The sequence below is a fragment of the Acidovorax sp. KNOB132 genome (assembly GCF_057541515.1).
The window spans coordinates 1-57,671 of record NZ_BAAJYT010000007.1 but is presented as its reverse complement, the minus strand read 5'-3'; the positions used below and the strand labels follow the sequence as shown (position 1 = coordinate 57,671).

Annotated in this window: 40 protein-coding genes, 2 tRNA genes, 2 pseudogenes and 1 riboswitch (1 of these 45 running past the window's edge); of the genes and pseudogenes, 18 read left to right on the top strand and 26 right to left on the bottom strand. The window is 66.3% G+C overall.

Features of this window, described 5'->3' with window-relative positions; all coding sequences use genetic code 11:
- Together AC27IO_RS02500 and AC27IO_RS02495 are read right to left on the bottom strand one after the other, a co-directional pair.
- Positions 1–398 carry the 5' end (the start) of an alpha/beta fold hydrolase gene (locus AC27IO_RS02500; RefSeq protein ID WP_498737106.1) on the bottom strand. The gene continues 412 nt to the left of window position 1, outside the view, so 398 of the gene's 810 nt are visible here — the first part of the coding sequence; the start codon lies at positions 396–398; the stop codon falls past the left edge of the window.
- Entirely contained in the window at positions 398–1,708 is a 1,311-nt protein-coding gene (locus tag AC27IO_RS02495; RefSeq protein ID WP_498737103.1) for an O-acetylhomoserine aminocarboxypropyltransferase, read from the bottom strand. The genes AC27IO_RS02500 and AC27IO_RS02495 overlap by 1 nt, the downstream gene beginning before the upstream one ends.
- 98 nt (positions 1,709–1,806) lie before the next feature.
- Between AC27IO_RS02495 and AC27IO_RS02490 the strand changes: the two genes are divergently transcribed.
- Both AC27IO_RS02490 and aroC read left to right on the top strand, forming a co-directional pair.
- Entirely contained in the window at positions 1,807–2,262 is a 456-nt protein-coding gene (locus tag AC27IO_RS02490) for a CBS domain-containing protein (protein ID WP_272563967.1), read from the top strand.
- 130 nt (positions 2,263–2,392) lie between these two features.
- A complete protein-coding gene (gene aroC, locus AC27IO_RS02485; RefSeq protein WP_284426557.1) occupies positions 2,393–3,490 on the top strand; it encodes a chorismate synthase in 1,098 nt (365 codons plus the stop codon).
- A gap of 72 nt (positions 3,491–3,562) precedes the next feature.
- Here the strand turns inward: aroC and AC27IO_RS02480 are convergent.
- The 4 genes and pseudogenes from AC27IO_RS02480 to AC27IO_RS02465 form a co-directional block, all read right to left on the bottom strand.
- Positions 3,563–5,881: pseudogene (locus AC27IO_RS02480) on the bottom strand (hypothetical protein); the annotation flags it as partial.
- A 211-nt stretch (positions 5,882–6,092) separates the two neighbouring features.
- Positions 6,093–6,542, bottom strand: a complete 450-nt coding sequence (nrdR, locus tag AC27IO_RS02475; protein WP_272563964.1) for a transcriptional regulator NrdR — start codon at positions 6,540–6,542, stop codon at positions 6,093–6,095.
- Between the two features lie 122 nt (positions 6,543–6,664).
- On the bottom strand, positions 6,665–7,909 hold the full coding sequence (glyA, locus tag AC27IO_RS02470; protein WP_498737100.1) for a serine hydroxymethyltransferase: 1,245 nt from the start codon (positions 7,907–7,909) through the stop codon (positions 6,665–6,667).
- A 34-nt stretch (positions 7,910–7,943) separates the two neighbouring features.
- A riboswitch (ZMP/ZTP riboswitch) is annotated at positions 7,944–8,093 on the bottom strand.
- A gap of 70 nt (positions 8,094–8,163) precedes the next feature.
- The gene (locus AC27IO_RS02465; RefSeq protein ID WP_284401787.1) at positions 8,164–9,033 is read right to left on the bottom strand and encodes a lytic transglycosylase domain-containing protein; all 870 of its coding nucleotides are present in this window, start codon (positions 9,031–9,033) and stop codon (positions 8,164–8,166) included.
- Between the two features lie 716 nt (positions 9,034–9,749).
- On the opposite strand from AC27IO_RS02465, the gene AC27IO_RS02460 reads away from it, so the two are divergent.
- Positions 9,750–13,502, top strand: a complete 3,753-nt coding sequence (locus AC27IO_RS02460) for a DUF748 domain-containing protein (RefSeq protein WP_498737098.1) — start codon at positions 9,750–9,752, stop codon at positions 13,500–13,502.
- A gap of 262 nt (positions 13,503–13,764) precedes the next feature.
- Positions 13,765–16,494: a DUF349 domain-containing protein gene (locus AC27IO_RS02455; RefSeq protein WP_498737097.1), complete on the top strand. Its 2,730-nt coding sequence runs from the start codon at positions 13,765–13,767 to the stop codon at positions 16,492–16,494.
- Between the two features lie 223 nt (positions 16,495–16,717).
- Here the strand turns inward: AC27IO_RS02455 and AC27IO_RS02450 are convergent.
- Positions 16,718–16,802: transfer RNA gene (locus AC27IO_RS02450), tRNA-Leu, on the bottom strand.
- 167 nt (positions 16,803–16,969) lie between these two features.
- Positions 16,970–17,054, bottom strand: a tRNA-Leu gene (locus AC27IO_RS02445).
- A gap of 23 nt (positions 17,055–17,077) precedes the next feature.
- On the opposite strand from AC27IO_RS02445, the gene rnr reads away from it, so the two are divergent.
- Positions 17,078–19,372, top strand: coding sequence for a ribonuclease R (gene rnr, locus AC27IO_RS02440; RefSeq protein ID WP_498737117.1), 2,295 nt, complete (start codon positions 17,078–17,080; stop codon positions 19,370–19,372).
- A 48-nt stretch (positions 19,373–19,420) separates the two neighbouring features.
- Complete coding sequence (locus AC27IO_RS02435; protein WP_317357499.1) at positions 19,421–20,176, top strand: SDR family oxidoreductase; 756 nt, start codon at positions 19,421–19,423, stop codon at positions 20,174–20,176.
- A gap of 50 nt (positions 20,177–20,226) precedes the next feature.
- Here the strand turns inward: AC27IO_RS02435 and AC27IO_RS02430 are convergent, their stop codons facing one another.
- From AC27IO_RS02430 to AC27IO_RS02345, 18 genes are all read right to left on the bottom strand, one after another.
- Positions 20,227–20,445, bottom strand: coding sequence for a hypothetical protein (locus AC27IO_RS02430; RefSeq protein ID WP_487088242.1), 219 nt, complete (start codon positions 20,443–20,445; stop codon positions 20,227–20,229).
- Between the two features lie 125 nt (positions 20,446–20,570).
- Positions 20,571–22,022 (bottom strand): glycogen synthase GlgA, encoded by a 1,452-nt coding sequence (gene glgA / locus AC27IO_RS02425; RefSeq protein ID WP_498737094.1) that lies wholly within the window; start codon positions 22,020–22,022, stop codon positions 20,571–20,573.
- Positions 22,019–27,001, bottom strand: coding sequence for a malto-oligosyltrehalose synthase (locus AC27IO_RS02420; RefSeq protein ID WP_498737092.1), 4,983 nt, complete (start codon positions 26,999–27,001; stop codon positions 22,019–22,021). The genes glgA and AC27IO_RS02420 overlap by 4 nt, the downstream gene beginning before the upstream one ends.
- Positions 26,998–28,797: a malto-oligosyltrehalose trehalohydrolase gene (treZ, locus tag AC27IO_RS02415; RefSeq protein WP_498737116.1), complete on the bottom strand. Its 1,800-nt coding sequence runs from the start codon at positions 28,795–28,797 to the stop codon at positions 26,998–27,000. The genes AC27IO_RS02420 and treZ overlap by 4 nt, the downstream gene beginning before the upstream one ends.
- Positions 28,798–28,811: 14 nt before the next feature.
- Positions 28,812–29,327: a hypothetical protein gene (locus tag AC27IO_RS02410; protein WP_498737090.1), complete on the bottom strand. Its 516-nt coding sequence runs from the start codon at positions 29,325–29,327 to the stop codon at positions 28,812–28,814.
- Positions 29,231–30,976, bottom strand: a complete 1,746-nt coding sequence (glgX, locus tag AC27IO_RS02405) for a glycogen debranching protein GlgX (protein WP_498737088.1) — start codon at positions 30,974–30,976, stop codon at positions 29,231–29,233. Before glgX ends, AC27IO_RS02410 begins: the two co-directional genes overlap by 97 nt.
- Complete coding sequence (gene glgC, locus AC27IO_RS02400; RefSeq protein WP_498737086.1) at positions 30,973–32,277, bottom strand: glucose-1-phosphate adenylyltransferase; 1,305 nt, start codon at positions 32,275–32,277, stop codon at positions 30,973–30,975. Before glgC ends, glgX begins: the two co-directional genes overlap by 4 nt.
- A 539-nt stretch (positions 32,278–32,816) precedes the next feature.
- The gene (locus AC27IO_RS02395) at positions 32,817–33,350 is read right to left on the bottom strand and encodes a MarR family winged helix-turn-helix transcriptional regulator (RefSeq protein WP_317357513.1); all 534 of its coding nucleotides are present in this window, start codon (positions 33,348–33,350) and stop codon (positions 32,817–32,819) included.
- Between the two features lie 305 nt (positions 33,351–33,655).
- Positions 33,656–34,042 (bottom strand): response regulator, encoded by a 387-nt coding sequence (locus AC27IO_RS02390; protein WP_498737084.1) that lies wholly within the window; start codon positions 34,040–34,042, stop codon positions 33,656–33,658.
- 72 nt (positions 34,043–34,114) lie between these two features.
- Positions 34,115–36,337 carry an ATP-binding protein gene (locus AC27IO_RS02385; protein ID WP_498737083.1) on the bottom strand — a complete coding sequence of 741 codons (2,223 nt, stop codon included), beginning with the start codon at positions 36,335–36,337 and terminating at the stop codon, positions 34,115–34,117.
- Complete coding sequence (locus AC27IO_RS02380) at positions 36,334–36,957, bottom strand: biliverdin-producing heme oxygenase (RefSeq protein WP_317357522.1); 624 nt, start codon at positions 36,955–36,957, stop codon at positions 36,334–36,336. The genes AC27IO_RS02385 and AC27IO_RS02380 overlap by 4 nt, the downstream gene beginning before the upstream one ends.
- Positions 36,958–37,214: 257 nt before the next feature.
- Entirely contained in the window at positions 37,215–39,887 is a 2,673-nt protein-coding gene (locus AC27IO_RS02375) for an ATP-binding protein (protein WP_498737082.1), read from the bottom strand.
- A gap of 8 nt (positions 39,888–39,895) precedes the next feature.
- Positions 39,896–41,875: a hybrid sensor histidine kinase/response regulator gene (locus AC27IO_RS02370; protein WP_284429556.1), complete on the bottom strand. Its 1,980-nt coding sequence runs from the start codon at positions 41,873–41,875 to the stop codon at positions 39,896–39,898.
- Positions 41,876–41,879: 4 nt separating this feature from the next.
- Entirely contained in the window at positions 41,880–42,863 is a 984-nt protein-coding gene (locus tag AC27IO_RS02365) for an ATP-binding protein (protein ID WP_487088261.1), read from the bottom strand.
- 20 nt (positions 42,864–42,883) lie between these two features.
- A complete protein-coding gene (locus AC27IO_RS02360) occupies positions 42,884–43,939 on the bottom strand; it encodes an anti-sigma regulatory factor (protein WP_317357531.1) in 1,056 nt (351 codons plus the stop codon).
- Positions 43,930–44,334, bottom strand: a complete 405-nt coding sequence (locus AC27IO_RS02355; protein ID WP_272563946.1) for an anti-sigma regulatory factor — start codon at positions 44,332–44,334, stop codon at positions 43,930–43,932. The genes AC27IO_RS02360 and AC27IO_RS02355 overlap by 10 nt, the downstream gene beginning before the upstream one ends.
- Positions 44,324–44,698 carry an STAS domain-containing protein gene (locus AC27IO_RS02350; protein ID WP_284409314.1) on the bottom strand — a complete coding sequence of 125 codons (375 nt, stop codon included), beginning with the start codon at positions 44,696–44,698 and terminating at the stop codon, positions 44,324–44,326. Before AC27IO_RS02350 ends, AC27IO_RS02355 begins: the two co-directional genes overlap by 11 nt.
- A gap of 13 nt (positions 44,699–44,711) precedes the next feature.
- Entirely contained in the window at positions 44,712–45,554 is an 843-nt protein-coding gene (locus tag AC27IO_RS02345; RefSeq protein WP_284428716.1) for an STAS domain-containing protein, read from the bottom strand.
- 572 nt (positions 45,555–46,126) lie between these two features.
- Between AC27IO_RS02345 and AC27IO_RS02340 the strand changes: the two genes are divergently transcribed.
- The 12 genes and pseudogenes from AC27IO_RS02340 to AC27IO_RS02285 form a co-directional block, all read left to right on the top strand.
- Complete coding sequence (locus AC27IO_RS02340; protein WP_272563943.1) at positions 46,127–47,092, top strand: ABC transporter substrate-binding protein; 966 nt, start codon at positions 46,127–46,129, stop codon at positions 47,090–47,092.
- Between the two features lie 20 nt (positions 47,093–47,112).
- Entirely contained in the window at positions 47,113–47,991 is an 879-nt protein-coding gene (locus AC27IO_RS02335; protein WP_498737079.1) for an ABC transporter permease, read from the top strand.
- Positions 47,988–48,773 carry an ABC transporter ATP-binding protein gene (locus tag AC27IO_RS02330; protein ID WP_272563942.1) on the top strand — a complete coding sequence of 262 codons (786 nt, stop codon included), beginning with the start codon at positions 47,988–47,990 and terminating at the stop codon, positions 48,771–48,773. The genes AC27IO_RS02335 and AC27IO_RS02330 overlap by 4 nt, the downstream gene beginning before the upstream one ends.
- A gap of 23 nt (positions 48,774–48,796) precedes the next feature.
- Positions 48,797–49,588 carry a histidine utilization transcriptional repressor HutC gene (gene hutC, locus AC27IO_RS02325; RefSeq protein ID WP_498737077.1) on the top strand — a complete coding sequence of 264 codons (792 nt, stop codon included), beginning with the start codon at positions 48,797–48,799 and terminating at the stop codon, positions 49,586–49,588.
- A 64-nt stretch (positions 49,589–49,652) separates the two neighbouring features.
- Entirely contained in the window at positions 49,653–51,239 is a 1,587-nt protein-coding gene (gene hutH / locus AC27IO_RS02320) for a histidine ammonia-lyase (RefSeq protein WP_284409322.1), read from the top strand.
- 13 nt (positions 51,240–51,252) lie between these two features.
- A pseudogene (hutU, locus tag AC27IO_RS02315) lies at positions 51,253–52,981 on the top strand (urocanate hydratase).
- A gap of 123 nt (positions 52,982–53,104) precedes the next feature.
- Positions 53,105–53,854, top strand: coding sequence for an IclR family transcriptional regulator (locus tag AC27IO_RS02310; protein ID WP_272563939.1), 750 nt, complete (start codon positions 53,105–53,107; stop codon positions 53,852–53,854).
- 70 nt (positions 53,855–53,924) lie between these two features.
- Positions 53,925–54,701, top strand: coding sequence for a glutamine ABC transporter substrate-binding protein (locus AC27IO_RS02305; protein ID WP_284401839.1), 777 nt, complete (start codon positions 53,925–53,927; stop codon positions 54,699–54,701).
- A 50-nt stretch (positions 54,702–54,751) separates the two neighbouring features.
- Entirely contained in the window at positions 54,752–55,420 is a 669-nt protein-coding gene (locus tag AC27IO_RS02300) for an amino acid ABC transporter permease (RefSeq protein ID WP_284401841.1), read from the top strand.
- Positions 55,417–56,211, top strand: a complete 795-nt coding sequence (locus AC27IO_RS02295) for an amino acid ABC transporter ATP-binding protein (RefSeq protein ID WP_498737073.1) — start codon at positions 55,417–55,419, stop codon at positions 56,209–56,211. The genes AC27IO_RS02300 and AC27IO_RS02295 overlap by 4 nt, the downstream gene beginning before the upstream one ends.
- Before the next feature lie 40 nt (positions 56,212–56,251).
- Entirely contained in the window at positions 56,252–57,115 is an 864-nt protein-coding gene (locus AC27IO_RS02290) for a phytanoyl-CoA dioxygenase family protein (RefSeq protein WP_272563935.1), read from the top strand.
- Between the two features lie 8 nt (positions 57,116–57,123).
- On the top strand, positions 57,124–57,671 hold a 548-nt coding region (locus AC27IO_RS02285), incomplete at its 3' end, for a HutD/Ves family protein (protein ID WP_498737114.1).

Below are 57,671 nucleotides of genomic sequence, written 5' to 3'. Positions count from 1 at the left end.
ATGAGGGCGGGGGACACCCTCATCGGGTAGGCGGTGCCCACCAGCACCAGGTGCGTGATGCGGTCCTGCAGGCGGGCGGCGGCCTCCAGCGCGATCAGCGATCCCCAGCTGTGCCCCACCAGCGCGGCGCGGGCCACGCCGGCCGCATCCAGGAGCGCGGCGATGAAGCCGGCCGCTTGCTCGACGCTTTCGGGCGCATCGCCCTCGCTGCGGCAGTGGCCCGGCAGGTCCACCGCCAGCACGTTCCAGCCGTGGTTGGCGAAATAGCGGCTTTGCAGCGCCCATACGCTGTGGTCGTTGAGCACGCCGTGGATGAAGACGACGGTCGGCTTGGCCGCGTCGAACGCCTTGCCGCCGGTGTAGCAATAGGTGCCGTGGCCGTTGACGGTGATGCGCATCACGCACCTGCCTTTTCTGCGGCTTTCAGCGCGCGCTGCAGGTCGTCGATGAGGTCGTCCGCGTCTTCCAGGCCGATCGACAGGCGGATCGTGCCCTGCGAGATGCCGGCCTGGGCGAGCGCCTCGTCGCTCATGCGAAAGTGCGTGGTGCTGGCCGGGTGGATCACCAGGCTGCGGCAGTCGCCCACGTTGGCCAGGTGGCTGAAGACCTTCAGCGTCTCGATGAACTTCTTGCCCTGCGCGCGGTTGCCCTTCAGGTCGAAGCTGAACAACGATCCCGCGCCGCGCGGCAGCAGCTTTTGCGCCAGCGCGTGGCTGGGGTGCGAATCGAGCATCGGGTGCCCCACGCGCGAGACGAAGGGGTGGCTGGCCAGGAACTCCACCACCTTCTGCGTATTGCGCATGTGGCGCTCCATGCGCAGCGGCAGCGTCTCGATGCCCTGCAGGATCAGCCAGGCCGTGTGCGGGCTCATGCACGCGCCGAAGTCGCGCAGGCCCTCGCGCCGCGCGCGCAGCAGGAAGGCGCCCACGGTGCTTTCCTCGGTGAACACCATGTTGTGAAAGCCGTCGTAGGGCTGCGTCAGTTCGGCGAAGCGCCCCGCGGTGCGCGGGCCCTCCCAGTCGAAGCTGCCGCCGTCCACCACGATCCCGCCGATCACGGTCCCGTGGCCCGACAGGAACTTGGTGGCCGAGTGGTACACCAGGTCCGCACCGTGCTCGAAGGGCCGCATGAGCCACGGCGAGGTGAGGGTGGAGTCCACCAGCAGCGGCACGCCGGCCTCGTGCGCGATGGCGCTCACCGTGGGAATGTCCAGCACGTCCAGGCCTGGGTTGCCCACGGTCTCGCCGAAGAACAAGCGGGTGTTGGGCCGCGCCGCGGCGCGCCAGCCGTCGATGTCGCCCGGGGCGACGAAGGTGGTCTCGATGCCGAAGCGTGCCAGCGTGTAGTGCAGCAGGTTCTGCGATCCGCCATACAGCGCGGTGCTGGCCACGATGTGGCCGCCCGCGCCCATCAGCGTGCAGATCGCCAGGTGCAGCGCGGCCTGGCCGCTGGCCACCGCGATGGCGCCCACGCCGCCTTCCAGGGCGGCCACGCGCTGCTCCAGCACGGCGTTGGTGGGGTTGCTGATGCGGCTGTACACGTGGCCCGGGCGTTCCAGGTTGAACAGCGCGGCCGCGTGGTCGCTCGACTCGAACACGAACGACGTCGTGAGGTGGATGGGAACGGCGCGCGCCCCGGTGGCCGGGTCGGGCGAGGCGCCCGCGTGCAGCGCCAGTGTATCGAAGCCAGGGTCTGAGTAACCGGGCATCCGTGTCTCCTCTGTAGGGGGGTAAGCGCCGCATTGTGGGCTATATTGCGCAGGATTCAGCCAGCAGCGCCCTGGCGCGCACCACGGAGACCTCCCCCATGAAAGTCAGCGACATCCTTCGCGTCAAAGGCAACACCCTCTACACCGTCAACGCCGACGAGCCGCTGTCCCAGGCCGCTGAAATCATGTCCGAAAAGGACATCGGCTCGCTCGTGGTCATGGACCTGGGTGACCTGGTGGGCATGCTCACCTTCCGCGAAGTGATCCAGGCCGTGGTGAAGAACGGCGGTTCGGTCGGCACCCTGCTCGTGCGCACGGCCATGGATGACGCCCCGCTCACCTGCACGCTCGAGACCGACATGGACGAGGTGCGCCGCATGATGCTCAACCGCCATGCCCGCTACATGCCGGTGATGGACAAGAAGATGCTCATGGGCGTGATCAGCTTCTACGACGTCGCCAAGGCCGTCGTGGATGCCCAGAACTTCGAGAACAAGATGCTCAAGGCCTACATCCGCGACTGGCCCGAGGAAGACGCCCGCCCTGCGGTCTGATCGTTCCCTTCAAGCCCAACCGGCCCCATGCCGGGGTATCGATTGCCTGGTTTGCTATGTTTTTAATAGCATTTGGCGCGAGGTGGGATGGACCGGGCCGGGCCGCAAGGCTCGGTGATAATCGCGCCCCATGAGCGGCAACACACTCGGCACCCTATTCGCAGTCACCAACTTCGGTGAATCCCACGGCCCGGCCATCGGCTGCGTGATCGACGGCTGCCCCCCCGGCATGCCCCTGTCCGAGGCGGACATCCAGGCCGACCTGGACCGCCGCCGCCCTGGCACCAGCCGCCACGTCACCCAGCGCAACGAGGCCGATGCGGTCGAGATCCTCTCTGGCGTGTACGAAGGCAAGACCACCGGCACGCCCATCGCCCTGCTGATCCGCAACACCGACCAGCGCAGCAAGGACTACTCCAACATCGCCGAGAGCTTTCGCCCTGGCCACGCCGACTACACCTACTGGCACAAGTTCGGCATCCGCGACCCGCGCGGTGGCGGGCGTTCGTCGGCCCGGCTCACCGCCCCCACGGTGGCGGCCGGCGCGGTCGCCAAGAAGTGGTTGTCCGAAAAATACGGCGTTCGCTTTCGCGCCTGCATGACGCAGATCGGCGAGCTGGCCATTCCGTTCGAAAGCTGGGACCACGTGCCCCAGAACCCGTTCTTCGCGCCGGTCGCCGACGTGTCCGCGTACGAAGACTACATGGACGCGCTGCGCAAGTCGGGCGATTCGTGCGGCGCGCGCATCCGCGTGCAGGCCACGGGCGTGCCGGTCGGCCTGGGCGAGCCGCTGTACGACAAGCTGGATGCCGACATCGCCCACGCCATGATGGGGCTCAATGCCGTCAAGGGCGTGGAGATCGGCGCGGGCTTTGCCAGCGTGGCGCAGCGCGGCACCACCCACGGCGATTCGCTCACGCCCCGGGGCTTTGCCAGCAACAACGCCGGCGGTGTGCTGGGCGGCATCAGCACAGGGCAGGACATCGAGGTGTCGCTGGCCATCAAGCCCACCAGTTCCATCATCAGCCCGCGCGAATCCATCGACGTGCACGGCCAGAGCACCGAGGTCATCACCAAGGGCCGGCACGACCCCTGCGTGGGCATCCGCGCCGCACCCATCGCCGAGGCCCTGCTGGCGCTGGTCGTGATGGACCATGCCCTGCGCCACCGCGGGCAGTGCGGCGACGTCGAGCCACCCGTGCCACCGATCCAGGCATCGTTTCTCTGAGCCCGGGGCCCTCGGGCGCCCGCGCCTCAGCGCGCGGCCGAGGCAGGCACGGGGGGGCGCCACAGGCACCGAAGCCGCCGGTGCACCGGGGGTTGCCGTGGCCGGTGCACTGCCCGTGGCGGTAACGGGGGCGGTGACAGGGACCGGTGCCGGCGCATGCTCCAGCCGGTACCAGCGCCAGGCGGCCACCGCCAGCACGGCGACGACCAGCAATCCCCCCGCCGCCAGCCACACCGGCCGGCGCGATTCGGCGAACGGATCGTCCAGCAACCGGCGTGCGTTGGCGGGCACGTGCGCCGTCTGCGACAGCGAGCCCCCCAGCCGCGTGTTGATGCGCATGCGGCCATTGATGGCCCAGCCGCTCGCGTCCAGGATCGGCCCCAGGCTGCGCTGGCGCAGCTTGAGCCACGCGATCAGCATGCTCGGCCCGGAAATGGCCAGCACGATGCCGACGAGCGCCAGCGGAATCCACACCCCCAGGTCCACGAACTTGCCGAAGATGCCCACCAGCACGGCGCTGATGCTGCCCAACGCCACACCGATCGCCGCCACCGTGCCCACGTCGGTGCGGCGCCCGGGCTCCACCACGGTGGAGGCAGCGGGCGTGGTGCCGCCAGCCTTGAGCGGCGTGTTGGCCAATTGCCCGGCCGTGGCGCCCAGGGACTTTTCCACCCGCGCATCGCTGGCCGAGGCCCGCTTGGCCACCTGCTCCTCGATCATCCGCAGGAATTTCTTGTAGGGCGAGAAGAACGCCTGCGCGATGCTGGTCGGGTTCTCGATCAGCTTGGTGATGGTGGCGTCCCAGTCGTGCCCCTGCCGGTCGTAGAAGACGCCGTTGCGCCCCACGAACAGAAAGTCCACGTCGCCCGCCGTGAACGCCGCCACGATGGTCATCTTCTGTCCCTTGCGCGTGCAGTCGCAGTAGGCCAGGTAGGTCTTGGCCAGCCCGGCGAGCTTGGCGTGCTTGCCCGCATCCGCCACCTGCACGGTCAGGTCGCAGCTGCGCGCGTCCAGGTACAGCGTGCCGGCCTGGAAGATCGCGCCTTCGCGCTGGTAGAACGCCGAGAACGAGACGAAGTTGTTCAGCAGCAAGAGCAGGTCGCGCCGAAAGCGCAGCAGCTTCTCAAGGTCCAGCATCTGCGTGTTGTGCGCCTTCTCGGCCTCGTCCTGCTCGATCAGGGCCATCACGCGCTCGCGCACGCCGCTCTCGTGCAACTGGCGGATGGCATCGTCCTTGAGCGCATCCAGCCGGGTGGCCGGCTTGTCGGCCAGCCATTGCTGGCAGGGGGCCAGGGCCTTCTGCACCTGCTCCCACTCTCGTTCGGTCAGCGCCTCGGCGGGGCGGCCGAGCAGCGGCTCCACCGCTTGCTCCCGGAAGGTCTGCAGGGCCTGTGCCCAGGCGGGATTGGTGCCGCGCGCCAGGGGCAGGGCGCCATGGGGCGTGATGGGCGCCAGGGGCAGGGCGGCCACCGCGCGGGACGATGCATCCAGATCAACCCCCGCCATCGCGGCGTATTCCTCCTGTGTGGGGTTGAGTGCCGCCGCCGCGCGCGGATCGTAGGCGGCGAGCCGGGACCGCGCGAAGAAATCGTCGATCTTGTGCCGCACCGCGTTCATCGCCTGCGTGGCGGCGAGCGTGCGATCGCCGAGCGCCAGTCCGGCGGTGCGGTCATTGGCCTGGGCCGACCAGTCGTGCCATTTCGCCACCTCGGCAAAGAAGGCCTCGGCATGCGCGCGGTCCACCCCTTTAAGGGCCTCCTGGGCGACGCCTTTCACGGGTTTCTGCTCGATGGGCACGCTGCCGTGCGTGGCGATGATCTGCTCGATGGCCTCCCGCGCCGGGGTGTCGTCCTGCGCCGTGTCCGGCGTGATCGCGCCATCGCCGTTGAAGCGCATGGCGCTCAGCTGTTCGCTGCGTTCCAGTACCTGGGCCAGCGCGATGGTGGTGGCCTCGGGCTGGTCGGCCAGCGCGAGGATGCGCCGCGCCTGCGCCACCAGCGCGGCACCCTCGTCCGTGGTGGCGTCAATGGCCTCCAGATCCAGTGCATCGGCCGGCCGGGCCAGCAGGTCGGGGTCGCCCAGCCGGGCACAGGCCCAGGCGCAGGCCGCCAGCAGTTCTGGCGGGCGGATGCGCCCGTCCTTGTCGGTGTCGATCAGGTCCAGCGTGCGTGGGTCGAACTCGATGCCGCGCGTGGGGCAGGCCAGGGCCACCCAGAGTTTCTGGTCCAGCTCGGCCAGGTGGGCGATGTCGGCGCCGGTGCGGATGGTGACCTGGTCCACGCCACCGGCGCGAAAGAATTGCCAGGTGTGGCGGTGGGCAGGCCCGCTGGGGGTCTGGGCAGCGGATGCGGGCGAAGTGGGATGGTTGGAAATCGGCGGCTGGGATTCCATGGAGCGAGGGCGGCGGACGCGGGTCGTAGCGAGGACGCCGGGCACGCAGACCGCTCCGGCGGACGAAGCGGCCCAGTTTAGAACGCAGAGGCGGCCACGTGTCCGCCTGCCTTGTCAGACAGAGCGCCGTTTTCGTTTGCTATGAAATCGATAGCTTTAGCCGCATGGTAGTCATGCAGTGAGGGCCCAAAAGACCCCATGCCATCGATTCTTACTTGCGCACTTCGTCCACGAGCGCGCGGAAGTCGTCGATGTCCTCGAAGCTGCGGTACACGCTGGCAAAGCGGATGTAGGCCACTTTGTCCAGCTTCTTGAGCTCGCGCATCACCCACTCGCCGATCTGGCTGGAAGGCACTTCGCGCTGCCCCAGGTTGAGCAGCGTTTCCTCGATGCGCTCGATGGCGCTGTCGATCTGCACCGTGCTGACCGGGCGCTTGCGCAGCGCCAGGTTGAACGAGGCCAGCAGTTTGGCCCGCTCGTATTCGATGCGCCGGCCGTCCTTCTTCACGATGGACGGAAAGTTCACTTCCGGCCGCTCGTAGGTGGTGAAGCGCTTGTCGCACGCGCCGCACTGGCGGCGGCGGCGCACGAAATCCCCGTCCTCGGCCACCCGCGTTTCCACCACCTGCGTTTCGGGGTGGCTGCAGAAAGGGCACTTCATCGGAAGGCCCTCCCATCATGCCGGCGGAGAAGGGCCGCCGAGAGGGCCGAGGCTGGCGCCAGCGCCCGTTCTGCCCCGGTTGGGCCAGGGCAGGCGGCGCTGAGCGGAGAGCGGGGCATGGATCAGCCGTAGACGGGAAAGCGCGAGGTCAGCGCGTGCACCTTGGCCCGCACCTCGGCCAGGTTGGCCTCGTCGCGCGGGTTGTCCAGCACATCGGCCAGGAGATTGGCGGTGAGGCGCGTTTCCTCTTCCTTGAAGCCCCGCGTCGTGATGGCCGGCGTGCCCACGCGGATGCCGCTGGTCACCATCGGCTTCTCAGGGTCGTTGGGGATCGAGTTCTTGTTGATGGTGATGTGGGCGTTGCCCAGGGCGGCTTCGGCTTCCTTGCCGGTGATGCCCTTGGCGCGCAGGTCCACCAGCATCACGTGGCTTTCGGTGCGGCCGCTCACGATGCGCAGGCCGCGCTCGATCAGCGTCTCGGCGAACACCTTGGCGTTCTTGGCGACCTGTTCCTGGTAGGCCTTGAAGCCCGGCTCCAGCGCTTCCTTGAAAGCCACGGCCTTGGCGGCGATCACGTGTTCCAGCGGGCCGCCCTGCAGGCCGGGAAAGATGGCGCTGTTGATGGCCTTCTCGTGCTCGGACTTCATCAGAATAATGCCGCCGCGCGGGCCGCGCAGGCTCTTGTGCGTGGTGGAGGTGACCACGTCGGCATGGGGCACGGGGTTGGGGTACTGGCCGGCGACCACGAGGCCGGCGTAGTGGGCGATGTCCACCCAGAAGATCGCGCCGATTTCCTTGGCGATCTTTGCGAAGCGCTCGAAGTCGATGCGCAGGGAATAGGCCGATGCGCCGGCGATGATCAGCTTGGGCTTGTGTTCACGGGCCTTGGCTTCGAGCGCGTCGTAGTCGATCTCTTCCTTGTCGTTGAGGCCGTACGAGACGATGTTGAACCACTTGCCGCTCATGTTCAGCGGCATGCCGTGCGTCAGGTGGCCGCCTTCGGCCAGGCTCATGCCGAGGATGGTGTCGCCGGGCTTGAGGAAGGCCAGCAGCACGGCCTGGTTGGCCTGCGAGCCGGAGTTGGGCTGCACGTTGGCGGCTTCGGCACCGAAGAGCTTCTTCACGCGGTCGATGGCCAGTTGCTCGACCACGTCCACGTTCTCGCAGCCGCCGTAGTAGCGCTTGCCGGGATAGCCTTCGGCGTACTTGTTGGTGAGCTGCGAGCCCTGGGCGGCCATGACGGCGGGGGATGCGTAGTTTTCGCTGGCGATCAGCTCGATGTGCTGTTCCTGGCGAACGTTTTCGGCCTGGATGGCGGCCCAGATTTCAGGGTCGGCCTGGCTGACGAGGATATTGCGTTGGTACATGTTGGCAGTCCTATGAACTGGTGTCCCTTGAAACAAGGGCTGCCCAGGCGAACGGCGGAACACAGCAGGCCTTTCAGCCCGTGCGGCACGCTCCCCAGTGGTTCACAGGGGGTGAACCCCTGTCGGTTTCCACGTCAGCGGCGGCAGTGGAGTGCCGCGCCTATCGCCAGTTGCGTACCCCGCGAGTGTAGCTGACCGCACCGGGCCTGGCGCCCGAGGATGTGAATCGATGCCCCAAGTCGGGCACCGTCGGTTCAAAGGTCGGAGAGAAGCGCCACCTTGTCGGCGCTGGCCTTGGGGGCTTCTGCTTCGGCGGCCGCCTTGGCGGGAACGGTCTGTGCCGGCGCCTGCGTGGAGAGCATCGGCGGGGCAGCCGGCGTGGCGGGAGCCGGCGGTTGCAAGGGCACCGAGCGGCCGCTGGCCACTTGGCGCAGGCGGAAGTGCTCGGCCAGCACCTTGGCGGCGTACCCGCCATCGTCGGGCAGATTGGCCGCGCCGACGTAGTAGCGCAAGCCGCCTTCGAGGGACCCGGCGCGGGTGATGCATTCCTGCAGCACCTTCACGCCCACGCGCAGGTTGCTCACCGGATCGAAGGCCGCGAAGTGGCCACCGAAATTCTGGTACTTGTCGGTGTGCACGTTCGTCATGACCTGCATCAGGCCCTGGGCGCCCACCGCGCTCTGGGCGAAGGGGTTGAAGCTCGATTCCACGGCCATGATCGACAGGATCAACGTGGGGTCCAGCTTGGTCTTGCCGCCGATTTCATAGGCTTCGGCCACCAGCACTGCCAAAGGCTCGGGCGCCACACGGTACTTCTTGCTGAGCCAGTAGGTGACAGCTGCCTGCTCCTTGGGCAGTTCCTTCGGATTGCTCGCCGTGGCGCGCTCGCTGGCTTCCGGCTCGATGGGCGTGCCCATGACCGCGACCTGGCGGGCTTGCAGCCAGCCCATCAGCTTTTCTTCTCCGGTCTGGCGCAGGTCGGGACGCGCGGTCAAAGTGATGACGGCAAAAGCGACAGCCAAGCCGAGGAGGGCGAAGCTGCTGTGGGTGATTTCAAGAAAACCGTCGATCACATCGGATGCGAACGTTCGCACTCCGGCGACCACTGTTCCTAACGCTGTCATGTAGCTTTTCCTTTCTGAGTCGAGGCCTGAGCAAGGTGGCCCACAAGGGGCCAGGCCGTGCCAGGCATCTCGCCTGGATTGGTACGCCATCAGGTTCGCATTGCCTCCGGAGAGCGTTCAATGACCGAACTGACTTAGCCGGGATCGGCAGCGGATGGAAGATCGTCAACCCCGTTTTTCAGGGCTCGCGGATTCTAGGAGGGCTCTTAATACAGAGTCAATACTAACAAAACCGATCGTTAGATCAATTCGATCTTAAAAATCTGGTAGGAAACACAGGTTTATGGGGTGCATCGGCACTCTTGCATGAGGCATCGTTACCGCTTCTGCAGCCCCGCCGTGATGAATGCAATCGAGGCATGGAGGGCGATTGAAAATCCAGCTTGTGGTGGTCCGCCAACTTGGCTAAAGTGGCCTTGCCTGAGTGATTCAGGCATCGCCGGACGAAGCGGAGCCGCCCTCCAGACGCATGCAGTGCACTGAAGGTGACTGGTCAAACTTCCAAGGCAGACCCCGGAGGCAATACCTTGCCTCCTGCCCCGTGGACGTTCAAGCTCCAGGGTGCAAATGATGGCAAAAGACCGTTGTGTCAGCCGTCAAGCCCGGTGCGGATCGACAGATCCCACCGGGCTTTCTTTTTTGCGACTGGTTACATGTTGACCCGGCCGATTTCTGCTCGAATCCCATGATCTGTGCAATGGAAACCGGACTCTGACGTGCCCCTGCAAGCGCTTTCGATCATCAAAAACCCGTGGGTGCGCCGCGTGGCGTGGACGTTGCTGGCTTGGCTGGGATTCTGGGCGCTGGCCTGGGCCGTGGTTCCGACCGTGCTGCGCTACGTGCTGCACACCAAGGTGTCCGAGCAATTGGGGCGAGAACTGTCTGTCGGGAAGATCGATTTCAAGCCATGGACCCTGGAGCTGGAACTGCGGGATCTGAGGATGGCTGCAGACACTTCGGGAAAGGAGCCCCAGTTAGAAATTCAGCGCCTCTATATAGATGCAGAACTGCAGTCCCTTTGGCATCTGGCGCCGGTGATCGACGCGCTGCAGATCGATGGACCCACATTGCGTCTGTCGCGCACGTCGGCTGGGCAGACCGACTTCGATGACCTGCTGAAAAAGTTCTCGACACCATCCTCGGCGACGGCCGAGCCCGATGCGCAGCCCCAGCGGTTTTCGTTCTACAACATCGTGGTGAGGGACGGTGCCGTGGATTTCGGCGATGCGCCACAAAAACGGGTCCACACCGTGCGTGGATTTTCCCTGAGCGTGCCGTTTCTGAGCAATCTGCCCGCGGACCGCACCGTGAAGGTCGCGCCCCATCTCGCCTTTCAACTGAACGGTACGGCGTTCACGACCGGGGCCCAGAGCACGCCATTTCTGGACAGCCGGGACACCGAAGCCACGCTGCAATTCAAGGGGTTGGATCTGCAGCCGTTCCTGGCCTACCTTCCTCCCGCCATGCCGGTACGCATCGAGCAAGGCACGCTGGACGCCGATCTGCGGCTGACGTTCCAGAAACAGTCCGAACCTGCTCTTTCGGTGGGCGGCGTGGTGCAGGTCCATGGTGCACGCGTGAGGGATCGACAGGGTGGCCCACTGCTGTCGTTCGACATGGCCACCGCCCAGGTGGCGGCGCTGCAGCCTTTCCAGCGGAAGGTGCATGTGGCTTCGCTGGAGTGGCGCGGGCCGCATGCGACGGTGCGGCGTGACCGGGAAGGGCGCATGGCCTTGCTGGGCGGTGCGGCGCAAGACCAGAATGCCACGAAGGCGGGGACCACTGCGGCTCCTGATGCACCGTGGGATGTGGTGCTGGATCGGGTGGCCATCAATGGTGGGCAGGTGGACTGGCTGGACGATGGGACAGCAGTGCCCGCCCGCATCTCGGCCCGCGACCTGCGGGTGCGCGCGACCCGGCTGGCCTTGCCACTCACCCGGCCAGTGCAGTTCACTGCGGATGCGCGGCTGTCGTCCGAAGCGGGGAGCGACGCCGCGACCTTGTCGCTTCAAGGGGAGGTGCTGGCGCAATCGGGCCGCGTGGCCGTGTCCGCCCGGGGCTGGCCGTTGTCCATGGCCCGGCCATACCTGGCCAACCTCGTCCAGCCCCAACTGGACGGAACGCTGGATTCCGATGGGGGCATCGCCTGGAACGGCTCCGCGTGGGCGGCAAAGATCGCGAAGCTGTCGGTGGACCGCGCCGAATGGGCCTGTGCTCCGGCTGGGCGGGACTGCCCAGCGGGGACCGCCACGGTCTCGGGCCTGCGCAACAACGCGGCCTGGGCTGAAATCGGCCGCATCGAGGTCGAGGATGCGTTGATCCGGATGCCGCAGCGCACTGTTGCCATCGCGCGGGTGGCGACATCGCAGCCCAAAGTGCGCCTGGAGCGCACTGGGGACGGGCGCTGGATGGTGGAGCGCTGGCTGACGACGGTGCCCGACACCGCAGGGAAAGGCCGTGTGCCAGTCACCTCCGCAACGCGGACGGACGCAGCCCCCGGCTGGAGCGTGCAACTGGCCGAAGTGTCGGTGGACGGTGGAGCGCTGGCGTTCAACGATGCGGCCAAGGCACAGCCTGTGGCGGTAATGCTCGACACCTTCCAGATGCGTGCCAAGGGCTTGGCATGGCCTGTGAATGCCGGCGCACCTCCAGTGTCGTTGTCGCTGTCGGCACGCCTGGGGGCCGGGCGGACAGATCCCGGCAACCTGGTCTATGAAGGAACGGTGCAGATGACGCCCCTGTTGGCACAGGGCAAGGTGCAGGCGTCCCGCCTGCCACTGCATCCCTTCAAGCCGTATGTGGACAACCCGTTGGCGGTCGATGTCGTGCGTGCCCTCGGCAGCTTCAATGGCGAAGTGCGTTATGCCGCGCACGCCGACGGCCCGGCCGTCGGCGTGCGGGGCAATGCCGCACTGGACGACGTGCGGGTGCGGGCCCTGGCCGTTCGCCCAGCCGCGAATGGACCGGTCGACGGGGCTGCACCCATCCGTGGGGAAGAACTGCTGAACTGGAAGTCGCTGGCCCTGCAGGGGGTGGATTTCACCCTGGCGCCCGGAAAGCCAACCGCGCTCGACGTCAAGGAAACGGCGTTGAGCGACTTTTTTGCCCGCATCATCGTTCAGCCGAATGGACGCATCAATCTGCAGGACCTTTCTCGGCCTGCCCAGGGGCCACCCGGTGTATCGGCAACAGCGGAGGCTTCCCCCGATATCACCCCAGCGGCTGGCTCGACGCCGCCCCAGGCCACCAAGCCGGCAATCGCGCCGGTCATGCGTTTCGGCCCCGTGGTACTCACTGGCGGTTCGGTGCGTTTTACCGATTCGTTCGTTCGGCCCAACTATTCAGCGGACCTGAGCGAATTGAATGGTCGCCTGGGGGCTTTTGCGTCCGCGCCCTCCGCCGAGGGCGGTGAGCCCGCCATGGCCGAACTTCAACTGCGCGGACTGGCGCAGGGCTCGGCCTCGCTCGACATCACGGGGCGCCTGAATCCGCTGGCCAAGCCCTTGGCACTGGACATCCAGGGCCGGATGCGCGATCTGGAACTGCCGCCGCTTTCGCCCTACAGCATCAAGTACGCGGGCCATGGCATTGAGCGGGGCAAGCTGAGCATGGACGTCAACTATCGTGTTCTGCCGGATGGGCAATTGACGGCCAGCAACAAGCTCGTGCTGAACCAGTTGCGTTTTGGCGAGCCGGTGGAGGGCGCACCGGCCAGTTTGCCCGTGCGCCTGGCCGTTGCCTTGCTGGCTGACCGCAATGGTGTGATCGACGTGGAACTGCCGATCAATGGCTCGCTGAACGACCCCCAGTTCCGCCTGGGGCCGGTGATTTTTCGCGCGGTGGGCAACTTGGTGATGAAGGCGATCACTTCGCCGTTTTCATTGCTGGCCGGATGGATGGGGGGCAGTTCTGAGCTGGATCGCGTCAACTTCGCCCCGGGCAGCGCGGCCCTGGACGATGAAGCCCGAAAGACGCTCGACAAGATCGGGCAGGCACTCTCGGACCGACCGGGACTGAACATGACCGTCGCCGGGCACGTTCAGCGAGAAGCCGAACAAGAGGGCTGGAAACGGGCCGCGCTGCAGTCCCGGGTGGCGGCACAAGCGCGCCGCATGGCTGCGCGGGGCGATCAAGCGCCCTCGGAACCCCAGGCACCTGCGCCGGGATCTCCGCAGTACGCTGACTCGCTCAAGGAGGTGTATCGCCGCACCGACATGGCCAAGCCCCGCAATCTGGTCGGCATGGCGAAGGATTTGTCCGTGCCAGAAATGGAAGCCTTGTTATTGGCGGACATGGCAATTCCCGATGAGGCGATGAGAGAGCTGGCACAGGCACGGGCAGTGGCGGTCCGTGACTACCTGGCGGGGCGGCAAGTCGCGCTGGGGCGATTGTTCGTCGGCGCACCGAAAATCGATTCGGAGAGTGTGAACGGGGCGCCCCACGCAGAACTTACTTTGTCCACTCGCTGACAGGGCGCATCCGGTGGAAACAAGCTTTTTCATCCATCCATGGCCGTGGGCTACATTGCCGTATTGCAGTCGCAGCGCTGCACCCCATATTCAGCGCTCCAGTGTCTGAACCATGGCCCCGTGTGCCCGCTGAGTCCGAATAAAAACGCCCCATGTAGGGGACTTGCTAAAACCGGGCGAAAATAGCGCCCTTGTCGGCGGCGTCATCTGCGCTGCCTGTAGGCGCTGGCTCCTCGGCCACGGCCTTTTACCCCCTGAATCCATGTTTCCCTTTTCTTCTCGCAACAAAATGTCTGACGCACCCGAAGTGAACCCGGCCCCGGCCAAGCACACCGAGCCGCATCCCTTGGATGCGCTGACGGGCGGCGCGTTTTCCGCCGCGACCTCGGGAGAGAGGGCATCGCGCATTCGCGAATGGCTGCAGACCCAGCCGTCGGCGGAGCAGTTGCAGGAGGTGTTCAAGGAACTGAGTGGGCGCGACAAGGGCGCGGCCCGTGCTGTTCGCGAGCGCCTCGATGAAATCCGGCGTGCCAAGGGCCAGGAGGCGATCGCTGCCGAGTGGGCCGAAAAGGCGCAGGGCTTGCTGGCTGCTGCCAAGCTGAACATTGCCGACGCGCTGGCTTGGCAGCGCGACGCGGCCAAGGCGGGAGCCCCTTTGTCGCGGGAACCTTTGGCATCGCTCAAGGTGCAATTGGCAGAGCGCATGAAGGTCATCGAAGATCTGCAGCACCGTGTGCAGGTGCAGCGCGAGGCCGCAGTGTTGCTGGCCCAGCGCATCGAGGTGCTGTCCACCAAGCCCTGGCGTGATGCCCAGGCCGCATTGGAGGCGCTGCGCACCGACGTGGGCCGTTGGCAGCAACAGGCGCAGGAACTGACGGACGACCCATCCTGGGCCAGCGTGGAAGCGCGCTTCCCGCCGTTGCTGGATGCTTCGCGCACTCAGTTGCTCGTGGTGTGGGATGCATTCCAGCCGGCGGTCGCGCAGGCGGTTGCTGCGTCGGAAGATCCTGCGGCAGCGTTGCCCCCGGTGCCCGTGTGGGCGGATGAGCTTCGGGTGGCGCGTGGCCAACCATCGGAAGCCGCAGCCGCGGCACAGCCGGCCGTGCGGCCTCCCGCACGCTCCAAGGTGGATCCTGAAGTGCGAGACAAGGCGGTGCAGTCCGTGCGCGACGCATTGGGCAAACTGGAGCGTGAGACAGCGGAAGGCCACGGCAAAGCCAGCGCAGGCGCTGCAGCCGCGCTGCGCAGCGTGCTGAAAACCCATGGCAAGCACATCGATGCGGCACTGGAGCAGCAGGTGCACACCGCTTTGGTTGCGGCTGGTGAACTCGAAGGCTGGCAGCGCTGGAGCGCGGACCAGGTTCGGGAAGATCTGGTGGCCCGTGCGGAAGGGTTGCTGCAACGTCCCGAAGGCCAGGCTTTGGGCGGCCGCAAAATGCAGGAAACGCTGCGCCAGTTGCGCGAGCAGTGGAAACAGGCCGACCAAGGGGGGCCGGCCAACCATGCGCTGTGGAAAAAATTCGACGAGGCTTGTAATGCCGCCCACAAGGTGGTCGAGGCGTGGCTGGAAAAGGTGCGTGCCGATGCGGCTGAACACAAAGCCCAGCGTGTGGCCTTGCTGGACGAGGTGAAGGCTTGGACGGCGGCCCAGGCAACGGCCGGGCAGCCCGATTGGAAGGCGGTCAACCGTGCGCTCCACCAGTTCGGCGATCGGTGGCGCGATGGCGGTCATGTCAGCGAAAAGGTGTTTGCTGAACTGCAGCCCCAATGGAAAGAAGCCATGGCCGCTGCCGCCGCGCCGCTCGAAACCGCGCAGAAGGACAGCCTTGCACGTCGGCATGCGCTGATCGATGAGGCAACCGCCTTGGGTACTGCTCCGACACTGCGGGTCGACGCGGTGAAGGCACTGCAGCAGCGCTGGCAGGCTGAGGCGCAGTCCGTGCCACTGGACCGCAAGCACGAACAGAAATTGTGGGATGCCTTCCGCAAGCCCATTGACGAAGCGTTCAATCGCAAATCCGCTGATCGCGACAAGATGGCTGGCGAGATCAGCGCCCGGGACCGCGTCGTTTTGGAAGCCTCCAAGGCGCTGGAGGAAGCGAATGCCAGCGGCGATGCGCAAAAGATCCGTGGCGCAATGGTCGCTCTGGAGGCTGCGCTGCGTGGACAGGCATTGGCCAATGAAGCGGCAGCATCCGCTGGGCAGAACAGGCCAGCTACCGCGTCGGACAACGTGACTTCCGCACCCGCAGAGGGAGCCGCGGCTTCGGAAGGGGAGGGCGCCGATGCAGATCAGGCTCCGCCGCCTGCCGCGGCGCCGAAGCCTGCGCCACGTCCCGTGGTGGCTGTGCGTGGCGACGATCGCCCGGGTATGAAAAAAGATGCGCCTGCACTGCCGGGCCGTCCAGCACGCCCGGGAGACCGCAAAGACGGACGAGGTCCGCGCGATGCCTCCGGCCCGGGCCGGGGTGGCGATGCGCGGGGCGACCGGTTCGGGGATCGGGGTGATCGGTTTGGGGACCGTTCGGAAGCCCGCGGTCCTCGCCTGGGCGACAGTGCTTTCCGTGCCCAGCGCGAGGCACTCGAACATGCGCAACTCACACTGCGCAAACTGGCTGCGCAAGCGCATGGCGAGGCACTCACCCAACTGATTGCCGCTTGGCAAAAACGTGACGCAGCCCAGTTGCCCAGCGTGCAGGAACTGGGAGTACAAGCGTCCGTCCGCTCTGCATGGACCCAGGCGGTTTCTGCCGCGCCCCAAGGGGATGCATCGGAGGCTTTGCTGAGGCTGGAAATGGCGGCCGAAGTGCCGACCCCTGCGGAGCAGTTGCAGGCCCGCCGTGCACTCCAACTTCAGTTGCTCACGCGCCGAAACGATCCCACCCCCGTCCAGACGTGGGGCCAGGATGTGGCCCGGGTGCTTGCAAGTGCAACCGACGAAACCAGCGCCCGCAGGTTGCAGAACGCGTTGAAGACCCTGCTGCGTAAATAAGCGCGAATACAGCAAGGCCGTTTGGCCCAACCGGCCTTGCTGTTCTACCAACCCGCCAATGGAGAACTGCGGGTTGGTGGTTGGCAGAAGGCTCCAGCCTCCGGTCGCGTAGCCACGCCGATGGCGGAGCGGCTCATCACGGAATGAGCCGAGCCATGACATCAGATTCATGGCGCATCGGGCAAAAAAAAAGCCGCTGTTTTCACAGCGGCTTTTTTGAATTTGGTGCCCAGGAGAGGACTCGAACCTCCACGATGTTACTCGCTAGTACCTGAAACTAGTGCGTCTACCAATTCCGCCACCTGGGCATTTCAGGAAAGACTAGAATTATAGAGTCTTTTTTGAAGGCTCTGGCTGAGTTGCAAAATTTATTGTTGCGACCATGCCATGCGCCGGGAATGCGGGCAATAAAAAAAAGCCGCTTCAAAAAGAAGCGGCTTTTTTGGCCGACAACCCTGCAGGTTGTCGTTAAACTTGGTGCCCAGGAGAGGACTCGAACCTCCACGATGTTACTCGCTAGTACCTGAAACTAGTGCGTCTACCAATTCCGCCACCTGGGCATTTCAGGAAAGACTCAGATTGTATATCAAAAAAAACGACCCCTGGCGCACCTGCTGCGCGCAATGAAGACGAGATCGAAGGCAGTGTGCAGGGGCATCGCGACGGGCATGGATTTGTGCAGCGAGACGATGGCGAATCCGATATCTATATTCCCCCCAACGAGATGCGTGCCGTGCTCCATAAGGATCGCGTGCGTGTCCGGATCGTTCGCCAGGATCGCCGGGGCCGTCCGGAAGGGCGCGTGGTTGAAATCGTCGAGCGGCCCGACCAGCCCATCATCGGGCGATTGCTTCAAGAGAGCGGTGTCTGGCTCGTGGCCCCGGAAGACAAGCGCTATGGCCAGGATGTTTTGATCCCCAAAGGGGCCACTGGAACGGCAAAACCAGGGCAGGTGGTCGTGGTTCAACTGACCGAGCCGCCAGCCCTGTTCGGGCAGCCGGTTGGCCGAATCACCGAGGTTCTGGGCGAGGTGGACGATCCAGGCATGGAGATCGAGATCGCGGTGCGCAAATACGGCGTGCCGCACGAATTTTCGGCCGATGCCTTGGCGCAGGCCAAGGCACTGCCCGATAAGGTCCGCGCGCAGGACAAGCGCAGCCGGGTGGACCTGACGGACGTGCCGCTGGTCACCATCGATGGCGAAGACGCGCGCGATTTCGACGATGCCGTGTACTGCGAGCCAGCCAAGGTTGGCCGCGCCAAGGGGTGGCGACTGCTGGTGGCGATCGCGGATGTGAGCCATTACGTGGAGACTGGCAGTGCGATCGATATCGACGCTTATGACCGGGCGACGAGCGTCTATTTCCCCCGGCGCGTGATTCCCATGCTGCCCGAGAAACTGTCCAACGGTCTGTGCTCGCTGAATCCCGAGGTGGAGCGCCTTTGCATGGTGTGCGACATGCTCATCACGGCCAAGGGCGACGTGCATGCATACCAGTTCTACCCCGCGGTGATGTTCAGCCACGCCCGCTTCACCTACACCGAGGTGGCCGCCATCCTGGCCAACACCCGTGGACCGGAGGCGACGAAGCGCAAGCCCCGCGTCAAAGACCTGCTCAATCTGCACGATGTCTACAGGGCCCTGTTGGCTGCGCGGCATGTGCGCGGTGCCGTGGATTTCGAAACGACCGAGACGCAGATCCTTTGCGATGACAACGGCCGCATCGAGAAGATCGTGCCACGCACCCGCAATGACGCGCACCGCCTCATCGAAGAAGCCATGTTGGCTGCCAATGTCTGCAGCGCCGATTTCATCGCGCAAGGTGGGCAGCCTGGCTTGTTCCGAGTGCATGAAGGGCCGACGCCTGAAAAGCAGGAGATCCTGCGCAATTACCTCAAGGCCATGGGGGTGGGCATGTCGATCGGCGACGATCCGAAGCCTGGCGACTTCCAGGCCATTGCCGACGCCACCAAGGACCGCCCCGACGCTCAGCAGATCCATACGATGTTGCTGCGATCGATGCAGCAAGCCATCTATACGCCGATCAACAGCGGCCATTTCGGGCTTGCATTCGAGGCCTATACCCACTTCACCAGCCCGATACGCCGTTACCCCGATCTGCTGGTTCACCGGGTGATCAAGGCCATCCTCGGTAAAACAAAATACCGGCTGCCGGCATTGCCCACTCCTGGCGAAGCCCATGCCAAGCTGGCCAAGCGCCTGGCTGCGCGCGTCGCTGCGCCCACCATGCAGCCGCGAAAGGAGGCTCCGGCAAGCACCCGGGAAACGCAGGCCTGGGAAGCGGCAGGGCTGCACTGCAGCGCCAATGAGCGCCGGGCGGACGAGGCCAGCAGGGATGTCGAGGCTTGGCTCAAATGCAAGTACATGCGTGAGCACCTGGGCGAGGAGTACAGCGGCGTGGTCAGCGCAGCCACCAGCTTCGGCATCTTCGTGACGTTGGACGCCATGTATGTCGAAGGCCTCGTGCATATCACTGAGCTGGGTGGCGAGTATTTCAAGTTCGACGAGGCCCGCCAGGAATTGCGCGGCGAACGCACTGGAATACGCTATGCGATCGGCTCGCGCGTAAGGGTGCAGGTGAGCCGGGTGGATCTCGATGGCCGCAAGATCGATTTTCGACTCATGCGTGAAGGTGAAGACCTTGCGCCCCCTCGGCCGACAAAAGGCAAGGCAACCGCGGGCGCCGGCTCCTCCGACAGCCGGGCTGCGAACACTGCGAGCGGCTCGAACAGAAAATCCTCCAGCAAATCGGCTACCCGGGTGTCGACTGACGAGCGTTCCTCGCGCAAGCAGTCGCCCAAGGCCGCCGGAAAGCGTGCGGGACCTCCCGCCAAGGGCCGCAAATCCCGCAGATGAGCGTTACCGCGCCGCTACGTTGAACAATAATCCCATGAGGAATGGTTGATGAGTGATTCATCCAGAGTGGCCATCGTGACCGGCGCCGGATCAGGCATTGGCAAAGCCGCTGCGTTGGCCTTGTTGAAGGACGGATGGCGTGTGGTTCTCGCAGGACGCCGGGAATCGCTGTTGCATGCCGTGATTGCCGAAGCCGGTGCAGCGGGGCGATCCTTGGCGGTTCCCACGGACGTTGCGGATCCCATTGCCGTTCGGGCCTTGTTCGACCGAGCAGTGGAGGCTTTCGGGCGAGTGGATTTGCTGTTCAATAACGCTGGCGTCGGCGCGCCTGCTGTGCCCATTGACGAGTTGCCGCTGGAGCAGTGGCACAAGGTGGTCGGCACTAATCTCAATGGCATGTTCTATTGCCTGCAGCAGGCCTTTCGTGTGATGAAGGCGCAGCAACCGTCAGGCGGTCGCATCATCAATAACGGTTCCATCTCTGCGCACGTTCCACGGCCCCATTCGATTGCCTACACAGCCACGAAGCACGCAGTCTCTGGACTCACCAAAACCGCGTCGTTGGACGGCCGAAAATACGATATTGCAGTGGGTCAGATCGATGTAGGCAATGCGGGGACGGAGCTTGCCCAGCGCATGACGCAAGGGGTACAGCAGGCAAACGGGCAGATAGCGGCTGAACCGTTGATGGACGTGGATATCGTCGGCCAGTCGGTGCTCTACATGGCCAATTTGCCCCTGGAGGCCAATGTGATGTTCCACACGGTAATGGCCACCAAGATGCCATTTGCCGGGCGAGGCTGAAGCCTTCCTCTCGAGAGGGTTGGGGCCGCGAGTTCCGGCCTCTCCTCCCTTTAAGCCACCGAAGGCGAAAGATTACCGATGGTGAAGTCGGAGCAGCGAAGTGGCGAGTTGTTCATCGATGACGCAGCTGCTCCTGCCCGTTCTGTACCCAGGGAAATGGTGTTTTGCCCCACTGGAGGCTGGATCGCATCGGTGGAGGAGAAAGCCACATTCTGCTCAGGTCTGCGCTCTTGGTATGTGGACAGGAAGGGCCAGGATTTACGGGTCATTTCTATCTCCTAGAGAAGTGCAGGCGCCGGATTGAGGATGCTTGTTGCCAAGCATTTGGCAAGTATTTCCGCGGCCTCTTTCGCTTTTTGTAGGACAGAACAGAACGATGGTCTCGGCATTGCGCTCAGGACTCAAGCAATTCACCGTACAGGTCGGAATAGGCTTTGGCCGATGCGTCCCAGCCGAAGGTTTGCCGCATTCCGGCGCGTTGAAGCGATTCCCAGGTGACGGGTGATTGCCATGCCGCGATGGCCCGCTGTACCGCTTCGTCAAACATTTCCTGGGTTGCGAGCGGCATGATGAATCCGGTGCCTCCCGATGGGGATGAATCCGCATCCACGACGGAGTCCGCCAGTCCACCCGTATGCGTGACGATGGGTGGGGTTCCGTAGATCTGGCTGTACATCTGGTTCAGTCCGCATGGCTCAAACCGAGAAGGCATGAGGAAACAGTCCGCGCCGGCCTCGATTTGATGGGCCAGCGATTCGTCAAAGCCCAGGGTGACGCTGATGTGCTCCGGATAGCGGGTAGCCAGTTGAGTGAAGCAGGCCTGGATCGCTGTATCGCCATTGCCCAGCACGACAAGTTGTGCACCTTGCTTTACCAGATGCTCCGCGCCTTCTACTACCAGATCGACGCCTTTTTGCTGGGTGAGTCGTCCGACCAAGCCGAACAGCATGCGGTTTTCCGCGGCATCCAGCCCACAGCGTTGGCGCAACGCTATTTTGTTCAGCGCCTTGCCCGATGGGCTTTCCAGGCTGTAAGGCGCAGCGATGAGAGGATCGCTTGCTGGGTTCCATATGTTTGTGTCGACGCCATTGAGAATGCCGTACAACACATTGGAACGCTCCCGCAAGACCCCATCCAGACCAAATCCAAGCTCAGGGCCCTGGATTTCGCGTGCGTACGTGGGGCTGACGGTGGTGATGGCGTCGGCAAAGTTCAAGCCTGCTTTGAGCATCGACATTCCACCCCAGAACTCGACACCCGCGATGCCCCGGTGCTCCGGCGGGATCTCCAGGGCATCGCAGGCATGCATTGGAAAGACGCCTTGAAATGCCAGGTTGTGCACGGTGATGACGCTGCATGCCACTGGGGCGCCGTCGCGCACAGCGCGCGCTTGCGCCAGATAGAACGGGGCCAGTCCGGTGGGCCAATCGTTGGCATGCACGATGTCGGCCTGCCATCCGCAGGGTGTTGCCTTTGTGCCCATCATTGCCGCGACGTGGCTGAGCAGGCCGAAGCGCAGCGCATTGTCATCGTGATCCGTGCCGGAGGGTGCGCCGTAGGGCGTGCCCGCGCGTGCATAGAGTTGGGGGCAAGAAAGCAGGTAAAGGATGAAACCGTCTTCCTGGCGCAGTTGAAGCAACTGCGCTGCAGGCCAGGCACCCCGTGGCGCAATGGCAGACAAACCCACGATCTGGCCGGTGATGGCCATATCGCCGTAGGCCGGCATGAGCAAGGCAACATCGTGCCCCATGGCTGCCAATGCACGGGGCAGGGCGGCACTGACATCGCCCAGCCCACCGGTTTTGACCAGTGGGGCGCATTCAGGCGTGACAAAGAGGACTTTCATTCGACGTCCTCGGGCACCAACACCACGAATGGCAAGGTACCGCCCTCTGGTCGCAGCTCGCCCATCACGATGTCCAGCTCCAGGCCTCCATCCTTGTCTGCTGTCAGTGCCGCTCCCGTCATCCAGTTCTTCCACCTCAGAATTTTGTCCAGGGCAGGGTGTACCGCGGCAACCGTGACGCGGGTGCCGCGCCAACCCATCGCGGTCAGCCCGTACAGCAACCGCGAGCAGACAACCACAATGGCTTTGCCTTCCCGAATGCGGGCAAACGCGACGGCATGTTCGGCGCTCTGGCCTTCCACGGTCAGAGGAAGGTAGGTGGCGTTCAGGAACAGTTCCGGCATTTTCTGCCGCAGCTGAAGCAGCCGCCATGTGACCAGCTGCTTGACCAGCGGTGCCGGGGATGATGCGCCGAGCATCTCCTGCCAGGCCTGGACCGAGGGATAGCCAAAAGCGTAGTGCGAGCGTACCGTTTGCAGGGAACGTTCCAGTTCTGTGAAATCGACGGGCCTGCGGTTGTCAGGGTCGACGAGGCTGAAGTTCCATTGCTCGCAGCCTTGGTAGATGTCGGGCACGCCCGGGACAGTCAGCTTCAGCGCGAGCTGGCACAGGCTGTTGCGAAATCCGTAGGGGGCGATGGACTGGACGAATTTCTCCAGTTCTCGCACGAAGCGATCCGTGGACAGCACGCCGTCGATGTATCGGTCAACGGCCGCCTCATAGGCCTCGTTGGGAAATAGCCAGTTGGTCGCCTGCTTGGCTTCGCGCATGGCTTTCACCATGTACTGCTTGGCGCGGTCCCGCAAGCCGATCCGCTCATTCACATCGGCGCCTTCTGCCGGCCAGATGCCGACCAGGGCCTGATAGAGTGCCCAGAGATCATGGGGGCTGGGAACCACCGTGCCATCGATCTCGGTCGTGAAACGGGTTCCGAGTTCGCGCAGCTGAATGGCCGTGTCTTCCCACAGGGCCGGAATCTCGGACAGCACATTCAGGCGCGCGCGCAGATCTTCCGAACGTTTGCTGTCATGCGTGGACGTCGCTAGCAGCCCGTGCGGTAACCGCCGCGACCGTTGCAGATTGGCCTGATGGAATGCGGCACCGGACAATCCGAAACGCCGCGGCTCCGAGCCGACATCGTTCAGCGACACCAGGCGCACATAGCGGTAGAACGCGGTGTCCTCCACGGACTTGGCCATCACCGGCGCCGTGAACTGTTGCCAACGGCGCAGGAACGCGCCCCGCAACTCGGGCAGGTGCTGGCCTTCCGTGCCGACAAAAACGCCTTGCAGGTATGCCAGCACGCCCCCTTCGGCCGTGCCCATGCGGCGACGTGCCGCCGCAATGGCCCATTCGATGTGCTGTCGATCCGTGTCGGACAGTCCCGAGCCATCAGGCGCGATGTAGGTGCGGTAGACGGGGAAGACGGCCGCCACCTCTGTCAGCGCGATGCGCAACTGGTTGCGCGTGAAATCGCAGGTCTTGCGATCGGTGCGGCTGATGCGGTAAAGCGTGTCGGCCAGCCACCCCAGGTCACTGAACAGCGAGGTTTCGATGATGTGCTTCTTGCACTCGTGCACCGCCTCTTCGAATTCCTTGCGATCGCCGGTGAAGGCGGAATACGCATCGTCGAAAGCCGCTTGAGAGGCCGGCTCGACGAAAAGCCCGTTGACCAGGCTGCTGAACCGGTATCCGGTGGCTCCGTGCACAGGCCAATCCTGCGGCAGGGGCTCATGGTCGGCAAGAATCTTCTCCACGATGAGGTATAGCGCACGGGGCTCCCGTCCCGCAGCGTGTGCCAGCGACGCATAGCGCTTTTGCAGTCGGTCGAAGTACTGGGCAGGGTCGGCCAATCCATCCGGATGGTCGATGCGCAATCCGGAGATCTTTCCCTCGGCCAGCCAGCGGAAGATGCAGGTGTGGGTCGCTTCGAAAACGGCTGGGTCTTCCATGCGAACGGCGGCCAGGGAGTTGACGTCGAAGAATCGGCGGTAGTTGATGTCGTCCCCTGCCACACGCCAGTCTGCCAGGCGGTACGCCTGATCGCGCAGCAATTGGTCCAGCGCGTTGAAGCTTTCCGGGCTGTCCTTCTGGCCGTTCCACTGTGTCAGAAGCGCTTCGATCCATTGGCGCACCCAGGGGTGCTCGCCGGCCAGCTCCGCAAGCCGCCGCTGGTGCAGCGGCGCATCCCGTTGGCGCATGGCGCGCTCGTTCTCGTCACTGGTATTGCGCGAGGGCAGGTTGCCGAATGCGTCCACCAACGATTGCATCTGCGCCAGACTGTCGCCATCGCGTTCGCCGCCGGAAACAGGGGCCGGCACGGCTGCAAAAATGCGTGCGTAATGCTGTGGGTCGATGGGAAGCTCGTGGTCCCAATAGCGGATGCTGAACCGCCCGCCTTGAGGGTCGAATGCCACCTGAAGTTCGCCGGATTCGAGAACGCGCCCGTAATGACCACCCAGCATGGGCAGAAGCACCCGCCCGTGCATTTCTGGTGCGGTCGGCTCCCATTCGATGTCGAAGGTGGCTGCATGGGCAGAGGCCCGACCATGTTCGAGCACGTCCTGCCACCAGGGGTTGTTGGAATCGAGCACCCCCATGTGGTTGGGCACGATGTCGAGCACTTGGCTGAGTCCGTGCGCTTGCAGCGCCTCGCACAAGGCGGTGTGCGTCGCCTCCGATCCGACCTCGGGATTCAGACGGGTCGGGTCCACCACGTTGTAACCGTGCGTGCTGCCCGGCGCGGCCTTCAGATACGGCGAGCTGTAGAGATGGCTGATCCCCAATGCATGGAAATAGGGGACGGCCCGGGTGACCTGCTCGAAGGTATTGCCTTCGTGGAACTGCACCCGGTACGTCGCCAAGGGAATATCCGCGGTATCTAGCGCTGGCAACGCCTCGCTGAAGGGCAGGGCCGCGCCGCCGCGCTCGGCGCGCATGGCGGCCGCGATGGCCGAAAAGCAGGGATGGGTCGCCAGCTTTTCCAGCGGTACGCTCAGGCGGCGGCGCCAGTTGGGCTGCATGGCCTCGGTGGAGCCTGGTACATTGACCTGCTCCAACTGGCCTGTCACATCTTCCAGTTGCACTGCCGCCAGCCAACAGGGTGTTCTGGCGAGATAGCGATGCACTGCGGCCACGAAGTCCGCGTTGGCTTCGGGCACCGATTGCGGGTCCGCAGTGGCACCGCTCGGAAGCAGCCCTTCCTCGTTGAGCGCGATGAGCAACCTCACGCGGTCCTGGGCCCGCTCCATCAAGGCGCGGGCATGCGCATCCGGTGCGGACAGCCAGCCCAGCCGCGACTGCACCTCGATATCTTCGGCCGCCCAGTACCCGCGCAGTGTGGGCAAATCATGCGTGCTGACCACCGCCAGGGCTTGGTGAGGCCAATGGGCCGGCGTGCGAAACGCGCCGCCGTCGGCGCGTTCGAAAATCAATGGCCGATAGGACAGCAGCGTTCTGTGCACCATCGCCTCCCGCATCTGCGGCGCGACATTGCCCAGGTCTTCGCCGATCACCAGGCATTGGTGGCGATGGCTTTCGATGGACATGATGGCCAGCAAGGCGTCCAGAGGGTAGTAAACGTAAGCGCCGCCGTCGGCACTGGTCCAGAACAGACGCATGAGCGCCATGACATGGTCCATCCGCAAGGCGCCGGCCGGGCGCATCACGCTGGCCAGCAATCGGCGCATGGGCAGGAAATGCGCCGCCGCCAGCGCACAGGGATTCATCGGAGGAAGGCCCCAATCCTGTCCCTGGTGGTTGAGCGGGTCCGGCGGAGCGCCCACGTTCATGCCACGTGCGTACAGGCCCTGGCCGGTCCAGGTTTCCGAGCCCCCGTCGTTCGCTCCGACCGCCAAGTCGCAATACAGGCCTAGCGGCATCAGCGACCGGGCCCGCTGGCTTACCCGGTCTAGTTGGGCGTGGGCCAGCCACTGCAGCCAGAAGCGGTATTGCACCTGATCCGCATGGTCCTGTGCAAAGGCTTTCACCTCAGCACCCTGGGGGTCGCGCATCGCTTCCGGCCATGCAGGCCAACCCCAGATACTGGGATCCACAGCGTGCAGATGGCACTGGATGGCCTCGTACAGTGCGTGTTGCCCGAGGGTGTCGGCCTGGCCCTGCATGAACTCGCGGAAAACCGTCGCACGCGGTGAATCGGTGTTCCATTCGTTGCGCCGGAACTCGTCCCACAACAGTCCCAGCACTTCCTGCTTGGCGGCCGCAACTTCGGCATAGCGCACTTCGCTCGAAGCCCGCAGCGCACCCAGCCGCTGCTGGAAAGCGGCGTCCGAGAACAGCGTCTGCGCGGCTGGGCTGCGCACGAATTCAGGCACCGCCGCCACATCGATGAAGAGCGTATTCAACGCCAACCGGCTGGAAGGGCTATAGGGGCTTGCAGCCTCTGGCTGGTCCGCCCGCAAGGCATGTAAAGGGCTCAATCCGACGAAAGCCGCGCCTTGTCCGGCAGCAATGGACACGAGGTCTGCCAGATCGGTGAAATCGCCGATGCCCCAGTTTCGCTCTGAGCGCAGGGCGTACAACTGGGCGCTCAAGCCCCACCAGCGCTCGCCTTGCCGCAGGGGTTCAGGGGACCAGCAATGTTCGGGCGCAACGATGACCAGCCGTTCGGCCGATGCCCCTGGGGAATGGAGGGCGTAGTAGCCCACCGCCAGCGAAGCGGGAATTTCGGCGACGGTGCCTACGCCCTCGCACACCAGTGTGCGTTCTGCCGTCTCTGCGGTGAACAGGCGCCAGGGCCCTTCGTTGAGAAGCGGTACGGTGGCTGCGCCGCCCTCCGATACCAGCACGGGGGAGGGCACGGCGCTGGTATCCGCGTGGCTTCCCATGGCGGCCAGGGCCCGCTCGATGACGGAGACGGGCACATCGCGGTGCTCGCCCCAGAAGCTGGTGTAGTTCAGTGCAATGCCAGCCAAGTGGGCGCGATGGCGCAGTGCTTCGCCGGGGGTAGGGTCCGTCATGCGTTGGGCTCCAGAAAACACCAACGGGCGGACCAAGGTGCCCATTGGGTCGTGTCATTGCTCCAGCGGTGTGAAAACCGCGGGATTCCCTGCGAGCCGTCAGATGCCGGCGCCTCGACGGGCATGTCGCTCAGGTTGATGTCCATCTGCCATTGCGCGCCGTCGTCGTAATGCCACCGCACCCTCAGGCCGCGGGCGCCCACCATCTTGGCCGTGTGGCCCCGTGGTACCAAGCGGTGCTGGCGCGGATTGAGCCACTGTCTGCGCGCTGCAAGCGCTTCGCGCAACAGCGCCTGCCGCGCCTGGCCTTGCGGGTTGTCGGCTTGCTGCCAGTCGAGGCGGCTGTGGGCGAAGGTGACCGCATCGCACGGATCGGGAAGCGTCCCGCCTGGCGGGACTTCATGGCCGAATTCGCGCAAGCGGCCCTGGCGCACGGCATCGCGCAGTTCCCCTTCCCAATCGGCAAAGTAGAGAAACGGTGTCTGGGCGCCGAATTCATCACCCATGAAGATCAGCGGCGTCGCCGGACCCAGCAAAGTCAGCAGCATGGCCAGTTCGGCAGCGGGCGCTGGAACCAATTGCGCCAGCCTTTCCCCGAACGCGCGGTTGCCGACCTGATCGTGGTTGCCGAAGAACTGGACCATGGTGGAAAGGGGCTCGGGTGCCGCAGCCACCACCTGTTTCCTGCGGCCTTGTCCGTCGCGGTCGCTGTGGGCAAAGACGTAGCCGCTCGTCAACGCGCGGGCCAACAGGGCCATCGGCTCATTGCCATAGTCCCCGTAATAGCCCTGTGTTTCGCCAGTCAGCAGTACATGCAGCGCGTGGTGGAAATCGTCGTTCCATTGCGCGTCATAGCGGGAGGGCTTGGGGCTGGGGGCCAGATGCTCCGGCTGGTTCTTCTCGTTTTCAAGGACGAGGTGCACATGCCGGCCTGGGCAAGCAGTTCGCACGCGCTGAGACAGTTCGGCGAGAAAGCCGGGCTCGCTGTCGTCGATGATGGCGTGCACCGCGTCCAGGCGGAGGCCATCGAACCGGAACTCATCGATCCAGTACATCGCGTTGTGAATGAAGAATTCACGCACGGGCCCGCTCTGGGCGCCGTCGAAGTTGATGGCGGCACCCCAAGGGCTGGTGTGCTTTTCAGAAAAGAACTGCGGTGCGTAGAGGCCGAGATAGTTTCCATCCGGGCCGAAGTGGTTGTACACCACGTCGAGCATCACCATGAGGCCCAGCGCATGCGCCCCGTCGATGAAGCGCTTGAGATCGTCGGGGGTTCCGTAGTCAGGGTGCGGAGCGAAGGGCAGCACGCCGTCATACCCCCAGCCGAACCGGCCCCCGAAGCATGCCAGGGGCATCAATTCCACGGTGGTGATGCCCAGGTCTTTCAGCCGTGGCAACTGCTGCAACGCGGCTTGCAGGGTGCCTTCGGGCGTGAACGTGCCCACGTGCAGTTCATACAGGACCACCTCGCTCCACGGCCGCCCTTGCCAGTCCACCTGCCAGTCGAAGTCCTTGGCATCGGTGATCTCACTGGCGCCGTGCGGGCCGTCGGGATTGCTGCGCGAAGCCGGGTCTGCCATCAGAGGGCCACCGTCCACCTGCCACTGATAGCGGGTGGCGCGAGAGGCTGTTGGCAACTCCACGTGCCACCAGCCATTCGGGCGGGACTGCGCCGGGAGCGGAACCATGGGCAATGCTGGCGCCGTGCCATGGTGCAAAACCACTTCGCGGGCGTTGGGCGCCCACAGGCTGAATCCGGCGCCGCCGTCAGCTGTGAGCCGGGCGCCAAACGGCATGTCATGCCGGTACCTCATGACAGGTCGGCGCGTGAGGGGGTTGTCAGAACGGCCATGGAATGCGGCTGCAGCGTCCACTGCCCACCTGCAGGGATGTCTGCCGCGTCGGCTGGTGGCACGGCTGCTGTGCGGGTGTCCACTCGCACGGTCCACACGCGGCCATGCTCGTCCTGAGGCAGGGTGAAGACCGCATCCGCAGGGGTCGCATTGAACAGCAACATGACCGACTCGCTGTCGCCGTGGCCCTCCATCAGCGCTGCTACGCAGCGCACCTGGGGATCTTCCCATTCCTCCTGGGTCATTGCCAGGCCCCAGACGCTGTGCCAGTTGAGTGCCACGCAGGCAGGGTGTCCAGTGGTGCCGGCTGGGTGCACGGCGGGACGCAACACGGGCAATGCATGCCGTAGCGCCAGCAGGGCCCGGGTGAACCCCATCAGCTCCGCCTCGCTCGTGGCCTGATTCCAGTCGTACCAGGACAGTGAGCTGTCCTGGCAGTAGCCGTTGTTGTTGCCGTGCTGGGTCCGGGCCATTTCGTCGCCGCCCAGCAGCAGGGGCGTGCCGTGCGAGACGAAGAGGGTGGCGATGAAGTTGCGCATCTGGCGCTCGCGCAGCGCCTGGACCGCGGGGTCGTCCGAAGGACTTCGGCGCCGCAATTCCAGCTGCGGTTGTGGTTTTCACCGTCTCGGTTGTCTTCCTTGTTCGCGTCGTTGTGCTTCTCGTTGTAGCTCACCAGATCGGCCAGGCTGAAGCCGTCATGCACGGTCACAATGTTCACGCTGTCCACCGGCGGGCGCTTGCGCGCGGCGAGCATGTCCGCGCTGCCACACAGGCAGGCGGCGAATGACGGCAGGCTGCTATCGGCGTTGCGCCAGTAGTCGCGCACCGCGTCGCGGTAGCGACCGTTCCATTCCATCCATCCCACCGGGAATCCGCCGACCTGGTAGCCGTCGGGGCCGAGGTCCCACGGCTCTGCGATGAGCTTGACGTTCGACAGCACCGGATCTTGCGCAACGGCAGCGAAAAAAGCCGCACGGTGCGTGAAGGCGCCCGAAGGGTCACGGCCCAGTGCACAGGCCAGATCGAAGCGGAAACCGTCCACGTGCATTTCCGTCACCCAGTAGCGCAGGCTGTCCAGCACCAGGCGCAACGCGGCCGGGCTGCTCGTATCCACCGTGTTGCCAGTGCCGGTGTAGTCCACGTAGTAGCGGGCATCTTCCGGAGACAGCCGGTAATAGGCTGCGTTGTCGATGCCCTTGAAACTGATCGTGGGCCCCAGGTGATTGCCTTCTCCCGTGTGGTTGTAGACCACGTCCAAAATCACCTCCAGCCCCGCGGCGTGCAACGCCTTCACCATGGCCTTGAATTCATCGACTCCACCGTCTGCCTTGGAAGCGCTATAGCGTGGCTCTGGCGCGAAGAACGCAACAGTGTTGTAGCCCCAGTAGTTGGTGAGGTCGTTGTCCACCAGCCGCTTGTCGTCCAGAAATGCTTGCACGGGCAAAAGCTCAACGCTGGTGATTCCTAGATCGCGCAGATGGGCAATCGCGGCGTCGCTGGCCAGGCCGGCATACGTGCCTCGCAGAGGCTCGGGAACGCCGGGCATGGTCTGAGTGAAGCCCTTCACATGCACTTCGTAGAAAACCGTGTCTTTGGCGGGTACACGGGGCGGAGCGTCGTCGCCCCAGTCGAAGCGCGATTTGACGACACGGCATTTGGGCGCCACAGCACCGTTGTCCACCGTACTGGGCTGAAGGTCTTCTTCTTCCTGGTCCAGTTCGTAGCCGAACTGTTCCGCATGACCGAGAACTGGCCGATCAAGAGCCAGCGCGTAGGGGTCCAGCAACAGTTTCGCAGGGTTGAAGCGATGCCCGTTGCCGGGCTCGTAGGGGCCATGCACCCGCAACCCGTACCTCTGGCCGACCTTCAGTCCCTTCACCAGTCCGTGCCATGTGTCCCGGCTCAGGCAGGGAAGCGTGATGCGCGCTGTTTCCTGATCGTCGTCCGAAAACAGGCAAATCTCCACTTTCTCCGCCGACGGCGCATAGACGGCGAAGTTCACGCCGTGCCGGCTCGCTGTGGCGCCCTGCGGCCAGTGGCGGCCTGGCTCGACGGTGTACCGGACTTTCTTGTATCGGGATGCGACGTGAGCGGAAGGCGTATTCATCAGTTCGGGTTTCATGCGGCTACTTTGCGGTCGCTTTCGGTGGTGATGGGGGCCGGTGGCCGGGCACGTCCGATGCTGGGGGTGTTGGTGCCGGAATCCTGCTGCGCGGTGAAGAACTTGCGGGGGACCACGACGATCCCGCTTTCGGTGACATGAAAGCGCTTGCGGTCTTCTTCCAGATCGAAGCCAATGCGCTCATGGGCGGGCACGTCGTTGTCCTGGTCGATGATGGCCCGCCGGATCTGGGCGCCGCGGCCGATGCGAGTGCGCTCCATCACGATGCAATGCTCCAGCCGTGCATCGCGCTCGACGACAACCGAGCGGCGCAGCATGGCATGGTCGAGGGAGGCGCCGTCCACGATGCTGCCCGAACCCACCACCGAGCGGTGGATCACACCATTTTCGATCTGGGCGGATTCCGCCTGGTCGGGGCTGGCGTAGATCGGCCACTGGCGGTTGGTCATGCGAAAGCGCGGCGTCGCGCCCAGCGTGTCGAAGTGGGCATCGAAGTACGAATCAATGGTGCCGACGTCGCGCCAGTAGCCATGCTCTTCGTATGGCTCGGTCCCGGGGATGGTGTTGGTGTCGAAGTCATAGGCCATCAGGCGGTGCGACTCCAGCATGGTCGGCAGGATGTGCTTGCCGAAATCGCTGTGGCCTGTCTCGTGCGCTTTCTTGAGTGCGTCGAGCAGCACGTCCGCATTGAAGAGATAGTTGCCCATGGAAGCCAGGGCATGGGTCGAACTGCCGGGCATGGGGTGCGTGGATTTCGGCTTTTCGACGAACTGCGTGATGCGGTGGCTCTCGTCTGTTTCCACGATGCCGAACTGGTCGCACTGCGACAGTTTGACCGGCAATGTGGCCACACTGACATCGGCGTTGTTGGCTACGTGGAAGTCGATCATCTGGCGCACGTCCATGCGGTAGATGTGATCTGCTCCGAACACCGCGACGATGTCGGGCCGGAAGCTCTCGATCAGGTGGATGTTCTGATAGACCGAATCGGCCGTGCCTTGAAACCACTCGGGACCATTGCGCATCTGGGGCGGCACCACCGTCACGAAATGCTCTGGAATGAAGCGGGCCATGGTCCACGACTGGCGGATGTGCTCGATGAGCGACTGCGACTTGTACTGCACCAGCAGGTAGATGGAAAAGATCTCCGAATTCACCAGGTTGGACAGGACGAAGTCCACGATGCGGTGCTTGCCGTTGAACGGCACGGCGGGCTTGCAGCGCTCTGCTGTTAGTGGGTGAAGGCGGGAGCCTTCACCGCCGGCCATGACGATGGCGAGGACATTTTTGGTGCGTGACATGGTGGGAACTCCCAGATGGATCAGACGTGGAAAGGTGAGGTGGAGACAATCAGGTTGGGCTGCGGCGACCGACATCGGAACGCGGGGGCGCCTGGCAGTTCGATGACTGCAAGCGCCTGCGCCCTGCGGATCGATCCAGGCCATCCTCCTCTTGCATCCCTTTTCACGCGCGACGAAACCCGGCTCGAAGCTTTGCCTGGAAGGCAGAGGGCTCCGGAGGCCGGGTCATGGAGAGAGTCGGGGTGCATGCAGGTGGTCCTGGACGCATCTTCTGTTGCGATGCAACAAGAGGTTGCAGGAAGTTCCTACCTGCCCGTGTAGGCACTTGCCTACGTGATTGGGGGCTTGCCAGAGCGCGCAGCGCTGGTGCCGGTGCGGTCAAGCACAGGCATTACGCCCGCTGCAGCGGGCAGTGGCGCTGGCGCCACGTGTCGCACCAGCGTTCACGCGCCGGGGCTGCCGGCACGCAGAGCCCGACCTTGCGTGAGGCTGCTTTGCGCTGGCTGTGGTCGTCTGGATATTTGCTATCTAATTGATAGCTACATGCCGTTGATATTATTGCGCTGGTGGCCGATGGGGGCCCGCGGTGCTTGTCGCTGGACGGTCCGGGCCTGCTCTTCATTGGCTGACAATGCGCCGGGGCTGACGCGCTGGAGCAACTCCAGCAGCAGCGCCCATTCGGCCGGCGAGTAGAGCTGGCGCAGGCCCGCTTCCATCTCCAGAGAAGTGGCATGCGCCTGCCGGGCAATGGACAGGCCCTCGGCCGTAAGGCGAATGGCCTGAGCCCGGCGATCGGTGGGGTTGCGCTCGCGCACCAGCAGGCCCCGGCTTTGCAGCCGGCTGACCACCAGGGTGAGGTTGGGGGCGCTCAGGTTCAGCGCCTGGGCGAGTTGCCGTTGGGACAATCCTTCGCCCGGCAAGAGCAGCATCAACAAGGAAAATTCGACGGTGCGCAATTGCATGGGCTCGCCGATCGCCTGGAAAAAAGCGCGGTTGGCCGCTACCCGTGCCTGCGCCAGAGCATAGCCGAGCAGGTGTTGGACGGTGGAGGGATCGACGGGAGATTCATGCATGGAGGGTTTCCGGGCGGTCGAGTGTAAGAGTCCTCGCAATCCCTGCCAGTCCGGCACAAGACACCTGAACGGATTGCTCTGACACTCGGGGCGGCCCCGACCTCGTGGGCCCAAGCCGCTGTTTTATGGGTAAAGGCGAAGTGCTTGGCGACGGCTGGAGCCCCTGAAGCCCGTACATTCCCCGACATTCACGTGCACTCGCCATGGAGCGAGGCATTATCGCCACGCGCATGCCGGCCGATGGGTGGTTGGCTTGGCGCAGCATGGCCGCGTGTGCCCGGGTGGAAGGGGCCGTCAGCTATCCGTCAGCGCTCGGCGTCGCCTTGCTGGTCCAGCTCGGCCGAGCAGGCTGCGATCAGGGCGTCGAACGCATCGAAGGCCAGCGGTTTGGCCAATACGTGATCGAAACCGACCAACTGCGCCCGGTCCGAAACGCCCAACCCCGTGATGGCGATCGCGATGCTGGGCCTGCCTGCCGTTGCCGCGCGCAATTTCGGAACGAGTTGGGTGCCCAGCATGTCGGGCAGTTGCTGGTCTACGAGGAACAGCGAGGCGGGGCGTTGCGCCATTTGCTGCAGCGCTTCGTTGCCACTGTGGGCGACGCGCACCGTGTAGCCCTGCAAATCGAGCAGATCGCTCAGCAGTTCAGAGGCATCGCGGTTGTCGTCAATGATGAGAATGTCTGCAGGCATGCGGAGGGCTTCGCTGACGGTACAGTGTTTTTCTTAAAGACCATCAAACAATCAAGCCCAATAGTCTTCTTCTTAGGGCTCTATTGTGCCCGTCCTCTGCACGGGCAAGCGGACCGAGAAGACAACATGGGGTGCGCGGTATTCGTATCCAATGCTGCCCCCGTGTCCCTGGACGATCTGGTGGGCGATGTACAGCCCCAGCCCCATCCCCGACCGATTGCGCGCGTTGCCGACCGAAGAGGCCTTGAACGGACTGAAAAGATTGCGGGCAATGTCTTCCGGGATGGGGGCAGCGACATTGCGCACGGCGATCTCGTGCCATTCATCGGTGGCGGTCGCATGCACCTCGATGGGATGCCCGCTCTGGCCATGGTGCCGCGCGTTGCCAATCAGGTTGACGACCACCTGGGCGATGCGATCGGCATCGACACGGGCTTTCAGCGCAGCGGGGATGGTGCCCACGATCTCGGTGCCGGGGTGTGCCGTGCGGGCCTCGTCGATGAGGTCGTTCAGCAGGGCGACCAGATCCACGTCCGTGCGCTGCAGATCCAGTCCCAGGCCGCTCTGCAGGCGCGACATGTCCATCACCTGACTCACCAGCCGCTGCATGCGGCTGCTGGAGGACTGGATGCGCTGACCGATCCTGCCGGCCCGCCCGCCGTCGGTGCCGCCCTGTTCGAGCACGCGCGCGGCCATGCTGATGGAGTGCAGGGGGTCTCGCAGATCGTGGCCCAGGACGGCCATCAGCTGGTTGCGCGTGCGATTGATCTCGGCGGTGCGCGCGTTCTGCACGCGCACGAGTTCGTCCATCAACTGCCGCGCGGCATCCAGTTCCAGCGTGCTCCAATGCTCGGCGGTGGACCGGACGGTTTCCTTCCACAGATCGAACGAGCCGCGCGGGGTGAGCCGCGGGCCCAGGGGGCCGTGGCGGATGTCCTTGTCCGGCTTGCCGCCCCAGTGGATGGTCTCGATCTGCTCCTTGCGAAGAAAGATCAACCAGCCGTTGCGGTCCTGGTCGAAAGGGATGCCCAGCACGCCGCACCAGGGCGACGTCGCGGCGGCCAGTTCGGGCGCAAGCTGCGGCAGCGACTGGGTCTGGAACAGGCGCTGCCGGTCCTGGCCCGGCTCGGCGGCCAGCCATTGCACGATGGCGCTGCCCGCCGCTTCCGATACTTCGCCGAACACGCTCAGCTTCGCCCCATGAGCCACCAGCGCCGCATCGGCCTGCAAGATGGCGGCCATCTCGGCTGTGTGCTGGGTCAGGGCGGTGAATTCGTCGTCCGCGTGCAGCAGCTCTTCGATGAGGTGGGTGCGGGCCCCGGCCAGCTGCTGCAGGCGGTCCGCCTGGGAGCGGGAAAGCGTGCTCTGGATGTTGGCGGACAGCACCTGGGCGATCACGTCGCAGGCCATGCGCACGCTGTAGGGCACCTGGCGAGGACCCATGTGATGGCAGGCGATCAGGCCCCACAGCTGTTCGTTGATCACGATGGACACGCTCATCGACGCACCCACGCCCATGTTGGACAGGTATTCGATGTGGATTGGCGACACGCTGCGCAGAATGCTGCCGCTCAGGTCCAGCGGGGGCGCACCGGCCTCCTGCAGCAGGGGCACCGCGGCCGAGCGCACGTCGGCGATCAGCCGCAGGGTGTTGGCCACGTAGAGCCGACGCGCCTGCGCTGGAATGTCGCTGGCCGGATAGCGCCGGCCCAGGTAGGGGTCGAGCGTATCGACACACGATTCGGCGGCCACTTCGCCGCTGCTGTCGTGGCGAAAGCGATAGGCCATCACCCGGTCGAAGCCGGTCAGGGCCCGCAGTTCTTCGGTGGCCAGCTGCAGCAGCTCATCGATGGCCCGGGGCCGGCGCAGCTTTTCCATCGCGCGGTGGGCCTGCACGGCAAAGCCTGCCAGCTCGCTGTGGGTCTGGTGGCGCAGCTCGAATTCGGCCACCAGCATCGCGCTGCCGACATGCAGCACCACGTCGAACTGGCGGTCTTCCACCTGCAACTCGCTGGGCATGGGCACATCCCGCTCGCCCCGCAGCGCCTGCAAGCCGTCCTGAAGGAGCCCTGCAATCAGCGGGCACACCGTGCCTGGGCTTTCGGGCAGAGGCTCGCCCACGGTCACGCCGCACTGCAGAAGGGCCTGCACGTTGGCGCTGACATAGCGGACCACGCCTTCTCGGTCCACAGCGATCAGGGTGCCATGGCTCTGGATGCTGCCGGGCACGTGGATGGGCTCGCGGTCGCAGTTGTCCAGCGTGGTGGTGGTGCCGGGTGTGAATGACTGGATCATGCGAGCACCCCCTGGCCCTGCAACTGATGCCGCAGGCCATCGAAGCCGGCACGTGCGCCGGCGCAGGCCGCCTGGACATCGAAACGGCTCTGAACGTGGGTGTCGAGCAGCCTGGTGAACTGTTTCCAGCGCAAACCCGTGCCGGCACCCAGGCCGTGCAAATAGCGCAGCGGATGCGGCGCCAGCCGGGGCGCCAGGCGCTGGTACAGGAACTGGCCTCCCAATTGAGAGCCCTCCACCACATAGGCCAGGCCCCAGCAGACCGCCGCATGGCCGGGTGCCCCGAAAGCGGAAAACGCCTGCGCAGCCATCTGCTGCGTGCAGCCGCTGGCGTCACCGAAGCCGTCTTCGGCTTGCGCTGGCTCGCCGCGCATCGCCACCCAGTCCGCGTGCAGGGCGTGCAGGCGAGCGGGGCGTGCAAAGTCGAAACCGGGCACCAGCGACTCCAGCGCCGCCAGGTGCGGCTGGAGGGCCGTGAGCCAGGCGCTCAGGGCCAGGGTATGGTGGCGGTAGTCTTCCAGGCTGGCATCGGCCCTGCCGATTGGCAGGCTGGCATCCAGCTGCGCATGCGATTCCTTCGTGGTTTGTCGCAGCGCCGAAAGGCAGTCGGTCTCCGGCACCGGAGTGCAGGACGGGAGGGGAGATCGCTGTGACACGGAAGAAGGACGGGGGATCGGGGTGGCCAGAAAAGACTGGAGCAAGATTTTAGGGGCTGGGTCTGCCCATGGCGCCAGGCAGGTTACCCGCCTGTTTTGTGCCTGCAACACCTGCGCTCGCAGCGGGCGAGGTCCGTCCGGCCCGACGCCGCCGCTGCGTTGGCAGCGATGGCGAAACCCGTGCCTGCCGGCGGCAGTGAGATGGTTCAAAGCGAGGGACCTCAGGGCGGGGCGATGAGCCCTTGCACGCGGCGTGCAAGCGCATCGAGCGTAAAGGGCTTGGTGAGCACCTGCATGCCCCGCTCCAGGTGGCCGTTGCCCACGGCCGCATTTTCGGCATAGCCGGTGATGAACAGGATTTTCAGGTCCGGCCGGTAGATCCGGCCGCTATCGGCCATCTGCCGTCCGTTCATTCCACCGGGCAGGCCCACGTCGGTGATCAGCAGGTCGAGGTGGGTGCTGGACTGAAGTACCAGCAGCCCCGATGCCCCGTCCTGTGCCTCGATGGTGTCGTAGCCCATCTCCTGCAGCACCTCCACCACCAGCGACCGCACGCTCGGCTCGTCGTCCACTACCAGCACGGTGCCCGACCCCTGGCCTCCTGCGATCGACGGCGCCGAGGGCAGGTCGATGTCCTGCGCCGGCGCCTCGTGCCGCGGCAGGTAGATGCACATGGTCGTGCCCATGCCGGGCTCGGAGTAGGCGCGCACCTGGCCACCCGACTGCCGCGCGAATCCATAGACCATCGACAGCCCCAGCCCCGTGCCCATGCCGATCGGCTTGGTGGTGAAGAACGGCTCGAACACGCGGTGGATGATTTCGGGCGACATGCCGGTGCCGGTATCGGTCACGCACAGCGACACGTACTGACCCGGGGGCAGGTCGCGGTCCAGGGAGGCACGCTCGTCCATCCACTTGTTCGCAGTCTCGATGGTGAGCCGGCCGCCGCCGGGCATGGCGTCGCGAGAGTTGATGCACAGGTTGAGCAGGGCGCTTTCCAGTTGGTGGGGGTCCACGTGCGTGGTCCACAGGCCGACGGCGCCCACCACCTCCAGCTCGTTTTCGGGCCCGATGGTGCGCCGGATCAGCTCTTCCATGCCCTTCACGAGCCGGTTCACGTCGGTTGGCTTGGGGTCCAGCGTCTGCCGGCGCGAGAAGGCCAGCATGCGGTGGGTGAGCGAGGCCGCCCGCTTGGCGGCGCCCTGGCCCACGCTCACATAGCGCTCCAGGTCGTCGTAGCGGCCCTGGCCCACGCGGCGGTGCAGCAGTTCCAGGCTGCCTGTGATCGTGGCCAGCAGGTTGTTGAAGTCGTGCGCGAGCCCGCCCGTGAGCTGGCCCACGGCCTCCATCTTCTGCGACTGGCGCAGCGCCTCCTGCGCGGCTTCGCGCTCGCGCGATTCGGTGGTGAGGCGCGCGAGCGCGTTCTCGACCTCCTGGGTGCGCTCGACCACGCGCGCTTCCAGGTGGCTGTTCAGCGCGCGAAGCTCCTGTTCGGCCACCACCTTTTCCGTCACGTCGTAGCCCTCGGCGAAAACGCCGGTGACCTCGCCCTGGCCGTCGGTGGTGGGTTGGTAGATGAAGTCCAGGTAGCGCTCGGCCAGCGGCATGCCGGGCTTTTGCTGGATGAGGACCTTGAGGCCCTGGGCCAGGTACGGCTGCCCGGTGCGGTAGACCTCGTCCAGCAGTTCGTACAGCCCCTGGCCTTCCAGCTCGGGCAGGCCTTCGCGCACTGTCTTGCCTTCCACGCTGCGGTGCCCGATCAGCTGCACGTAGGAGTCGTTGACGAACTCGAAAACATGCTCCGGGCCGCGCAGTACGCACATGAAACCGGGCGCCTTCTGGAACAGGCTGCGCAGTCGGTCGCGCTCCGCCGTGCTTTCCTCCAGCACCCCGGCACTGGCCAGGCGCGAGGCGATCTGGCCGGCCAGCAACTGAACGAACGCCATGGCCTCGCCGTCGTGCATGGGCCGGTGCGGATTGGCCCCGCACACCATGAATCCCGCCGACCGGGCGCCGCCTTGTGCCGGCAGCGCCACGACGAACGCCGCCCGCGCCGGCGTGTCCCAATCGCCGGTGGGCACGTCGTTCACCGCGTCCAGCGGCACGGCGAAGGCCGCGTCGCCGGCTTGCAGTCGGTGGACCTGCCAGGGTTCCCGGGAGTTCATCGTCAGCACAGTGGGCGCCAGCCGATGGCCCTGGTCGATGCCTGCATTGCAGCTCAGGCGGGCCACGCCCGAGGGTTCGTACAGATAGACGAGTGAAAACGGCAAGTCCCGCTGGGCCTGGCCCATCCGCTCGCAGGCGGTGTCGAGCACGGCCCGGCGGCTGTTGACGGCCGACAGCGCCGCGCCCAGTTCGCGCAGCAGGCGCAGGCGCCGCTCGTTGAGCACGCGGCCCGTGTCTTCCGACACCGCGCAGAACAGGCCGTGGACCTGCCCGTCGTCGCCGTGCAGCGGGCTGTACGAAAACGTGTGGTACGTTTCCTCTAGGTAGCCCGCGCGGTCCAGCAGCAGCATCAGCGAGTCGTCCCAGGTGGACTCGGCCCGTTCGTACACGGCGTGCATGCGGCCTTTCACCTGATCCCAGATCTCGGCCCAGACCTCGGCGGTCGGGCGCGCGAGCGCGTACGGGTGCTTGGCCCCCAGCGTGGGGCGATAGGCATCGTTGTAGAAAAAAGCGATGTCCGGTCCCCAGCCCAGCCACATCTCGAAGCGCGAGGTGAGCAGGATGCGAAGCGCGACCTTCAGCGGCTCGGGCCAGAATGCCGGCGAGCCGAGCGGGGTGGCTTCCCAGTCGTGGGCGCGCATGAGCTGTGCCATCTCGCTGTCCCCGATGAAGATGTGCGCGAAGCGGTCGCTGTCAGCGGTGATGGCAGTGGCAGGGGAGGGGTTCATGCAAAAAATCAGCGTGAATCGGCCAGTCGGTTGATGGTGGCCATCAGGGCGTGGGGCTGCAAGGGCTTGCCCAGGTGCGCGTCGAATCCTGCCTCCAGAGCCCGTTGCGCGTCCTGCGCGCGGGAGAAGGCGGTCAGCGCGATGGCGATCGGCTGGGCCTTGCCCTCGGGCAGGGGCAGGGAGCGCAGGCTGCGGACCAGGTCGTAGCCGTCGCGCCCGGGCAGGCCGATGTCGCAGACCAGCACGTCGGGCCAGCGCTCGGCCAGGGCCTGCATGGCCGCGTCATGGTCGCCGGCTTCGCGCAGCCGCGCACCGCCGTCGGTGAGCACCACGGTGAGCATTTCGCGTGCATCGGGGTGGTCTTCCACGATGAGGATGTCCAGGCCCGCCAGGGGTCGGTCGTTCATCGGCGGTTCGGCCGGGGCATCGTCGCCAAGGGGCGCGGCGCGGGCCGTGTCGCCCCCTTTGTGGTCCACCGGCAGCATCACCTGCATGGTGGTGCCCTGGTCGAGCCCGGCACTCACGGCCGTGGCGCGGCCGCCGTGCAGTTCGGCCAGCTGCTTGACGATGGACAGCCCCAGGCCCAGGCCGCCGTGGCGTCGGTTGTCGGGCGAGTCGCTCTGCGTGAACCGGTCGAACAGGTGATCGATGAATTCGCTGGCGATGCCGCGCCCGTAGTCCCGCACGGACAGGGTGAGCTGGCCCTTCTCGCGCCGCAGCGCCACGTCGATGCGCGCGCCGTCGTTGGAGAATTTGATGGCATTGGTCAGCAGGTTCCAGAAGATCTGCTGAAAGCGCGTCGGGTCCAGCCAGGCGGGGGCATTCGCGTCCTGCACGGCCAGCGCCACGTCCAGGCGCTTTTCGGCGATCGAGGCCTGCAGCGCGTCGATGGAGGAGCGCACCGATTCGACGGGGTCGATCCATTCCCGCTCCAGGTGCAGCTTGCCGCTGTTGATGCGCGACACGTCGAGGATGTCCGAGATGATGCGCGCCTGCGCCTTCACGTTGCGGTGGATGGAGTCCAGGCCCTTGAGCAGCTCGGGCGTGCCGCCGCGGCGCTTGAGGATATGCACCCATCCGGCGATGGCGTTCAGCGGGGTGCGCAGTTCGTGCGACAGCACCGCGATGAAATCGTCCTTGGTGCGGCTCAGCCGCTCGGCAGTGGCGCGGGCCGCCTGCTCGCGCTCCAGCACATCCTGGCGGCGGGAGTCGAGCTCCATGCGCTCGGAGATGTCGGCCGCGATCGCCATGCGCAGGCCGGGCTCCACGTGGGCCGAGATGCTCCACTCCAGGTACACCCAGGCGCCGTCCGGGCGTTGCAGCGGAAACTCTCCCTGCCAGGGGTCGCCACGCTCGCCCCCCACGGTTTTTTCGGTGATGAAGTCCAGCCAGCCGGGCGGCGCAAAGTCGCTGATGGGGTGGCCCAGCAGTTCGTCGCGCGATCGGTCCAGCAGCCGCATCATGGCGGGGTTGACGTCGGTGAAACGGCCGTCGGGCTGGATCAGGCCGATACCCGCCAGCGCCTGACTGTAGATGGCGCGAAAGCGCCGGTCGCTGCGGCGCAGGCCGTCTTCGGCCATGCGCGCACGGATCAGCGCCTGCAGTGTGCCCACCAGCAGCGCGGGCTCCACCGGGTGCGTGAGGTAGGCGTCGGCCCCCGCGTTCAAACCGGTCACCCGGTCTTCGCTGTGCACGTGGGCGGCGGACAGGTGCGTGACCGGCAGCAGGACCGTGGCTTCCTGCTGGCGGATGATGCGGCAGACCTCGAAGCCGTCGATGTCGGGCAGGTGCACGTCCAGCACCACGGCCGACACGCCGGTGGCCGCCAGGCGGATGGCCTCGGTGCCGTTGTCGGCCTCCACGGTCTGAAAGCCGGCAGCGCGGATGATCCGGACGGTGGAGTAGCGCGTGACCGGGTTGTCGTCCACCACCAGCACCGTGTGCGCGGCGCGGTCGATGGTCGTGTGGATGGCGCTGACGTCCTGCATGCCGTTACCCATGGGCGCCGTCCTCGGTGGTTGCGGGAGCCCCCGTGGCCGCGGCTTCGTTGCCCGGCAGCCGCAGCGGCAGCGTCAGCGAGAACACCGAGCCGCTGCCCAGCGCGCTCTCCAGCGTGACCGTGCCGCCCAGCAGTTCGGCCAGCTGGCGGCTCACGGCCAGCCCCAGGCCGGTGCCGCGCAGACGCTTTTGCAGCGACGAGCCGATCTGCGTGTAGTCGTCAAACACGCTGGAATGGAATTCGGGAGCGATGCCGATGCCGGTGTCGGTCACCGAAAATCGCACCCGGTCTCCATCCACGACGCGGGCCGACACGCGCACCTCGCCCCGGGGCGTGAATTTGAGCGCGTTGGAGATGAAATTGCGCAGGATCTGCGACAACTTGCGGTCGTCCGTGTACAGCGGCGCGATGCCCTGGGGCTCGTCGAAGAACAGGTTGACGTCCGGGTTGGTCAGCACCGGCCGGAACATCCCGCGCAGGGCCTGGAACAGATCCAGCATGTCGAACCAGGCAGGCGAGATTTCCACGCGGCCGGCCTCGATCTTGGCGAGATCGAGCAGGTCGTCCACCATGTCGGCAAACTCATTCGCGGTGCTCTGGATGAATCCCACCTGGCGGGCTTGCTCGGTGTTGAGGGGCCCGTCCACATGGTCGGCCAGCAGCCGGGCGATGCTGCGAATGGAGTTGATGGGCGTGCGGAACTCGTGGCTCATGTAGGCCAGGAAACGGCTTTTCATCTCCGTGGCTTTTTGCAGCTGCTCGGCCTGCGCGTCCAACTCGGAATACAGCGCGACCACGCCGCGGTTGGTTTCCTCCAGCTCGGCGCTCAGCTCCTGGACTTCCCGCTGGCTTTCGGCCAGGGCGGCGCGCAGCGCCTCGATGGATTCCTGGGGCGCAGCGGCGGTGGGCGGCGTCGGTGCCGGCGTGTCGGATGCCTGGAAGGTGCGGTCGGAAATGAGGTCGGAGGTGCCGTCCATGGTGTCTTTCGTGCTTCGGGTCACTCGATGCACTGCACCACCACCACGGTCGCGTCGTCGCGCGCCCGGTGGTGATCGCGCAGCAGCACGGCGGCCACCAGGGTGGGATCGCTGCCCAGCAGGCGCTGGATGCTGGCGGGATGCCAGCGGGTTTCGATGCCGTCGCTGTGTACGACCAGCAGCGCATAGGAAGGCAGCTCGGTGGTGGTCTCCTGCGGCCGGCGCATGGTCAGGCCCACCGTGCCGTGCTGCGTGACGACCGAGCGGTCCGACAGGCCCGTGACCACGCGGGCCACCACGTTGCCAACGCCGGAACTGCGCACGGTGGCGGCCGTGGCATCCAGCCGCAGGCTGCACACGGCGGCGCCCCGCGTGGACTGCAGCTCGGCATGCATGCTTTCGATCTGCTCGCGCAGGTCGCCGAAGGGGGCCTGCAGGAACAGGTCCGCCGCCGCGCCGGACGCCTTGGCGGCCTCACTGCCGTGGCCGAGGCCATCGGCCACGAACAGCGCGGCCCGGGGGCCGTCCAGGGCTGCGGCCCAGGCGTCGCCGCACACAGTCTCGCCCGCCAGCGGCAACCGGATGGCACCCACCCGCAGGGTCTGGGGCGGGGCGGCTGGCGCATCGCCGGCCTCGCGGTGCTGGCGCACGCGGGCCACGCACACCGTGCCCTGCGGTACGGAGGAGTGGATGTCGAAGTCGTCCGCCAGCCGCCGGACCGCGCCCAGCCCGGCGCCCTGCGTGCCGCCGGTGGAGTAGCCGTCGCGCATGGACAGCGGCAGGTCCTGGATGCCTGGCCCGTGGTCGATGGCAATCACCTCCACCAGGCCGAGCGCCGGCACGGCCGCGATCAGCAAGCGGCCTTCGCGGGCGTGCAGGTGCAGGTTGTTGGCCAGCTCGGTCACCACGATGGACAGGCGCCCGCTGTCGGTGTCGCCCCATTCCATCTCGGCGCTCGCGTGGGCGGCGAAGCGCCGGGCTTCGCCCACGCAACTGGTGTCGCCCATCGCGAAGGCCGTGTGCGTCCATCCCATCAGCAACTGGGGGGCGTTGCCCGTGGGGGCGGCTACTTCCATTTGGTGATGCTCACGCGGGTCCCTTCGCCGGGGGCCGTGTGGATGTCGAACTCATTGACCAGGCGCCGGCTGCCCGGCAGTCCCAGGCCCATGCCGCCGCCCGAGGTCCAGCCGTCGGTCAGGGCGAGCTTCAGGTCGGAAATGCCCGGCCCCTCGTCTTCGAAATGCAGTTGCAGGCCATGGCGGCCCTGCCGCTCCAGCGTTTCCCAGCGCATGCGGCCGCCGCCACCGTGCACCAGCGTGTTGCGCGACAGCTCGCTGGCCGCCGTGATGAGCTTCGTCTGGTCCACCAGCGAGAATTTCAGCTGAGTGCACAGGACGCGGACCGTCTGCCGGCAGGCGACGATGTGCTGCTCCGACGCGATCGGCAACGTGCCGGCGGGATCAGCGGACAAGGGATGGCTCCTGGCGGATGCGCTCCAGCAATTGCATTCCGCGCTCCACGTTGAGTGCGGTGCGAACGCCTTCCAGGGACAGGCCCAGTTCCACCAGGGTGATGGCCACGGCGGGCTGCATGCCCACCACCACCGTGTGGGCCGAGAGAATGCGCGCGATGCCGGAGATGCTGCTCAGCATGCGCCCGACGAACGAGTCCACGATTTCCAGGCCCGAGATGTCGATCATGACGCCGGTGGCGCCCGTCTTGGCGATGCGGTCGGCCAGGTCGTCCTGCAACTGCATGGCGGTGCGGTCCTGCATGTCCACCTGGATGGTGACCAGCAGGGTTTCGCCCATGCGAAGAATGGGAATGCGGTCCATGGGGTGCTCCGGATCAGGCGGCGCGCGTGATGCGCCAGCCGGTTTTCTGCAGCGCCAGCGACAGCGCGTCCGCCAGATTGGCGCGCGTGTAGATGCCTTGCAGGTCGATGCCCAGGTGCACGATGGTCTGTGCGATCTGCGGGCGGATGCCGCTGATGATGCAGTCCGCGCCCATGAGCCGGATGGCCGCCACGGTCTTGAGCAGATGCTGCGCCACCAGCGTGTCCACGGTAGGCACCCCGGTGATGTCGATGATGGCGAGTTCTGATTCGGTCTCCAGGATGCGCTGCAGCAGCGTTTCCATGACCACCTGCGTGCGGTTGCTGTCCAGGACGCCGATCATGGGGACGGCCAGCACGCCGTCCCAGAGCTTCACCACGGGGGTGGACAGCTCCAGCAGCTCTTCCTGCTGGCGGCGGATGATGTCCTCGCGCGCCTGCTGGAAGGTGTTGGCCGTGCGCTGCGCCAGCTGGTCGACCAGCGCCGTGGCGGACCACAGGGCCGGAACCAGGTCGGCGGCGGCGGGCACCGTCTGCTGCAGCAGCGTAAAGAGGGGCTTTTTCATGGCCTGGACGAACACGCTGGTGTCGCCCGCCGTCTGGCCGCGCGAGGCGCGCGAGCGCGAAAGCGCTTCGAGCGCCTCGTTCATGCCTTGCCAGGCCGGACCATTGGGGCCTTGCGCGTCGCCGCCAGCCTGCAGCGCGCTGCGCAGCAGCTGCAGCAGTTCGCGCGCCTGCGCCGCCGTGGCGCGCTGGTGGGTGGGGTCTTGGGCGCCTGCCTCGGCCAGCCACTCATCCAGGATGGCGGATTCGTGGGTTTCCAGAAGGGAAAGAAGGGCCGGGTGTTGCTGCTTCATGGCAGGGCGCTTTTCTAGATAAAAAACAAATTCTAACGGGCGGGGCTGCACCGCCACGCGGGCTTGCCCTGCGCGGGCACCGGGCTTGTACCTACTTTCCGCGGGGCCGCGCCTGGGACGCACAGCGCTGGGCAGTCGGTGGGGTGGCGATGCGCGGGCCGCACCAGTCCGGGCCGTCGATGCGGGTCGCCGCCCGTTGCCGCACCGGGGGCTCCAGTGGCGGTGTGCCACCAAAGATAGAGGCTTTTGGATCGAAAAAGGGCCGTTGCCGGGATATTTCCTGCCTTTGATGCTATGAAAATAATAGCATTGGCCGCAATGCCAGCGGAACGGGTCGCCACCGCGCCGGCCGGGCCCCGATCTTGCAAGCCCACCCGTCACCCGGACCGGCGCGAGAAATCGCCCGCCTCCGGGGCTCCCGCCCGGTGGGAATGTGTGTGTGCAAATGGGGCCCTGTGCGTAGTAACCCTGTATAGACAGGCCTGTCGCACCGCCATCATTCCGGGCGTCGGAGCAATGCGGCGCGTGCCTTCCAGGTGCGCGACTCGATCTTTTCTTGTGAGGAGCAGATGATGGGCCGATCGGTTTTGAAAATGGTGTCGCTGGCGGTGGCGGGCGTTTGTGTGGCGGGGCTGTCCCTGCAGGCCCAGGCGCAGAACGTGAAGATTGCGCTGGGCATGTCGGGCTGGACGGGCTTCGCGCCGCTCACGCTGGCCGACAAGGCGGGCATTTTCAAGAAGAACGGCCTGGATGTGGAACTCAAGATGATTCCGCAGAAAGACCGCCACCTGGCCCTGGCCTCCGAGGCGATCCAGTGCGCGGCCACCACGGTGGAAACGCATGTGGCCTGGAACGCCAACGGCGTGCCCATCGTGCAGATCTTCCAGATGGACAAGTCCTACGGCGCCGACGGCCTGGCCGTGCGCAACGACGTGAAGGGCTTCGCCGACCTCAAGGGCAAGACCATCGGCGTGAGCGCGCCGGGCACCGCGCCGTACTTCGGCCTGGCCTGGATGCTGAACAAGAACGGCATGACGCTCAAGGACGTGAAGACCGTCTCGCTCGAACCCCAGCCCGCTGCGCAGGCCTTCGTGTCTGGCCAGAACGATGCCGCGATGACCTACGAGCCCTACCTGTCCACCGTGCGCGCCAACCCGCAGGCCGGCAAGATCCTGGCCACCACCATCGACTACCCCATGGTGATGGACACCGTGGGCTGCGCGCCCACCTGGCTCAAGGCCAACGCCAAGGCGGCGCAAGCCCTGGCTAACTCGTATTTCGAGGCGCTGGAGATGATCAAGGCGGACCCCGCCAAGGCCAACGAGATCATGGGCTCGGCCGTCAAGCAAAGCGGCGAGCAGTTCGCCAAGTCGTCGGCCTACCTGCGCTGGCAGGACAAGGCGGCCAACCAGAAGTTCTTCGCCGGCGAGCTGATGCAGTTCATGAAGGAGTCGGTGCCCATCCTGCTGGAGGCTGGCGTGATCCGCAAGGCGCCTGAAAAACTCGAGGCCACCTTCGACGCCAGCTTCATCCAGTGATGGCACGGGAGCCTGCCACCATGCCCGCCACGACTGCCGCCCGCCACCCTGCCGCAGGGCCGTCCGCCAGCGCCCCCGCCGCGCTGCGGGCGGGGCCTGCCCCTGATCCCGTTCGCCGCCGCGCCATGGCGCCGCTCGAGCCCGTCAGCCCACGCGTCCGCTGGGTGCTGGGCCTGGCGTTCTTCGTGGTGTTCATCGCCGTGTGGTCGTTCTTCACGCTGGGCGGCTTCGTGTCGCCCACGTTCCTGGCCAGTCCGGCCACCATGCTCAAGGAGGGCGGCCTGCTGTTCACCGAGTACGGCTTTCACAAGGACATCGGCATGACGGTGTGGCGCGTGCTCGGCGGCTTCGTGCTGGCGGCTGTCGTCGCGGTGCCGCTGGGCATCGCCATGGGCGCCTGGAAGCCGGTGGAGGCGTTCTTCGAGCCCTTCGTGTCGTTCTGCCGCTACCTGCCGGCCTCGGCCTTCATTCCGCTGCTGATCCTGTGGGCGGGCATCGGCGAGGCGCAGAAACTGCTCGTCATCTTCATCGGCTCGGTGTTCCAGATCACGCTGATGGTGGCCGTGACCGTGGGCGGCGCGCGGCGCGATCTGGTCGAGGCGGCCTACACGCTGGGCGCGGGCAACACGGGCATCGTGCGCCGCGTGCTCATTCCCGGCGCGGCGCCCGGCATTGCCGAAACGCTGCGCCTGGTGCTGGGCTGGGCCTGGACCTACGTCATCGTGGCCGAGCTGATCGGCTCGTCGTCAGGCATCGGCCACATGATCACCGACAGCCAGGCGCTGCTGAACACGGGGCAGATCATCTTCGGCATCATCGTGATCGGCGTCATCGGGCTGGTGTCCGACTTCGCCTTCAAGGCGGCCAACCGCCGCCTCTTCGCCTGGAGCACGCTATGACCGCACCGATGCTTTCCGTTCGCGGCGTATCGCGTACCTTCGCCGGTGCGCGCGGCCAGGCCACCCAGGCGCTGCTGCCGGTGGATTTCGAGGTGCGCGAGAACGACTTCGTCACCATCCTCGGGCCGTCCGGCTGCGGCAAATCGACGCTGCTGCGCATCGTGGCGGGGCTGGACTTTCCCACCGCGGGCGAGGTGCTGCTGGACGGCCAGCGCATCGACGGCCCCGGCGCCGACCGCGGCATGGTGTTCCAGAGCTACACGCTGTTTCCGTGGCTGACCATCGAGCAGAACATCCGCTTCGGCCTGCGCGAGCGCGGCATGCCCGAGGCGCAGCAAAAGGAGAGGGCGGCGTACTTCATCGCCAAGGTCGGCCTGCGCGGCTTCGAGCAGCACTACCCCAAGCAGCTGTCGGGCGGCATGCAGCAGCGCACGGCCATTGCCCGGGCCCTCGCCAACGACCCCAAGATCCTGCTGATGGACGAACCCTTCGGCGCGCTCGACAACCAGACCCGCGTGCTCATGCAGGAGCTGCTGCTGGGCATCTGGGAGGCCGAGCGCAAGACGGTGATGTTCGTCACCCACGACATCGACGAGGCGATCTTCATGGCCAACCGCGTGGCGGTGTTCAGCGCCCGGCCGGGCCGCATCAAGACCGAGCTCGCGGTGGACCTGCCGCACCCGCGGCACTACCGCGTGAAGACCTCGCCCGAGTTCATGGACCTGAAGGCGCGGCTGACCGAGGAGATCCGCGCCGAGTCCATGGCGGCGGACCTGCATTGAGCCGCGGCAAGAAACCCGCCGACATGAACGCCGCCGCCCTCCGTGCCAACGCCGAAGCCGAAGCCGAATCCGCTGCCGCGGCGCCGGTGGAGCCCGCGCTGGCGCTGTACCAGCAGGTCAAGGAGTTCATCGCCCGCAAGATCCAGGACGGCTCCTGGCGCGCGGGCGACCGGCTGCCCTCCGAGAGCGAGCTGGTGCTGCAGTTCGGCATGTCGCGCATGACCGTCAACCGCGCGCTGCGCGAGCTGTCCGAGCAGGGCCGCATCGTGCGCGTGGCCGGGGTGGGCAGTTTCGTGGCGGAGGACAAGCCCCAGTCCACGCTGCTGCAGATCGCCAACCTGGCCAGCGAGATCCGCCAGCGCGGGCACGACTACCGCTGCGACGTGCTCACGGTGGAGCGCGTGTCGGCCTCGATGGAGGTGGCCGCGGCGCTGGACCTGCGCACGGGCGAGTCGGTGTTCCATGCCGTGTGCGTGCACCGCGAGGACGGCGTGGCCGTGCAGCTGGAAGACCGTTATGTGAACCCGCGCGTGGTGCCCACCTTTGCGCAGCAGGACTTCACGCAGCTGCAGCCCTCGGAATTCCTGGTGCGCAATGTGCCGTTCGACCAGGTGGAGCACGTGGTCGATGCCGTGCTGCCCACGCCGGAGCAGGCGCAGCTGCTGGGCATGGAGCCCGCCCAGCCGTGCCTGCTGCTCACCCGCCGCACCTGGAGCCGCGGCGTGCCGGTGACCCTGGTGCGCTGCCTGCACCCCGCCTCGCGCTACCGTCTGGGCAGCCGCTTCCGCGCCGACGGCAATCCCGTGTTCGGATAGCGGGCCGCTGCTTTCATTGGCTTCCTTTTCGCTCGAATCTACTTGTATATACAGGATGAACTTGATGACCGATTCCTCCCCTGAAACCCTGGTGCTGCACCCCGGCCGCGTCACGCTGGGCGAACTGCGGCGCTTGAGCGCGGGCGGCGTGCGCCTGTCGCTGGACCCGGCCGCGCAGGCTGGCATGCAGGCCTCGCTGGCCACGGTGCAGCGCATCGTCGAAGAAGACCAGGTGGTCTATGGCATCAACACCGGCTTCGGCAAGCTCGCCAGCACGAAGATCGCCCACGGCCGGCTGGCCGAACTGCAGCGCAATCTGGTGCTGTCGCACAGCGTGGGCACCGGCGATCCGCTGCCCGACCCGGTGGTGCGCATGGTGCTGGCCACCAAGGCGGTGAGCCTGGCGCGCGGCCACTCCGGCGTGCGGCCCGCCATCGTCGATGCGCTGCTGGCCCTGGCCAATGCCGACGTGCTGCCCGTGATCCCGGCCAAGGGCTCGGTCGGCGCCTCGGGCGACCTGGCACCGCTGGCCCACCTGGCCTGCGTGCTGATCGGCGAGGGCCAGGCCAAGGTGCAGGGCCGCACGGTGCCGGGCCGCGAGGCCATGGCCGCCATCGGTTGCGAGCCGTTCGTCCTCGGCCCCAAGGAAGGGCTGGCGTTGCTGAACGGCACGCAGGTGTCCACGGCCCTTGCGCTGGCCGGGCTGTTCGGCGCCGAGAGCGTGTTCGCGGCCGGGCTGGTGTCGGGCGCGCTGTCGCTCGAAGCCATCAAGGGCTCGGTCAAGCCGTTCGATGCGCGCATCCACGAAGCGCGCGGCCAGCCGGGCCAGATCGCCGTGGCGGCCGCCGTGCGCGCGCTGCTGGAGGGCAGCGAGATCGATCCGTCGCACCCGCACTGCGGGCGCGTGCAGGACCCGTATTCGATCCGCTGCGTGCCGCAGGTGATGGGCGCGTGCCTCGATAACCTGCAGCATGCCGCGCGCGTGCTGCAGATCGAAGCCAATGCCGCCTCGGACAACCCGCTCGTGTTCTCCGAAACGGGCGACGTGATTTCGGGCGGCAACTTCCACGCCGAGCCAGTGGCCTTCGCTGCCGACATCATCGCGCTGGCGGTGGCCGAGATCGGCGCCATCTCCGAGCGGCGCCTGGCGCTGCTGCTGGACACCGGCCTGTCGGGCCTGCCGGCCTTCCTCATCCGCGACAGCGGCGTGAACTCAGGCTTCATGATCGCGCAGGTCACGGCCGCGGCGCTGGCGTCCGAGAACAAGTCGCTGGCCCACCCGGGCAGCGTGGACAGCCTGCCCACCTCGGCCAACCAGGAAGACCATGTGTCCATGGCCACCTACGCCGCGCGGCGCCTGACCGACATGGTGCGCAACACGGCGGTGGTGGTCGGCATCGAGGCCATGGCCGCCACCCAGGGCATCGACTTCGACCGCGTGCCCGCACCGGGCGCCGCCGCCACCCCGTGGCTGAAAAGCTCGCCGCTCATCGAAGCGCAGATCGCCGCCATCCGCGCGCGCGTTGCCTTCCTGGAGCAGGACCGCTTTCTCGCCACCGACATCGAGGCCATGCGCGGCTGGGCCCAGGAATCCGCCTGGCCCGCGCCCGTGACCGCCCACCTGCCCAGCTTCGTTTCCCAGATTTCGTGAAGGAGCCTTTGCCATGAACGCCAACGACGCCATCCTCTCCACCGCCGCGGCCCCGCTCGCCGACCCCCGCCACGACCCCACGCGCGTGATCCGCGCCCCGCGCGGCAGCCAGCTGAACTGCAAGAACTGGCTGCGAGGCCGCCTACCGCATGATCCAGAACAACCTGGATGCCGAGGTGGCCGAGCGCCCGCAGGATCTGGTGGTCTACGGGGGCATCGGCCGCGCCGCGCGCGACTGGGCCTGCTACGACCAGATCCTGTCGTCGCTCAAGGTGCTGGAGGCCGACGAAACCCTGCTGATCCAGTCCGGCAAGCCGGTGGGCGTGTTCAAGACGCACGAGAACGCGCCGCGCGTGCTGCTGGCCAACTCCAACCTGGTGCCGAAGTGGGGCACCTGGGAACACTTCAACGAACTGGACCGCAAGGGCCTGTTCATGTACGGCCAGATGACGGCCGGCAGCTGGATCTACATCGGCAGCCAGGGCATCGTGCAGGGCACGTTCGAGACCTTCGTGGAAGCCGGCCGCCAGCACTACGACAACGACCTCTCCGGCAAGTGGATCCTCACGGCGGGCTTGGGGGGCATGGGCGGCGCGCAGCCCCTGGCCGCCACGCTGGCCGGCGCCGTGTCGCTCAATATCGAGTGCCAGCAAAGCAGCATCGACTTTCGCCTGCGCACGCGCTATGTGGACAAGCAGGCGCGCGACATCGACCATGCGCTGGAGTTGATCCGGCAGCACTGCGACGCGAAGGAGGCCGTCTCCATCGCACTGCTGGGCAACGCGGCCGAGGTGCTGCCCGAACTGGTCCGCCGCGCGAAGGCGGGCGGTTGCAAGCCCGACCTGGTGACGGACCAGACCTCCGCCCACGACCTGATCCACGGCTACCTGCCCGCCGGCTGGACAGTGCCGCAATGGCAGGCCGCGATGAAGGACCCGGCGCAGCATGCCGCCCTGACGAAGGCCGCCGCCCAGTCGTGCGCGGTGCACGTGCAGGCCATGCTGGACTTCCAGGCCATGGGCATTCCCACGGTGGACTACGGCAACAACATCCGCCAGGTGGCGTTCGACGAGGGGGTGAAGAACGCCTTCGACTTCCCCGGCTTCGTGCCCGCCTACATCCGCCCGCTGTTCTGCGAGGGCAAGGGCCCGTTCCGCTGGGTGGCGCTGTCGGGCGACCCGGAGGACATCTACAAGACCGATGCCAAGATCAAGGAGCTGTTCCCCGACAACCACCACACGCACCGCTGGCTGGACATGGCGCGCGAGCGGATCGCCTTCCAGGGCCTGCCCGCGCGCATCTGCTGGCTGGGCCTGGGCGAGCGCCACAAGGCGGCGCTGGCCTTCAACGAAATGGTCAGGAGCGGCGAACTCAAGGCGCCCATCGTCATCGGCCGCGACCACCTGGACACCGGTTCGGTGGCCAGCCCCAACCGCGAGACCGAGGCCATGAAGGACGGCACCGACGCGGTGAGCGACTGGCCGCTGCTGAACGCGCTGCTCAACACGGCGGGCGGCGCCACGTGGGTGAGCCTGCACCACGGCGGCGGCGTGGGCATGGGCTACTCGCAGCATGCCGGCGTGGTCATCGTGGCCGACGGCACCGATGAGGCGGCCGCGCGCCTGGGCCGCGTGCTGTGGAACGACCCGGCCTCGGGCGTGATGCGGCATGCCGACGCGGGCTACGACATCGCGGTGGCCACCGCACGCAGGCAGGGCCTGAACCTTCCCATGGTGCGCTGAGGCCTGCGCAGGGCCACCGGAAAACGGAATTTCGCCATTCCGCGAGAAAAAAGGAGAACCCCATTCCCAATGGCCGGGAATGGGGGCGTGTGCTCCCGGGCCGCTTCCTTCGATACTGAACGCATGACCCGAAGTGCATTGCCCAGCGCCGTTGCGACGTCCGACCGAGTGCTCCAGGTGCTGGCCGTGCTGGCCCAGCAGGGCAGGGCGATGGCCGCGACCGAGCTCATGGAGCACACCGGCATGGCGCGCAGCACGCTGTACCGCCAGCTCGCGCGCCTCAAGCGCTGGGGCTTCGTGCTGGAAAGCGATGGCGGCTATGCGCCGGGCCCTTTGAGCCTTCAGCTGGCCCTCGGCTTCGACCTGGCTTCGCACCTGGTGCGGCAGGCGCGCCCCGGCATGGTGGAGCTGTCGCAGCAGTCGCAGGAAAGCGTCGGCCTGATCGTCGCGGTGAACGACCAGGCCATCTGCCTGGACATGGTGGAAAGCCACCATTCGCTGCGCTGCTCGTTCGAAAAGGGTCGCAGCGTGCCGCTGCGCACGGGCGCCTCGGCCAAGTGCGTGCTGGCCCATCTGCCGCCCGCCGCGCGCGATGCGGTGCTCGACAGCCAGTGGGGCACGGGCACGCCCGAGCGCGAGGCCGCCCAGCAGGCGCTGGAGGCGATCCGCAAGGCCGGCTTCGCCACCAGCGAGAGCGAGGTGGACCCCGGCGTCTGGGGCTGCAGCGTGCCGCTGTTCGGCGCGTCCCGCCAGGCCGCGGGCGCCATCACGCTGATGGCGCCGGTGATGCGGGCCCAGGGGCAGGAGGCCGCGCTGATCCGCATGGTGGTCGTGGCGGCCGCCCGCATCTCGCGCCAACTCGTTCTGCACTGAACCCGGCCGCATCGTTTTTCTTTTTCCCTCGAGTGCCTTTCTCTTCCTCCCACCCCCACCGGAAACTCCCATGAACATCCGACGCAATCTCCTCCTGGCCAGCTTGGCCGCCGTGTTCGCCCTGGGCGCCGGCGCCGCCCGCGCGCAAGACAACGTGCTGCGAGTGGCCACCGATGCCACCTTCCCGCCGATGGAGTTCGTCGAGAACGGCAAGCGCACCGGCTTCGACGTGGAGCTGGTGGAGGCCGTCGCCAAGAGCATGGGCAAGCAGGTCGAGTGGGTGGACATCGACTTCAAGGGCCTGATCCCCGGCCTGATCTCGCGGCGCTTCGACATGGCCGTCTCGGGCATCTACATCACCGACGAGCGCAAGAAGGTCGTCGATTTCACCGAGCCTTACTACGCCGGCGGCCTGGTCGCCATGGTCAAGGAAGGCAATACCACCATCCGCAAGCCGGCCGACCTGGACGGCAAGAAGATCTCGGTCCAGGTAGGCACCAAGTCGGTCGCCTTCCTCACGCAGAACTACCCCAAGGCGCAACGCGTGGAGGTCGAGAAGAACCAGGAAATGTTCAACCTGGTGGACATCGGCCGCGCCGACGCCGCCGTCACCGGCAAGCCCGCGGCCTACCAGTACGTGCGCACCCGGCCCGGCCTGCGCGTGATTGAGGAGCAACTCACCACCGAGGAATACGGCATGGCGCTGCGCAAGGACACGCCCGAGCTCACCCGCGCGGTGAACGCCGCGCTGGCCAAGCTCAAGGCCGACGGCACTTACGCGGCCATCGTGAAGAAGTGGTTCAGCGGCAGCGCCGCCACCACCGCGGCCACACCGGCTGCCAAGTGAGCCGGCGGACCACCGCCGCCGACCGAATCGACAAGCACTGAACCCGAGCGATGGAACTCGACTTTTCCCCCGTGTGGGCCGGCTGGCCCCAACTGCTGGAGGGCGCGCTGGTGACCGTGGAGATCACGGCCGCCTCGCTGCTCCTGGGCTGCGTGATGGGGTTGCTGGTGGGCATCGGCCGCCTCGACCCCCGGCGCCGCATCGTGTATGGCCTGTGCACGGCCTATGTGGCGGCCATCCGCGGCACGCCGCTGCTGGTGCAGCTGTTCATCCTGTTCTTCGGGCTGCCGCAGTTCGGCATCCTGCTGCCGGCGTTCCTGTGCGGCGTGATCGGGCTGGGCATCTACTCGGGCGCGTACGTGTCCGAGATCGTGCGCGGCGCGATCCAGTCCATCGACCGGGGCCAGATGGAGGCCGCGCGCTCCATCGGCATGTCCTCGGGCGTGGCGATGCGCTGGGTGGTGCTGCCCCAGGCCGTGGTGCGCATGATTCCGCCGCTGGGCAACGAGTTCATCGCGCTCATCAAGAACTCGGCGCTGGTGTCGCTGCTGACCATCCACGACCTGATGCACGAGGGGCAGAAGATCATCAGCGTGTCGTACCGCTCGCTGGAGGTGTACCTGGCCATCGCGGTCGTGTACTTCCTGCTCACCGGCGCGACCACGCTGGTGCTGCGCCACATCGAGTTGCGCCTGCGCGCCGGGGGGATGGTGCAATGACGCAGTCCCCATCGACCCAGGCATCCGCTGCGGATGCGGCACCCATCGTGCGCATCCGTGGCCTGCGCAAGGCCTTCGGCGAGCACGTGGTGCTCAACGGCATCGACTTCGACGTGCAGCCGTCGCAGGTGGTGGTGGTGATCGGGCCCAGCGGCTCGGGCAAGAGCACCTTCCTGCGCTGCTGCAACGGGCTGGAGCAGCCCCAGGGCGGGCGCATCGACATCTGCGGGCGCACCCTGGTGGACGAGGGCCGCATGCTGCCCGAGCGCGAGCTCAACGCGCTGCGCGAAGAGGTGGGCATGGTCTTCCAGTCGTTCAACCTGTTCCCGCACCTGTCGGTGCTCGACAACGTCACCCTGGGCCCGCGCAAGCTGCGCGGCGCTTCCCGCGCCGAGGCCGAAAGCCAGGCGCGCGCCTTGCTGGACAAGGTGGGCCTGGGCCACAAGGCCTCGGCCATGCCGGCCAGCCTGTCGGGCGGCCAGAAGCAGCGCGTGGCGATCGCCCGGGCCCTGGCCATGCAGCCGCGCGTGATGCTGTTCGACGAACCCACCTCGGCCCTGGACCCGGAGCTGGTGGGCGAGGTGCTGCAGGTCATGAAGCTGCTGGCGCGCGAGGGCATGACCATGATGGTCGTCACGCACGAGATGGACTTCGCGCGCGAGGTCGGCGACACCGTGGTGGTGATGGACGCCGGCGGCATCATCGAATCGGGCCCGCCCGCCAGGATCTTCACCGAGCCCACGCAGGAGCGCACCCGCGCGTTCCTGCAGGCCGTGCTGTCGCGCACTTGAGCGCCGCCCCCACCGAGCCGCCGAGAGTGAGGCCTTCGCCATGACGCTTTCCACCCCCCTGGTGCCCCCGCCCGACCTGCAGCAGCGGCTGCGCGAGCGCGTGACCGACGCCCTCGTGGCCGACTTCGCGCGCGACGGCGCGGTGTGCATCCGCCAGTTGCTCACGCCGGGCGAGGTGGCGCTGCTGCGCAGCGGCATCGACGCCAACCTGGCCGCGCCCAGTCCGCGCGCCAAGGTGGCGAGCCGCCCGGACGATCCGGGCCGGTTCTTCGAGGACTTCTGCAACTGGCAGGACATTCCCGCCTTCGGCCGCTTCATCGCCGAGACGCCCGTGGCCTGGGCCGCCCAGCGGCTCATGCAGTCGGCCAGCGTGCGGCTGTACCACGACCATGTGCTGGTCAAGGAGCCGGGCACGCGCCAGCGCACGCCCTGGCACCAGGACCAGCCCTACTACAACATCGACGGCACCCAGAACGTGAGCCTGTGGATTCCCGTGGACCCGGTGGCGCGCGAGGCCACGCTGGAGTTCGTGGCCGGCTCGCACCGGGGGCCGTGGCGCATGCCGCGCACCTTCATGGACCAGCAGGCGCGGTGGTTTCCCGAAGGCTCGCTGGCCGAGCTGCCCGACATCGAGGCCGACCGCGCGGCGTTTCCCATCCTGGGCTGGGAGATCGCGCCCGGCGACGTGGTGTGCTTTCACATGCTGGCCCTGCATGCCTCGGGCGGTGTGCCCGGGCCGCAGCGTCGCCGCGTGTTCTCGGTGCGCTTTCTGGGCGACGACACGCGCCATGCGCCGCGCGCCTGGAAGACCTCGCCCGATTTCCCGGGCCTGGCCGACACGTTGCCGGCCGGCGCACCCATGGCGCACCCGCTCTTTCCGCTGCTGGTGGGGGAGGCGGGATGACGGCGGCGCTGCAGCGGTTCGACCTGTCGGCCATCGCGCCCACCCCGTGGAAGAACGGCGGCGGCGACACGCGCGAGCTGGCCTGCTGGCCGCCGGGCGCCGGCATGGACGCCTTCGAGTGGCGCGTGAGCGTGGCCACCATCGCGGCGCCCGGGCCGTTCTCGGCCTTCCAGGGCGTGCAGCGCCAGATCATGCTGCTGGACGGGGCCGGCGTGCGCCTGCGCGCCGAGGACGAGGGCATCGACCATGCGCTGGACGAGCGCTGGCAGCCCGTGGCGTTCGCGGGCGACCAGGCCATCGACTGCATCCCGCTGGGCGGCGCCTCGACCGACTTCAACCTGATGCTGCGGCATGGCCGCTGGCAGGGCGCGGTGCAGGTGCTGCAGAACGCGTGCGTGCCGGGCAGCACGCCCGCGGGCCTGTGCATGGTGCTGTCGGGCCGGTGGCATCGGGGCGGCGAGGTCTTCGGGCCAGGGCAGGGCCTGTGGTACGTGGTGTTCGCCCATGCCGACCGCATCATCGTGCTGGCGCAGGGCCGGCTCATCGCCGAGGGCGA

What these genes read in the sequence shown, in the direction of transcription:
- AC27IO_RS02495 (WP_498737103.1), bottom strand. Translation starts at nt 1,708, where the DNA reads ATGCCCGGTTACTCAGACCCTGGCTTCGATACACTGGCGCTGCACGCG.
- AC27IO_RS02490 (WP_272563967.1), top strand. Translation starts at nt 1,807, where the DNA reads ATGAAAGTCAGCGACATCCTTCGCGTCAAAGGCAACACCCTCTACACC.
- aroC (WP_284426557.1), top strand. Translation starts at nt 2,393, where the DNA reads ATGAGCGGCAACACACTCGGCACCCTATTCGCAGTCACCAACTTCGGT.
- nrdR (WP_272563964.1), bottom strand. Translation starts at nt 6,542, where the DNA reads ATGAAGTGCCCTTTCTGCAGCCACCCCGAAACGCAGGTGGTGGAAACG.
- glyA (WP_498737100.1), bottom strand. Translation starts at nt 7,909, where the DNA reads ATGTACCAACGCAATATCCTCGTCAGCCAGGCCGACCCTGAAATCTGG.
- AC27IO_RS02465 (WP_284401787.1), bottom strand. Translation starts at nt 9,033, where the DNA reads ATGACAGCGTTAGGAACAGTGGTCGCCGGAGTGCGAACGTTCGCATCC.
- AC27IO_RS02455 (WP_498737097.1), top strand. Translation starts at nt 13,765, where the DNA reads ATGTTTCCCTTTTCTTCTCGCAACAAAATGTCTGACGCACCCGAAGTG.
- AC27IO_RS02435 (WP_317357499.1), top strand. Translation starts at nt 19,421, where the DNA reads ATGAGTGATTCATCCAGAGTGGCCATCGTGACCGGCGCCGGATCAGGC.
- AC27IO_RS02430 (WP_487088242.1), bottom strand. Translation starts at nt 20,445, where the DNA reads ATGACCCGTAAATCCTGGCCCTTCCTGTCCACATACCAAGAGCGCAGA.
- glgA (WP_498737094.1), bottom strand. Translation starts at nt 22,022, where the DNA reads ATGAAAGTCCTCTTTGTCACGCCTGAATGCGCCCCACTGGTCAAAACC.
- AC27IO_RS02420 (WP_498737092.1), bottom strand. Translation starts at nt 27,001, where the DNA reads ATGACGGACCCTACCCCCGGCGAAGCACTGCGCCATCGCGCCCACTTG.
- treZ (WP_498737116.1), bottom strand. Translation starts at nt 28,797, where the DNA reads ATGCCGTTTGGCGCCCGGCTCACAGCTGACGGCGGCGCCGGATTCAGC.
- AC27IO_RS02410 (WP_498737090.1), bottom strand. Translation starts at nt 29,327, where the DNA reads ATGGCCCGGACCCAGCACGGCAACAACAACGGCTACTGCCAGGACAGC.
- glgX (WP_498737088.1), bottom strand. Translation starts at nt 30,976, where the DNA reads ATGAAACCCGAACTGATGAATACGCCTTCCGCTCACGTCGCATCCCGA.
- glgC (WP_498737086.1), bottom strand. Translation starts at nt 32,277, where the DNA reads ATGTCACGCACCAAAAATGTCCTCGCCATCGTCATGGCCGGCGGTGAA.
- AC27IO_RS02395 (WP_317357513.1), bottom strand. Translation starts at nt 33,350, where the DNA reads ATGCATGAATCTCCCGTCGATCCCTCCACCGTCCAACACCTGCTCGGC.
- AC27IO_RS02390 (WP_498737084.1), bottom strand. Translation starts at nt 34,042, where the DNA reads ATGCCTGCAGACATTCTCATCATTGACGACAACCGCGATGCCTCTGAA.
- AC27IO_RS02385 (WP_498737083.1), bottom strand. Translation starts at nt 36,337, where the DNA reads ATGATCCAGTCATTCACACCCGGCACCACCACCACGCTGGACAACTGC.
- AC27IO_RS02375 (WP_498737082.1), bottom strand. Translation starts at nt 39,887, where the DNA reads ATGAACCCCTCCCCTGCCACTGCCATCACCGCTGACAGCGACCGCTTC.
- AC27IO_RS02370 (WP_284429556.1), bottom strand. Translation starts at nt 41,875, where the DNA reads ATGCAGGACGTCAGCGCCATCCACACGACCATCGACCGCGCCGCGCAC.
- AC27IO_RS02365 (WP_487088261.1), bottom strand. Translation starts at nt 42,863, where the DNA reads ATGGACGGCACCTCCGACCTCATTTCCGACCGCACCTTCCAGGCATCC.
- AC27IO_RS02360 (WP_317357531.1), bottom strand. Translation starts at nt 43,939, where the DNA reads ATGGAAGTAGCCGCCCCCACGGGCAACGCCCCCCAGTTGCTGATGGGA.
- AC27IO_RS02350 (WP_284409314.1), bottom strand. Translation starts at nt 44,698, where the DNA reads ATGGACCGCATTCCCATTCTTCGCATGGGCGAAACCCTGCTGGTCACC.
- AC27IO_RS02345 (WP_284428716.1), bottom strand. Translation starts at nt 45,554, where the DNA reads ATGAAGCAGCAACACCCGGCCCTTCTTTCCCTTCTGGAAACCCACGAA.
- AC27IO_RS02340 (WP_272563943.1), top strand. Translation starts at nt 46,127, where the DNA reads ATGGGCCGATCGGTTTTGAAAATGGTGTCGCTGGCGGTGGCGGGCGTT.
- AC27IO_RS02335 (WP_498737079.1), top strand. Translation starts at nt 47,113, where the DNA reads ATGCCCGCCACGACTGCCGCCCGCCACCCTGCCGCAGGGCCGTCCGCC.
- AC27IO_RS02330 (WP_272563942.1), top strand. Translation starts at nt 47,988, where the DNA reads ATGACCGCACCGATGCTTTCCGTTCGCGGCGTATCGCGTACCTTCGCC.
- hutC (WP_498737077.1), top strand. Translation starts at nt 48,797, where the DNA reads ATGAACGCCGCCGCCCTCCGTGCCAACGCCGAAGCCGAAGCCGAATCC.
- hutH (WP_284409322.1), top strand. Translation starts at nt 49,653, where the DNA reads ATGACCGATTCCTCCCCTGAAACCCTGGTGCTGCACCCCGGCCGCGTC.
- AC27IO_RS02310 (WP_272563939.1), top strand. Translation starts at nt 53,105, where the DNA reads ATGACCCGAAGTGCATTGCCCAGCGCCGTTGCGACGTCCGACCGAGTG.
- AC27IO_RS02305 (WP_284401839.1), top strand. Translation starts at nt 53,925, where the DNA reads ATGAACATCCGACGCAATCTCCTCCTGGCCAGCTTGGCCGCCGTGTTC.
- AC27IO_RS02300 (WP_284401841.1), top strand. Translation starts at nt 54,752, where the DNA reads ATGGAACTCGACTTTTCCCCCGTGTGGGCCGGCTGGCCCCAACTGCTG.
- AC27IO_RS02295 (WP_498737073.1), top strand. Translation starts at nt 55,417, where the DNA reads ATGACGCAGTCCCCATCGACCCAGGCATCCGCTGCGGATGCGGCACCC.
- AC27IO_RS02290 (WP_272563935.1), top strand. Translation starts at nt 56,252, where the DNA reads ATGACGCTTTCCACCCCCCTGGTGCCCCCGCCCGACCTGCAGCAGCGG.